This window comes from Kitasatospora sp. NPDC097605, from assembly GCF_040302725.1.
Classification (GTDB): domain Bacteria; phylum Actinomycetota; class Actinomycetes; order Streptomycetales; family Streptomycetaceae; genus Kitasatospora.
Genome location: NZ_JBEOSF010000054.1, coordinates 1 through 54,529 on the forward strand (window position 1 = coordinate 1; position 54,529 = coordinate 54,529).

A 54,529-nucleotide genomic window follows, 5' to 3' on the forward strand; every position below is an offset into this window, starting at 1 on the left:
GCTGGTCGACTGGCTGAGCACCGTCTTCGGGCCCTACCCGTTCGACACGGTCGGCGGCTACGTGCCCAATGTGCCCGGCTCTCCGGGCGGCCGCCACCTGCTGTTTTGTCGGTGGGACCTGGTACTACTTGGGGCGATGAGCAGCAGCACGCAGGGCAGTGACGAGGGCGGGGCGCCGGAGCAGCTGGCGTTCATCCGGGAGACGGTCCGCCGGGCCAAGCCGCGCACCTGGCGCGGCGCCAAGCGGGCCGAGCACCTGCCGGTCGCCCGGGTGGTCGTCGACAAGGGCGTGCTCACCATCGACAAGTTCTTCGACTACGAGGTGCCGGCCGCGATGGCCGAGGACGCCCGGCCCGGCGTCCGGGTGCGGGTGCGCTTCGGGGCGCGGGTGGTGAAGGGCCAGCGCGAGGGCGGGGAGCTGCACGACGGCTTCATCGTCGCCCGGCTGGAGAAGAGCGACTTCCCCGGCCCGCTCGCCCCGCTCGCCCAGGTCCTCTCGCCCGAGCCGGTGCTCACCCCGCAGCTGCTGCGGCTCTGCCGCACCGTCGCCGACCGGTACGCGGGCACCCTGGCCGACGTCCTGCAGCTGGCGGTGCCGCCCCGGCACGCCAAGGCGGAGGCCGAGCCCTCGCCGCCGCCCGGCCCCCGCCCGGCCGCGCCCGCGCCCGGCGGCTGGTCCCGCTACCCGGCCGGCCCGGACTTCCTCGCCTCGCTGGCCGGCGGCGGCGCGCCCCGGGCGGTCTGGACGGCGCTGCCCGGTCCCGGCTGGCCGTACGAGATCGCCCGGGCCGTCGCCGCCACCCTGGCCGGCGGGCGCGGCGCCCTGGTGGTGCTGCCGGACGGCCGCTCGGTGGCCCGGGTCGACCGGGCGCTGACCGAACTGCTCGGCGAGGGCATGCACGCCGTGCTGGCCGCCGACCTCGGCCCGCGCGAGCGCTACCGGCGCTGGCTTCAGGTCAGCCGGGGCTCGGTGCACGCCGCCGTCGGCACCCGGGCCGCGATGTTCGCGCCGGTGCACGACCTCGGCCTGGTGGTGGTCTGGTCCGACGGCGACTCCAGCCACAGCGATCCGCGCAATCCCCACCCGCACGTGCGGGAGGTCGCCCTGCTGCGCGCCGCCGAGGAGGGTGCGGCCGCGCTGCTCGGCGGGCACGCCGTCACGGTGGAGGGCGCGCAGCTGGTGCGCACCGGCTGGGCCCGGCCGCTGGCCGCCGACCGCGAGACCGTCCGCCGCACCGCGCCCCGGGTACGCACCGTCACCGACCAGGACCAGCACCGGGACGCCGCCGCGCAGGCCGCCCGGCTGCCCTCGGTCGCCTGGGAGGCGGCCCGCGAGGGCCTGGCGGCCGGCGGGCCGGTGCTCATCCAGGTGCCCCGGCGCGGCTACGTGCCCCGGCTGGCCTGCGGGCGCTGCCGCACGCCCGCCCGCTGCCGGCGCTGCGAGGGCCCGCTGGAGGCGGCCGGGGCGGATGCACCGCTGCGCTGCCAGTGGTGCGGGGAGGAGGAGCGGGACTGGCACTGCCCGGAGTGCGGCTCGTTCCGGCTGCGGGCGCAGGTGGTGGGCGCCCGGCGGACGGCCGAGGAGCTGGGCAAGGCCTTCCCGCGCGTCCCGGTGCGCACCTCGGGGCGGGACGCGGTGCTGGCCACCGTCCCGGACGAGCCGGCGCTGGTGATCTCCACGCCCGGTGCCGAGCCGGTCGTCGAGGGCGGTGGCGGGTACGCGGCGGCGCTGCTGCTGGACGGCTGGGCACTGCTGAGCCGGCCGGACCTGCGGGCCGGGGAGGAGACCCTGCGGCTCTGGCTGGCGGCCGCCGCGCTGGTGCGCCCGTCGGCGGACGGCGGGACGGTGGTGGTGGTGGCCGAGCCGACGGCGCGTCCGGTGCAGGCGTTGGTGCGGTGGGACCCGCTGGGGCACGCCGGGCTGGAGCTGGACGAGCGTTCCCAGCTGCACTTCCCGCCGGTCGCCCGGATGGCGTCGGTGACCGGCAGTCCGGCGGCGGTGGCGGACCTGCTGAACCTGGTGCGGCTGCCGGACGAGGCGGACGTGCTCGGGCCGGTGCCGGTGTCGGCGCTGCGGGGGGAGGAGCAGGAGCGCGCGCTGCTGCGGGTGCCGCCCGGGCAGGGGGCGGCGCTGGCGGCGGCGTTGAAGGCGGCGCAGATCGCGCGGATCGCGCTGCGGACGCCGGAGGCGGTCAAGGTGCGGATCGATCCGATGGACATCGGCTGACGGACGTCGGGTGAGGGGCGCGGTGTGTGGATCCGCGGCCCTCACCCGGCGTCCGGGGGTGTCAGCGTCAGCCGCGCAGCGGGACGCCGGGGCGGTCGAGCGCGGGGCGGTCGAGGGTGGGTCGGTCGAGGGCGGGTCGGTCGAGCTTGCCGCGGTCCAGCGCGGGTCGGTCGAGGGTGGGTCGGTCGAGCGCGGGCCGGTCGAGGCTGCTGCGGTCGAGGCCGCCCTGGCGGGCGGCCGGGACCGTCGTGGCCAGGCCGGTCGGGGCGGGGGAGCGGTCGCGCTCCGGCGGATGGGCCGGGGCGTGCGCGGCCGCCGGAGTGTGGGCCGGGGTATGGGTCGGGGGGTGGCCGGGCAGCTCCTCGGAGCGGTCCGGACGGCTCGGGGCCGGCACCCCGCCGCCCGCCGCCAGCAGCTCGCTGGTCGGCCGGCGCATCCCGTACCGGCGGTGCACCGCCTGCTTGGTCACCCCGAGGGCCGAGCCCACCGAGTCCCAGGAGAAGCCCAGCGCGCGGTCGAACTCGACCGCCGCCGCCACCAGCGTCTCCACGCTCTCCCGCAGCTCCTGCGCCAGGCGCACGGTCGGCGCCGGGGCCCGCCCGTACACCACGAATCCCGCCGAGGTACTGGGACGGCGCGGCCGGTAGACGTTGCCCAACTGGGCGGTGAGCGTCCGCAGGGCGTCGACCTGTCGCCTCACCCGCTCGATGTCCCGCACCAGCAGGTGCAGGCTCGCCCGCGCCCGGGCGTCGTGGTTGATCTGCTCGGCCATGGCCTACGTGCCACCTTCCGTACGGTTCGGCTAGGCCGGAGCGCCCTTCCCGCGCGCTCCGGCCACGGTCAATCCCACTTGACCAACGCCGGACCGCCCGCCGGGGTCACGCAGGCGAGGCGAGCGGGATGTGCCGGAACCCGGTTCGGACCGATTGCATAGACTGGCCGGCGGCCGTGTGCACGCCGCCCGGCCCGCGCACCGCCAGCAGCCCGACCCCCGCATCCCGGACCCGACGGACAGGAGCCCGCATCCGTGGCGATCCAGCCGATCCGCATCTTCGGAGACCCCGTTCTGCGCGCCACCGCCCGGCCCGTCACCACCTTCGACAAGGAGCTGCGCACCCTCGTCAAGGACCTCACCGACACCATGCTGGACGCCCCAGGGGCCGGCCTGGCCGCGCCCCAACTCGGCATCTCCCTGCGGGTGTTCACCTACCGCGTGGACGGCGTCACCGGGCATCTGATCAACCCGGACCTGTCGCTCAGCGAGGAGGAGCAGGAGGGCCCCGAGGGCTGCCTCTCGCTGCCCGGTCTGCGCTACGACACCCGGCGCGCGCACGGTGTCGTCGCCCGCGGCTTCAACATGTACGGCGACCCGGTCACCATCGAGGGCACCCAGCTGCTCGCCCGCTGCATCCAGCACGAGACCGACCACCTCGACGGCATCATCTTCATCGACCGCCTGGACACCGAGCAGCGCAAGGCCGCGCTCAAGGCGATCCGCGAGGCGGACTGGGGCTCCGGTCCCGCGCCGGTGGTCAAGGTCTCCCCGCACAGCACCTTCGGCTCGGCGCGCTGACACCTCCCGCTTCGAACCACGTCAACTCCGCACCGCAGAAAGGCCATTGATGCGCCTCGTGTTCGCCGGCACCCCCGAGGTCGCCGTTCCCGCCCTGGACGCCCTGCTCGCCTCCGACCGGCACGAGGTCGTCGCGGTGGTCACCCGCCCCGACGCCCCCTCCGGGCGCGGCCGCAAGCTGGTCGCCAGCCCCGTCGCCCAGCGCGCCGAGGAGGCCGGGATCGAGGTCCTCAAGCCGGCGAAGCCCAGCGACCCGGACTTCGTCGCCCGGCTCACCGAGCTCGCCCCGGACTGCTGCCCGGTCGTCGCCTACGGCGCCCTGCTGCGGCCCGGCACGCTGGAGATCCCCGAGCACGGCTGGGTCAACCTGCACTTCTCGCTGCTCCCCGCCTGGCGCGGCGCCGCCCCCGTCCAGCACGCGGTGATGGCCGGCGACGAGGTCACCGGCGCGTCCACCTTCCTGATCGAGCAGGGCCTGGACTCCGGGCCGGTCTACGGCGTGATCACCGAGGAGGTCCGCCCCGGCGACACCAGCGGCGACCTGCTGGAGCGGCTCTCCCACTCCGGCGCCCGGCTGCTCGCCGCCACCATGGACGGCATCGCCGACGGCAGCCTGCACGGCGTCCCGCAGCCCGTCGAGGGCATCACCCTCGCGCCCAAGATCACCGTCGAGGACGCCCGGATCGACTGGACCGCGCCCGCGCTGCGGGTCGACCGGGTGGTGCGCGGCTGCGCCCCCGCGCCCGGCGCGTGGACCGAGTTCCGCGGCGAGCGGCTCAAGGTCACCGGCCCGGTGCGGCTGCTGACCGACTCCGCGGAGCTGGCCCCGGGCGAGCTGGCCGTCGGCAAGAACAGCGTCCGGGTCGGCACCGGCAGCCACGAGGTCGAGCTCGGCGAGGTGCGCCCGCAGGGCAAGAAGGCCATGCGGGCGGCGGACTGGGCGCGCGGCGCCCGCATCGAGTCCGGCGAGCGGTTCGGGGAGCAGGCCGGGGAGCGCGCCGGGGAGCGGGCCGGCGAGAGCGGCTGAGTCCGGCCGGGGCCGGCTTTTCGCGTTACTGTTCGAGAGATCCAGAAATAACCACCGCAGCACTTTGAGGCACATCCCATGAGCACGCCCAGCAGTACCCACGGCCCCTCCGGCACGGCCGGCGCGTCCGGCGGCAAGCGCGCCCCGCGCCCGCACCGGCGCCCGAAGAAGGACCCGGCGCGGATCGTCGCCTTCCGCGCCCTGCGGGCCGTCGACGAGCGCGACGCGTACGCCAACCTGATCCTCCCCTCGCTGCTCCGCGAGGCCGAGCAGAAGGGCATGGACCGGCGCGACGCGGCGCTCGCCACCGAACTGGTCTACGGCACCCTCCGGCTCCAGGGCACCTACGACGCGATCATCGCCGCCTGCATCGACCGCCCGCTCAGCAAGGTCGACCCGCCGGTCCTCGACGTGCTCTCGCTCGGCGCCCACCAGCTGCTCACCACCCGCATCCCCAGCCACGCGGCCGTCTCGGCCACCGTCGAGCTGGCCCGGGTGGTGCTCGGCGACGGCAAGGCCAAGTTCGTCAACGCCGTGCTGCGCCGGATCAGCGCCCACGACCTGGACGCCTGGATCGAGCGGGTCGCCCCGTCGTACGACCAGGACGCCGAGGACCACCTCGCCGTCGTGCACTCCCACCCGCGCTGGGTGGTCGCCGCCCTGTGGGACTCGCTCGGCCGCTGGCAGCCGGACGCCTCCGGGCGTACCGCCGTCGAGCAGCTGCTGCGCGCGGACAACGAGCGCCCCGAGGTCACCCTGGTGGCCCGCCCCGGCCGGGCCACCGTCGGCGAGCTCGCCGACGCGCTGCCCGAGGCCCAGCCGGGCCGCTGGTCCCCGTTCGCGCTGCGGCTCGCCGAGGGCGGCGACCCGGGCTCGGTCGCGGCGGTCCAGGAGAACCGGGCCGGCGTCCAGGACGAGGGCAGCCAGCTGGTCGCCCTGGCCCTCGCCGCCGCGCCGCTGGACGGCCCCGACCGGCTCTGGCTGGACGGCTGCGCCGGCCCCGGCGGCAAGGCCGCGCTGCTCGGCGCGCTCGCCGCCGAGCGCGGCGCGGCGCTGGTCGCCAGCGAGAAGCAGCCGCACCGGGCCCGGCTGGTCGCCCGGGCGCTGGCCGGCAACCCCGGTCCGTACACCGTGATCGCCGCCGACGGCACCCGCCCCGCCTGGCGCTCCGGCGGCTTCGACCGCGTCCTCGTCGACGTCCCGTGCTCCGGCCTCGGCGCCCTGCGCCGGCGCCCCGAGGCCCGCTGGCGCCGCCGCCCGCAGGACGTCGCCGCCTTCGGCCCGCTCCAGCGCGACCTGCTGCGCTCGGCCGTCGAGGCCACCCGGATCGGCGGCGTGGTCGGCTACGCCACCTGCTCCCCGCACCTCGCGGAGACCCGCGCGGTGGTGGACGACGTCCTGCGCACCGAGGGCGCCCGGCTCGACTGGATCGACGCCCGGCCCCTGCTCCCGGACGTCCCGGCCCTCGGCGACGGCCCCGACGTCCAGCTCTGGCCGCACCTGCACGGCACGGACGCGATGTACCTGGCACTGCTGCGCCGCACGGCGTAACCGCCTCCGGACCCGGCGGGGGCCCGTCGAAGGGCCGCCGCCGGGTCCGTGTGTTGGGGTGTGGGGTCGGTTGTCGGGCTTGCGCCGGTCCCGGCTGTGGGGCTTTTGCGTGGTGTGGGCCAGCGGCGGTCGGTCTGGGCTCGTGGCGTGTTGGGGTGGGGTCGGTCGTTGGGCTCACGCCTGTCTGGCTGTGCTGCCCTTGAGGGGTGTGGGGTGGTGGGGCCGGGCCGAACGGCCCCGCCGGCGGGTCGGCCGGGGCCCGCCGTGTGTGGGGTGCGTTGGGGGCGGGGCCGGTCGTCGGGGCTTGCGCCGGTCCCGGCTGCGGGGCCTTTGCTTGGCATGCCTCGGTGGCCCTGGGTTGGCGGTGTGCTGCGGTGGGGTTGGCCGTCGAGATCTTGTCTGCTTGGCCGTGCGGCGTGGGCCGGTGGCGTGGGGAACGGGGTCCTGGCGGGATGCGTTTCCGTCGGCCGGTCGGCTGTTGCCGCCGTGCGTGGAGGGGCCGTCAGACTCGCGTCTGCCTCGTTGTGCGGCGTGGTCGTCGCGCGCCCGGTTTGGCGGTCGGCGGGTGTGGGCCGGTGGCGTGGCGGGGTGGGTCGTCAGGGGGCGTGTCCGCTCGGCTGTGATGGGGCCGGGCGCTTCGGTGGCGCCCGGCCCGTGGGGTGGGGCGGCGTCAGTGGGTGGTCAGGACGGGGCGGGGGGTTGGGCGGGCGGGGTCGGGCAGCGGGAAGGTCTGCACGGCGCCGCGGACCATGTCGCGCAGCCAGCGGTGGCCGGCGTCCTGGTCGTTGCGCGGGTGCCAGGCCATGCTGAGGACCACGTCGGGCAGCTCCACCGGGAGCGGGAAGGTGGTCAGGCCGAGGGCCTGCGCCGCCGGGGTGCCGAGGCGGGCCGGGGCGAGGCCGACGAGGTCGGTGTCGCGGAGCAGGAAGAGCGCCGCCGGGTAGCTCGGCACGCTGGCGACGACCCGCCGGGAGAGGCCGGCCTGGGCGAGCCGCTGGTCGACCTGGCCGGGGCCGCGGCCGTGCCGGGAGACCGTGAGGTGGTCGGCGGAGGCGAACTCCTCGGCGGTCGGGGGCGCGCCGATGGTCAGCGGGTGCCCGGTCCGGGCGACGCCCACCAGGCGGGTGGTGGTGAGCGGTTCGGTGCGGGTCTCGGGGTCGAGCTGGTCGGTGACGCCGACCTCCAGGTCGATCAGGCCGTCGCGCATCGCGCTGGTGCCCTCCAGGTCGTCCCCGAGGAAGCGCAGGGTCACGGTCGGGGCCTGGGCACGGACGGCCGCCAGCAGGGTCGCGCCGATCGTGGTCAGCAGGACGTCGCCGGTCTGGAGGGTGAAGCGGCGGTTGAACTCGGCCGGTTCGGCCGCGGCGGGGGGTATCAGCAGCGCCTGGCCCCGGCTGACCAGGGCGCGGACCTCGGAACGCAGTTCGACCGCGCGCGGTGTCGGCACCAGCCCGCGTCCGGCCCGGACCAGGAGCGGATCGCCGAGCACCCGGCGCAGCCGCCCGAGCGTGCGGCTCATCGCCGGGGCCGAGGTGTGCAGCCGTTCGGCGGCACCGGTCACGCTGCCCTCCTCCAGCAGGGCGTCCAGGGCGACGAGCAGGTTGAGATCGAGGTCCGGCATGGGGTTCTCCGCTGTGGTCGGTCGGCTGGGTGGGGGGTGGGGGTAGGGATGACCCGGAGTGGAAAATGTGCTGACCAGGGTTTCGCGGGAGCGCATGACGACTCGGCATCTAGCGTCGATCGCCACAACTCCCCTTGGGAGTAAAGGATCTGACGTGATGATTGACAATGACATGTTGGTGGATGCCTGCCAAGGAGGCCGTGTGCCGACCTTCCGGGTGGCCGACGGCGTACGCCGGCCGGCGCGGACGGGCGGCCGGGAGCGGTGGGCCCGCGCCGGAGTGCGCCTTGGCGAGGACGGTGCGCCTCCCGGCGTGCGGAGGGAAGCGGGGTGGTGACGGTGTCCTCGTACGAGGAGTGGCGCCCGGTGCTCGCGCCCGGGCGGCAGGTGAGCTGTCTCTGGACGCGGCACCAGGCCGGGGGGTCGTCGTACGAGCAACTGGTCGTGCCGGACGGCTGCGTGGACCTGGTCTGGTCGGACGCGGGCCTGGAGGTGGTGGGCACGGACCGGGTGCCCCGCAGGGTCCCGGTGCGCGGCGGGGCGGAGCTGGCCGGGGTGCGGTTCCGGCCCGGTGCGGCGGGCCTGCTGCTGGGGGCCGTGCCGGCCCGGGACCTCTGCGACCTGCAGGTGCCGCTGGCCGAGGTGGTCGGCGCGGCGACGGCGCGCCGGCTCGGGGAGCGGCTGGCCCGGACCCGCGGGCCGCGGGAGGCGGCGGCGGAGCTGGACGCGTTCGCGGCGGCGCTGGCGCCCGGGTGGGAGCCGGACCGGGTGGTCGAGCGGGCGGTGGCCGCGCTGGGGCGTGCGCAGGGGGCGCGACTGCCGGAGCTCGCGGCGGAACTGGGGCTCTCGGAGCGGCAGCTGCGCCGCCGGGTGACCGACGCGGTCGGCTACGGGCCGAAGACCCTGCACGCCGTGCTGCGCTTCCAGCGGGCGCTGGCCTGCGCGCGGTCGGGGCACGGGGACGGGCACGGGGGCCGGGACGGGGGCGGCGCCGGGGCGGAGCCCGGGCTGGCGGAGGTGGCGGTGCGGGCCGGGTACGCCGACCAGGCGCACCTCACCAGGGAGGTGCGCCGGTGGGCGGGGGTGCCGCCGACGGTGCTGCTGGGCCGGAGCCGGGGTCAGGCTGCCAGGGCGTCGTCGTAGGCGCGGAGCGTGATCAGGGCCTGGAGGGTCACGCCGGGGCGGGCCTCGGACTCGGTGTTCGCCGACCAGCGGACCCAGTTGATCGGCCAGCCGCCGTCCGACCGCTGGGCGGCGGTGAGGTGGTCGAGACCGCGGGTCAGCTCCTCGTCGGTGAACCAGGCGCGGGCCAGGCTGTCGGGTGTGCGGGCGTAGTCGTGCGGCAGGTGGTACTCGCCCGGCGCGTAGCCCGGGGTGATCCGTGCCTCCTCGGGCCGGTCCGGGTCGAGCAGCACGAGCCGCTGCTCGCGGACGAGTTCGCCGAGGCGGGTCGCCACCTTCCGGGCCCAGGCGGTGTCCGGGGTGGCGTCCAGGAAGCGCAGCGCGGCGCCCACCTCGTACGGATGCGTCTCGCCGAGGTTCTCGACGGCGGCGCGGCAGAACGCGGTGGCGGCGGTGAGCCACGGGTGGTCGATGGCCTGGCGCAGCAGCGGGGCGACGATCTGCCCGGTGCACAGCAGGGCGCCGACCGGCTCGGTGCCCTCCTCCGGCACCGGCAGGAACGCCGGCCGCGGGTAGGGCCGCAGGCTCGGCAGGACGACGGGGACGCCGCCGTCGGGCGCGGTGACCTCGGCCAGCCACTCGCAGACGGGCCGGGCGCGGGTCCCGTCCAGGGCCCCGGCCTCCTCCAGGGCGAGCAGCGCGGCCGGGACGGCGATGGGCTGGGGGGCCGGTCCCCGGACGTCCGGTTCGAGGCCGAAGGCGAAGCCCCCGCCGGCGGCGCAGTGGGCGCCCAGGGCGGCGAGCACGCCGACGGGGTCGGGCCGGGGGCCGAACAGATGGGAGAAGCGGCGTTGTTCGAGGACGCGCCCGGAGGTCCAGAGGAAGTTTGCGGCGGCGTCGAGCCTGGTGGTCGTGAGGCGTGCGGTGCGGGTCATGGCTCGACGGTAGGCCGCTCGGGGGCGGTGGTCTTGAACAATTCGGACGCGACCGACGGGGTGTCGTGGGCGGCCGGCCGGGGCCAGTGGGCCCGCAACGGGCGGTAGTCGGTCACCGTGATGCCGTGCTCGGCGAGCAGTTCGCGGGTGCGCGGGGCGAGCAGGAAGGCGTGGTCGGAGCGGCGCACCCGCCAGCCGCCGTCGCCGGGGCGGGTGGCGGGCGTGGCGAGGCTGGGGTGGACGGCCCACTCGGTCAGGCCGGGCGGGAGCGCGGCGAGCAGCCGGGCGTAGTGGGCGGGCTTGTCGTCGAGCGGGACGGCGAAGCTGTCCAGGAAAGGGTGGTCGACCACCGGCAGCCCGCGGGCGCGCAGGCGTTCCAGGGCCGGGGCGAGCCAGACCCGGACGGCCAGGCCGTACTCGGCGCCGAGCGCGAGCGCCAGGTCGAGGAGGTCGGGTCGGCCGGCGTCGGCCAGGCAGTGGAAGTCGAGGTGGGTCGGGTCGGGCCCCGGGCCGGTGGCGGCCTCGATCTGGGCGCGGAACTCCCGCTCCACGTCGGCCGCCCGGGCCCGCGCGAGCAGCCGGGCCCGGCCGTCGGGGGTGGCGGGGAGGAGGCGGCCCGCGGGGTCGAGCAGTGAGCGGACGGCGGCGGCCGGGGCGACCGGGCCCCAGCGGTGGCCGGGTTCGTCGGTGTCGCGGACCAGGGTGAGGTGGATCCCGAACGGCAGCCCGGGGCGCTCGCGCAGCAGGCGCAGCGCGTGCGCGGATCCCGGGCAGCCGGTCATGAGGCTGCAGGAGGCGGCGACGCCGTGCTCGATCGCCTCGACGACGGCGAGGTTGACGTCCTCGTTGAGGCCGAAGTCGTCGCAGTTGAGGAGCAGCAGACGGGTGCCCGGCGGGTGGCCGAGCAGCTCGGTGGCGAGAGGGGGCGCGAGGGGGGTCGGCTGGGTCACGCCCGGCAGTCTGCCGGGGCGGTGGGGGCGGCGCAGCGGTTTTCGGGGGTGGGGCGGGGCTCTCAGGCCTGGCGGGCGGCTCGCCGCTGGCGCTTGCCGAGCGGGGCCTGCGAGAGGTCCTCGGCCTGCGAGCGGAGGTTCTTGTAGCCGTAGCCGCGTTCGTCGAGCCAGGCGCGGGCGGACCGCTCGGCGCGCTCGGTGGCGTCCAGGATGTCCTCCTCGGCCTCGCCGGTGTCCTGGTAGCGGAAGGTGAAGACGGCGCGGGCGCTCAGGTCGTAGCTGAGGTGGCCCTCGGGGGTGAAGGCGGCGAAGAGGATGTCGTGCTCGGCGGCGCGGGACGCCAGCTCGGCGTGCTGCTCGGGGGTGAGGCCGTCGAAGACGCCGCGGACGGTGATGCGGAAGGTGCGCGTGGTCATCCGGCGAGCGTATGCCGTGCGGTGGAGGGTGGGCGACGGGTTTTCGGGGAGGCGGGCGGCGCCCCCGCGAGGTGGTCGCGGGGTCCTGCCCGGCGGTGCGGTGCGCGGGCGGCTACCGCGGATCCCCCTCGGGGCCGGGTGCGCCGAACGGGCGGTCCGCCCGGACGCAGCTGTGGGGGAGCGGTGGGAAGCCGTTGAAGCCCCGCGTGGTGTAGGAGGTGGCGTAGGCGCCGCAGGAGAGGATCCACACCGGGTCGCCCGAGGCGGCGTCCCGGGGGACGGGCACGCCGGCGCCCTCCTCGCCGTAGGCGTCGTCGCTGTCGCAGGTGGGGCCGGCGATCACGGCGGGCACGGTCGGGGCCCCGGCGTGGGTGGGGAACTCCAGCCGGTAGCGCAACTCGTCCATCTCGTAGAGGCCGTTGAACTTGCCGCAGCTCAGATAGAGCCAGTGGGAGCGCTGCCCGTCGAGTTGCTGACGATCCGTCAGCCGGGTGACGTGGGCCCGGATCGCGCCGTGGTCGGCGACCAGGTGGCGGCCCGGTTCCAGCAGGAACTCCAGCGGCCCGGCGGAGACTTCGCGCAGGTGCTGGATGCCCTCCCGGAGCACGGCGAAGATCTTGTCCACCGGGGGGTGGAGCGGGATTCCGTGCCGGTCCAGCACGCCGAGCGCGGGCAGGCCGCCGCCCAGGTTGACGTGGTCCAGCAGGATGCCGTGCCGGTTGACCCGCGCGATCACCGCGCCGAGCGTCTCCAGCGCGTCCTGCCAGGCCTCGGCGGTGAGTTGCTGCGAGCCGACGTGCACCGACAGGCCGGCCGGGACCAGCCCGGCGCCCCGGGCGGCTGTCAGCACCCGGACGGCGTCCTCGGGCGAGCAGCCGAACTTGCGGCTCAGTCCCCACAGGGCGCCGTCGCCGGTGGTGGCGAGCCGGCAGAACACCCGGGCGCCGGGGGCGTGCCGGGCGAGCGCGGCGACGTCGGCCAGGCTGTCGGTGGCGAAGTCGCGCACCCCGAGCCGGTGCGCCTCGGCGATCTGGTGGTCGGACTTGACGGTGTTGCCGTAGTGGATCCGCTCGACCGGCACGCCGGTGCGCAGGGCCTGGACGATCTCCTGCGGCCCGGCCGCGTCGAAGCCGGCGCCCCGGGCGGCCAGGCAGGCGAGCACCTCGTCGACCGGGCAGGCCTTCATCGCGAACCTGACGTCGACGCCCGGCAGTTCGCGCAGCAGGGCGTCGTACTGGGCCTCGATGCCGTCCAGGTCGAAGATGATCCGGTCGTCCTCGGCGGCGGCCAGGGCGGTGCGCAGGCGTCCGTAGTCAGGCATGGTCGGCGCTCCGGCCGGTGCTGCGGGGGCTTCGTCGGGCAGTGTCGCCGTTCACCGCGTGCCGCCCTCGCCGCCGTTGCTGACGCAGGGGCGCTCCGAAGCGGCCCGGAACAGGTGCCTGTCGGGCTTCGGCATCAGGTCACTCCAAGTTCGGGTGGGGGCGTCGGGTCGGTCGGGGGCCGTGCGCCGGGTGAAGGGACGTGCCTCGGGGGGCGCCGCAGTGCGGGGCCGGAGCCCCGGTGAAAGTGGGGGACGAGGGAGGGGATTTCCTGTCCGACACGGAGTACCGCCGACTGTTCCGGCCTCGTCAACGCGGTGTTCCCCTACGGTGGACTAGACCAACTTCCGGTGTCAACCCTCGTCCCTCCAGTCGCGTCGGACGCCCCGTCGGTGAGTGGACGACCGGCCGTGACCTGCGGCGGAGCCAAGGGCGGGGCGGCCTGGGACGTTCGGCGAGACGGGCGGACGAACGGGCGGCAGGGGGGTTCCCTTTCGGGCATCAGTGGCTCTGTGGGGGAGCAATCGTGCGTCGTGCTCGACGGTCTGACGTGGTTTCGGGTGAATGCGTCGGGCGAGGTGGAGTCAATCCCGGCCTCGGACGGCGGCGTTGCGGACGGTTTCGCCGACGACGGCCCGCCGACGACGGCCCGCCGACGACGCTCACGGCCGGGGCCGGGTACGCGTTCCTGGGGGCGGCGGCCGGAGCTCCGCAGCTACGGCCGGACCGTCAGGGTCACCGGCGAGTGGTACGGCGAGACCTACGGCTCCCGGGTGGTCCGCTACCGGCTCAACCCGGCGAGCTCCGCCACCGACCCCGGACTGCTCACGACCTCCGCCGACCGCACCGTCGTCCAGGACGCCTTCACCACCCCCGGCTACCGCGGACTGCAGGGGGGTACGACCTGGACCGACGCGCAGGGCGTGGTCGAGTTCGCCTTCTCCAAGGGCTGCGGCACCGAGCCGGCGGTGCTCCCGCACACCTGGACCGGCGACACCCGCCCCGGTCGCCGGCTGTGGCAGCGAGAGCGCCTGGGGCGGCAACTGGAGCGCCGGCTCGCCCCAGGCGCTCAGCTGCTGGCCCGAACTGGGGGGCCGACCAGGTCGACGAGCTGTGGGGCCTGACGGAGGGCATCTGCCGGGTCAGGGGCGACAAGCACTTCACGGCCGGCGCCGACGACTCCGGCGTCTGCGCGTCCTGCACCGGGACCGGCACGGCCTCGCTGCGCACCGTCCTCGCGGTCGGCTTCACCGATCCGGCGGTGCTGGGACGGCTGAGGGGCTCCCGGACCTGGTGCGCGACAGGGGAGTCGGCAGGGTTCCCGGTTCGGTCATAGGTTCGGTCTATGGGGTCATAGATCGGCACCGCCTACAGTGGCGAGGTCCGGCCCGATTGGGTGGGAGTGGGTCACCCTCGCCCGTCCGACCTGAGTCCGGCGGGTTCCGCCCTGCTCCGCCCCGTTTCGTTCGTCCCCGTTCGGAGGATCGTTCCGCCATGACCCGCCCGATCCGCGTCGCGATCGTCGGCGCCGGCCCCGCCGGTATCTACGCCGCCGACGCCCTGCTGAAGTCCGACGCCGCCCAGCAGCCCGGGGTCTCCATCGACCTCTTCGAGCGGATGCCCGCGCCGTTCGGGCTGATCCGGTACGGCGTGGCGCCGGACCACCCGCGGATCAAGGGGATCATCACGGCGCTCCACCAGGTGCTGGACAAGCCGCAGATACGTCTCTTCGGCAACGTCGACTACCCCTCCGACCTCACCCTGGACGACCTCCACCGGTTCTACGACGCCGTGGTCTTCTCCACCGGCGCGATGGCCGACCGCGCGCTCGACATCCCCGGCGTCGGGCTCGACGGCTCGTACGGCGCCGCCGACTTCGTCTCCTGGTACGACGGCCACCCGGACGTGCCGCGGACCTGGCCGCTGGAGGCCGGGAAGGTCGCGGTGCTCGGCGCCGGCAACGTCGCCCTGGACGTCGCCCGCATCCTCGCGAAGACCGCCGACGAGCTGCTGCCGACCGAGATCCCGCCGAACGTCCACGAGGGCCTGCAGCGCAACAAGGCGCTGGAGGTGCACGTCTTCGGCCGCCGCGGCCCGGCGCAGGCCAAGTTCAGCCCGATGGAGCTGCGCGAGCTCGACCACTCGCCCAACATCGAGGTGATCGTCAACCCCGAGGACATCGACTACGACGACGGCTCGATCGCCGAGCGGCGCGGCGCCAAGCACGTCGACATGGTCGCCTCGACCATCGAGAACTGGGCCATCCGCGATGTCGGCGACCGCCCGCACCGGCTCTACCTGCACTTCTTCGAGTCCCCGGTGGAGGTGCTGGGCGAGGACGGCCGGGTGGTCGGGCTGCGCACCGAGCGCACCGAGCTCGACGGCACCGGCAATGTGCGCGGCACCGGGCGGTTCACCGACTGGGACGTGCAGTCCGTCTACCGTGCGATCGGCTACTACTCCGACGAGCTGCCCAAGCTGCCGTTCGACCCGGTCTCCGGCACCGTCCCGAACGCGGCCGGGCGGGTGCTCGCCGCCGACGGCTCGCACCAGGACGCCGTGTACGTGACCGGCTGGATCAAGCGCGGGCCGGTCGGCCTGATCGGCCACACCAAGGGCGACGCCAACGAGACCGTCGCCTGCCTGCTCGCCGACCACACCGAGGGCCGCCTGCCCGGCGCCGTCGAGCCCGAGCCGGAGGCGGTCGTCGCGCACCTGACGGAGCGCGGGGTGCGGTTCACCACCTGGCAGGGCTGGTACGAACTCGACGCCCACGAGCGCGCGCTGGGCGCGGCGGAGGGGCGCGAGCGGGTCAAGGTGGTGGAGCGGGAGGAGATGCTGCGCCGCAGCGGGGCCTGACCCTCGGGTCCCCCTCCCGCCTCTCAGGCCTCGGCGGGCGGCGGGGCGAGGACGACCGGCCACGCGTCCTCGCCGGCCAGCACCTCGTCCAGCGCGAGCCCCGGGCCGGCATTGAACACGGCGGTCGCGGCGTCGGCCCGGGCGTACAGCTCCGGGTCGACCGCCGCGTCCGCGCGCAGCACCAGCGCGGCCTCGGGAACCGCGGGCGAGCGCTCCGGGAAGGCGTCCGGGTCGGCGCCGATCTGCGTCAGCGTGAACGGGTACGCCGCCACCGCGACGGTCAGCCGGTCGCCGTCGAGGGCGTGCTCCGCCCACCCGTCGGTGGGCAGCAGGTAGAACGCGCCGTCCCCCTCGTGGCCGTACCAGCCCAGCTTCGCGACGGCGCGCTCCCCGGGCGAGCCGTCCGGGTCGACCAGCAGCGCCACCACGGGCGCGTCCGGATCGTCGGGGTTGATGCCGCTGCGGACGAAGAGCCGGGCCACGGGCGACCTCCGGTCGGGACGGAACGGGGCGGGACGGGTGACACGCTAGCGGTTGCCTAGGACAGGCCCCGGCGTGTGTGATTGTCCGCACTGTCGGTTGTCATGGACGCGAATTTAGCGCGCCCCTGGTGTGTCCGACAGGAGAAGCGCGGGCTCCGGATGAGCAGAAGGACCTAGCGTGCCCGCAGCCCGTCGAGGAGCTCCCGCGTCTCGCGGGTGTGGGGGTGCTCGGCGCCGAAGAGGCGCAGCTGGCGCTGGTGGAGACCGGACAGCACCGCCGCGGCCTCCCCGCGGCGGCCTTGGCGGGCGAGGACCTGGGCGAGCAGCACGGTGCTGCTGAGGGTGCTGGGGTAGTCCGGGCCGAGCAGCCGGGCGCGGGCGGCGACGATGTGGGCGAGTTCCCGTTCGGCCTCCGCGAGCCGGCCCTGGAGCGCCGTGACCCAGGCCAGCCGCTCCCGGGTGGCCAGGGTGTCGTGGTGCTCCTCCCCGAACAGCTCGCGGCGGAGCCGCAGGAGCGTGCGCAGTTCGGCGTCCGCCTCCGCCGGCCGGCCCTGCTGGCCGACCGTCCAGGCGAGCCGGTTGCGGCTGGCCAGGGTGACCGGGTGATCGGGCCCGAACACCGCGGCCCGCCCGTCGCGGGCGGTCCGGAACAGCGCCTCGGCCTCCGCCCAGTGCCGTTCGCGGGCGACCACCCGGCCGATCGCGTGGTAGGTGCCCAGCGTGTCCGGATCCCGCTCGCCCAGGTGCTCGCGCTGCGTCGCCAGCAGGGCTTCGAGCGTCGTCCTGACCTCGCCGTAGCGGCCCAGGTCGGAGATCACCCTGGCGAGTTCGCCCTCGGTCCGGAGCGTCTCGCGCGCCAGGGCGCCCAGGTGCGCCGTCTGGTCGGCGTGCAGGAGGCGCAGTCCGGCCTCCGCCTCCTGCCAGCGGCCCTGGAGGCCGTAGGCGCGGCACAGCCAGTACCTGACCTGGAGGACTTCGCGGTCCTCGGGCGGGAGCCCGCGCACCGCGGCGAGGGTCGCGGCGCACACCTCCTCGCCCAACGCGGCCGGGCCGCTCCATTCGGAGAACTCCCCGAGGACGCTCGCGCCGCGCGCCGTCCGCCGCAGGCCGTCCACGTCCAGCACCGGCGCCGCGGTGTTCAGCAGCGCCCGGAAGTGCGGTGTGAGCAGGCGGAACGCCGGCCAGTCGGCGGGCCGGTCCGGACGCAGGCGGGCCAGCGCCTCGGTGACCACGACGACGGCGGTGTCCGTGATCGTCCCCGCCGTGACGCCGTCCGCGCGCCGCTCGGTCTCCAGACGGTCGGTCTCCAGGCGGTCGGTCTCCGGCCGGCCGGACTCCAGCGGGTCGGTCTCCAGCGGGTCGGCCTCCATCCGTTCGGTCTCCAGATGGGCGCGGCCGACGTCGGCGACCACCGGATGCAGGATCAGCGCGCGGCCGGCGCCCGGCGGCGGGGAGGCGAGCCGGCTCACCAGGCCCAGCCTCAGCAGGCCGCGCATGCCCTGTTCGAGCCAGATCACCCGGTCGGTGCGCGCGGTCGCGGTCGGCGGCAGCAGCGGCGCGAGCAGCTCGACGTCGAGCAGGCCGTCCGGGATCGGGGTCGCCGCGCCGAGGCAGGAGAGCAGCCGCAGCAGGGTCCGGGCCTGGGGGACGCCGTAGCGGGCGAGCGCGTCGAGGGAGGTCTCCCAGGTGTACATGAGGGTGGACCGGGCGTCGCCGCCCAGCTCCGGATCGGGTGCCAGCAGGTCCACCGTCCGCGGCGATCCGTCGAGCGCCTGCCGGTAGTCGGCGAACCGCCGGGTGAGCGCGAAGTCGGAGCCGAGGTAGCTTCCGGCGAGGTGCAGGGCGAGCGGGAGGCCGCCGAGCCGTTCGCCCAGCGCGGCGGCCTCCGCCTCGCTGCCGCCCTCGGGCGCGAGGTCGCGCAGGATCCGGCCGGCGTCGTCCGCGCCGAGGCGCTCCAGCCGGCGGAAGAGGACGCCCCGGCCCCAGGTGGCGGGGTCCGCGTGACGGGTGGTCACCACGACGAGGCCGGAGCGGGGGACCCGCAGCCAGCCCGTCCCGTCGGCCACGCCCACCGCCCCGGGCGGGGCGCCCGGGGCGGCGAGGGCCTGCGGGGCGTCGGCGTTGTCGATGACCAGCAGCCAGCGGCCCTTCTCCCGTTCGAGCACGGCCCACAGGACGTCCGGCGCCTGGGGCGTGCCGGAGGCGATGGCCTCCTGTTCGGCCACCGGCGAGCCGAGCGCGCGGGCGACGGCCAGCATGCCGCCGAGCAGGCTGCCCTCCTCGGCCGCGGACACCCACCAGACGTGCCGGCGGGAGTCGGTGCGGACCCGCTCGGCGAGGGCGGCGGCGAGGGTGGACTTGCCGATCCCGCCCAGGCCCGCCAGGACGACGGCGTGGCCGGTGGAGCGGTCGGCCAGGGCGAGGAGTTCGCTCAACTGGTCGTGTCGGCCCCGGAGTTCGGCGGGAAGGCCGCGCACCGGGGCGATCACGGACGCGGGCTCGACCGTCCCCCGGCCCGGCGGCCGCCCGGTGGCCGGGTCGGCGGAGGTGGTCGGGGCGGCCGGGGTGGGCAGTGCGGGCGGGTCCGTCGGCGGCGACGCCGTGCGGGCACGGTGCTGGCGGATCTGCAGCCGAAGCTGCCAGCTGGCGACCCCCAACGCGACGGATCCGGCGACTGTTCCCCCGGCCGTCCAGATCAATCCGGCGTCCATGGTCCTCACGCTACTGGACCGGTGGGCGCCCGGGACCCCCAGCGGCGGGGAATGATCGGGGAGTTGGCCGGGGGCGGTGGTGAGGTCCTTCGGTCAGAGCGCGGCCGGGGCGGTGAGGGTGGCCGGGTCGGTGTTGGCGCCGCACAGGACGACGCAGAGCCGCTCGCCGTCGGCGGGGCGGTAGCCGAAGTCGTCGTGTTCCCCGGTGAGTAGGGCGGCGAGGGCGGTGGCGGCGCCGTGCTCCACCGCGATCCGGCGCTCCTCCCAGAGCGCCCGCCGGGCCCGGACGATCGCCGCGTCCGGAACGAGGACGGAGCGGACGCCGTCGTGGCGCGCCGCCTCCACGGCCAGCGCGGTCGCGCGGCGGGCGCCGAGGGAGTCGGCGGCCACCGAGTCGACCGTGACGTCCACCGGCCCGCCCGCCGCGAGGGCGGCGTGCAGCGCGCGCGACCCCTCCGGCTCGACCGCCACCACCCGGACGCCGTGCTCGCGGGCGGCCGCGGCCACCCCCGCGAACAGCCCGCCGCCGCCGACCGCGACCAGGACGGTGTCCAGGCCCGGCAGCCGCTCGTGGACCTCCTCCAGCAGGGTGCCCGCGCCCGCCGCGATCAGCGGGTGGTCGTAGGCGTGGCTCGCCAGCGCGCCGCCGGCCGCGGCGAACTCCTCGCAGGCGGCCAGCGCCTCGGCGTACTCCGTGCCGACCAGCCGGACGTCCGCCCCGTACGAGCGCAGCCGGGCGACCTTCACCTCCGGGGCGTTGGCGGGCAGGAACACGGTGGCCCGCACGCCCTGCTGCCGCGCCGCCCACGCGCAGGCCAGCCCGGCGTTGCCCCCGGAGGCGATGGTCACCCCGGCGTCCGGCAGCGACCCGGCCTCCCGGTGGGCCTGGAGGAAGTTCTGCGCACCGCGCGCCTTGAACGAGCCGGTGTGCTGCAGGTACTCCAGCGCCAGCCACGGCCCGTCGCCGTCCCCGCCCGGCGCGAGTGCCACGGGCCGCACGTGCCCCGCGATGCGCTCCGCGGCCGCCTTGATGTCGTCGTAGCCGAGCTGTCGCCCCATGCCGCGCCGCCTTCCCGTTCGCATCGATTCGTCCCGTGCGTACCGTACGAAACGCCGGACCGGCCCGCCAGAGCGGCGGAACCGGCGCCGCGGCTGGGAGCATCACTGCAACCGTACGAGAACGGAGAACGGAGGGGTCGCCATGATCGGTGTGCTGCTGGTCGGCATCCTGGTACTTGTCGTCGGAGGCTGTGTCTGCGTGGTCTGGGCCGACCGCGGAGGCCCCCGCTGGACCCGCGCCGTGGCCGCCGCCACCATCGGCGCCGGCCGCGTCCTGCGCAGCTACCAGAAGTCCCAGCGCCGCGAGGTGAGCGGCGGCGGCGTCGACGGGGACTAGCGGGACGGGGCCATCGTCGGATCATCCTTCGGATCGGCCCGGCCGAGGGCAGGGCTACTCGAAGGATGACCCGATGTCGTTCCGCATGAAGGCGTCCTTCCACATCGGACCGTTGTCCGCCGGAAGGCGGTCCCCGACCCGTGGCTCATCATCAGCCCGGACCGGTCATCGTGGCCCCGGGCCGGCGGCCCTCCGACGGAGCGTCGGATCGGTATGGTCATGAGCGCAGGTCAGGGGATCGCACTGACAGTCGGTGCGGTCGCGCGCGCTCGGCGCACGCGGCCGTCCGAAGGCGCGGGCAGGCCCGGTTCGTCGACCTCGTGGTGCCCGTCGCCGACGACGACAGCCTTGCGCCTTGGCCTGGGCAGCGCCAACCTGCGCTGCCGACCTGCGCCGCCACTGCACCGCCCGGGTCGGCGTGACCCCCACCGACTACCGCCGGGCCTCCCGTTCACCGGCCGTGGCCTCGGCGGTTGACCGGTGATCGTTCGCGGGGTTGGCTGGGGGTGATCACCACAGTGACGGACGGGGGAACGATGCGGTCACCGGTCAGCGCGCTGGTGCTCGGCCCGGGCGGTGCCGTCGGCACCGCCTGGATGGCTGGCCTCGCCCACGGCCTGCGTGGCCTGGGCATCGACCTGGCCGCGGTCGATCTGGTCGTCGGCACCTCGGCCGGCGCGATCGTGGGCGCCGCGCTGACCAGCGGTCAGGACCTCGCGCACTTCGCCGACCCGGCGGCGAGCGGCGGCGACGGTCCCCGGCCCCCGCAGGCCGACCCGCGGCTCATGGGTGAGGTCTTCACGGTCCTCGGCGCCGCCCTGCCGCCGGAGGAGGCTCGCCGGCGGGTCGGGCGGATCGCGCTCGACGCGGCCGCTCCGGACGCCGGGCAGGCCCTGGTCGCGACGCGCCGACGGCTGATCGGCACGGACACCTGGCCGGCGGCCGGGAGCCGGCTGCTCATCCCCGCCGTGCAGGCGGAAAGCGGCGAGCCGGTGGTCTGGGACCACGACAGCGGCATCCCGCTGGCCGCCGCCGTCGCGGCGTCCAGCGCCTTCCCCGGCGCCGCGCCCCCCGTCCCGTTCGGCGGGCGGCACTACATCGACGGCGCGCTGCGGGCGGGCAGCAACGCGGACCTCGCGGCCGGTGCGCGGACGGTGATCCTCGTGGAGCCGATGGCGCGTCAGGCCTCCGGCCAGGACGGCCCGGCCGCGGTGGTGTCGCTGTTCCCCGACGCGGCCTCGGCGGCGGCACTCGGTACGGACCCGACGGACCTGTCGGCCTGGGTGCCCGCGTTCCGGGCGGGGCAACGACAGGCCGCCGCCGCGCGGGAGCGGCTGGCCGGCGTCTGAGTCGGGCGGTTCAGGGGCGGTTCAGGGGCGGTCGTCCATGCGCTGGAGGCGGATGCCGACCGCCCGCCAGAGCCAGACCACCGAGAGCGGCACCGTCGCCAGCCCGACGCCGACCGCGTCGCGCATCCGGCTGTCCGTCAGGTTGTCACAGCTTCGGTCGTTCTGGCTGCCGACGGTCTCGTAGAACACCGGCGAGCCGCAGTGCAACGTTTCGCCGTTGCGGTACTCGTGCGAGACCGGCAGGAAGGCCAGCCCGACCGCCCACAACCACGCGACGAGCGCGAGCAGCCCCAGCGCGTGCACACCCCGGAGCCGCGACCGCTGGGCCCGTCGCCACGCCCGAACCCCGCGCTTCTCCAGGAGCGCCCCGGTCTCCCCGGTCTCCATGCGCGTTCCCCCCTCGTTCGTACGATGAACGGCCGAGGAGAGCATGGCAGGCGGCGCTCCCCGGCCGTCGGCGGGGTCGGTCAGAAGTCGAAGAACGCGCCGGTGGTGCGCAGCAGGACGCAGTGGTTGCCGTAGGTCTGCTGGAAGGCGAGCTGCCGGCCCCGGTACACGCCGGTGGCGGTCACCGTGTACGGGTCGTACAGGTCGTTGCAGACGCCGGGGTCGACGTTCAGCTGGGCGAGGTCGCCGTTGACGGAGTCGAGCAGCCGGCAGGCGGTGAACGGGTCGGGGTGGGTGGTGACGCTGTCCGGCGGGCAGTCGAGGGTGACGACGTGCGGCATGCCGGAGCCCGGGTTCGGCCCGTGCGCCACCGTGAGCCGGAGGCTGGCCACGGGCGCGGCGGGGATCGGGGTGATGGCGTTGGCGGTACCCGCGAGACCGGTGCTGAACAGGGCGGTCGCGAGCAGGGCGAGGGTGGGGGTCGTCTTCACACCCGGCGCAACGACCCTCCGGTGGGCAGGTTACGGCCGGTGGGCGTGCCGGAGTGGGAAGTCGGCGGGTCCGACTTCTCAGGCCGGGCCGCCGTCCGCGCGGCGCTCGTCGGCCGCTTCGGTCGCCTGACCGGCTGCCCGTCCGGCCTGTTCGGCTGCGTGCTCGGTCGCCCGTTCGGCGGCCCGGGCGGCGAGGCCGTGGGCCGCCTCCAGGAGGTCGTCGTAGGTGGGCAGCCGGTGCCGGACGTGCGGGCCGACGGCCGCGATCGCCGCCATCGCGTCCAGGCCGGCCCGGGCCGGATCCCGGGCCAGGAACGCCAGACCGCGCCGGATCCGCAGGACGGCGATGGCGTCCCGTCCGATCAGCGCGGGCTCGGAGTGCGGCCCGAAGACCCGTTCCTGCCGGGGGTGCAGCACCTCGGCGAGTTCGAGGGCCTCTTCCGTGCGGCCCGACTCGGCGTAGGCGTTGATCAGATTGGCGGCCGACAGCAGCGTGTCCGGGTGCTCGCGGCCGAGCACCCGCGACCGCCCCTGCAGCACGGACTCGCCCAGCTCGGCCGCCTCCTCGTTGCGGCCGCTGCGCCGGTAGGCGACGGCAAGGTCGCCCCGCGCGCCCAGCGCCTCGGGGTGGTCGGCGCCCAGCACCTGCTCCAGGCCGGCCGAGCCCCGCTCCACCAGGGGGATCCCCTCCTCGGCGCGGCCGGCCTCACAGTAGGACAGTCCGAGTTCGACCCGGGAGTGGTGCGTCTCGGCATGCTCCGGCCCCAGCGCGCGCTCGCGGCCGGCCAGGATCTCCTCCTGGATCGCGATCGCCTCGGCCAGCCGCCCGGCCTGCCGGTAGGAGCCGGCGAGGTTGGCGCGCGCGGTCAGCGCGTTCGGGTGGTCGGTGCCGTGGCCGCGCAGTTCGCCGACGACCCGCTGCTCCAGCGCCAGGGCCTCATCGGTGCGGCCCGCGTGGCTGTAGGAGACGGCGAGGTCGGAGCGGGAGGACACGGTGTCCGGGTGGAGCGGGCCGAGGACCCGCTCACGGGCGGCCAGCACCCGTTCCTTGAGCGCGATCGCGTCGCCGTCCAGGCCGGCGCGGCTGTAGGACATGGCGAGGCCGGCGAGCACGGTCAGGGTCCCGGGGTGGTCCGCGCCGTGCAGTTCCTCGTGCGCCACCGCGACCTGCTTCAGCAGCGCGGCGGCCTCCGTCGACCGGCCGGCCTCCCGGTAGGCGGCGGCCAGGTTCGCCCGGGCGGTGAGGGCCCGCGGGTGCTCGGGGCCGAGGCCGCGCGTCAACGTGTCGACCTCCTCGCTCCAGTGCGTGACGGCGGCCTGGTGGAGTCCGGCGTGGAGGAGGCTGATGCCGGCCTTCTCGCGCAGCAGGGACCCGGGGTAGTGGTGCATGGCGTCGCCGACGTGGCCCTGCAGCACGGCGGTGTTGGTGCGCAGGCTGGTGCTCAGCCGGTGGTCGGTGTGCTCCTCCTCCGGCCACAGCTCGCTCAGCGCCCAGATCGCCGCGACCTGGTGCTGCTGCGGTTCGGGGCTGGTGTCGCGGGCGGCGCGGGCGGTCAGCGCGTGGATGGTGACCTCCCGGTGGGCCGGTGCCGCCCAGGGCTGCACCTCGGGGTCACCCGCCGGGCGGCTGGCGATCAGGTTGTAGGAGTGCAGGACGGCGAGCACGGTCAGCGCCTCGTCGGCGCTGACCGGCGGTGGGGCGGGGGGTTCGTCGGACGGCTCGGCGGACGGTCCCCGGCGCCGGAACCGGGGGAGCCGGCGCCGCGCCGTTCGGCCGTTCGCGGGCGGCTCGGGGGCCGCCGGCTCGGCGGGGGCCTCCGACTCGGCCGGGGTGCGGTGGCGGGCCAGGTAGTCGGTGGCCGCCTCCGTCGTCCACAGCGCGCGCGGGTGACCGGCCGGGTCGAGCAGGGCCGCCAGCCGCACCGCCGCCTCGGCCAGGCCCTTCGGTTCGGTCCGCTGCGCCGCCTCCAGCGAGATCAGCAGCGCGGTGGCGACCGGCCTGCCGTACAGCTCGGTGTCCGCCTCGGGCGGCAGCACGGAGTCCAGCGTGCGGCTGCGCTCGTGGAACAGTTCCAGGTAGTCGGCGCAGGTCCGGTGCTGGTTGACCATGAACGCGGCGGCGTGCGCGAGGGCGAGCGGGAGCCGCCCGAGCGCCTCGGCGAGTTCTCCGGCCCGCTCGTCGAGCAGGTACGGGAAGCCGGCCGAGGTGAGGCGGTCGCGCAGGTAGCCGGCCGACTCCTCCACGCTGTAGACGTCCACCGGGACGAGCGCCCGGCCGCCGCCGGAGGCGTGCGCGCCGCGCTGGCGGGTGGTGGCGAGCACCCGGCCGTTGCCCTGCCGGGAACTCCCCGGCCACAGCGGGCCGGTGGCGGTGAAGTCGGTGACGTCGTCGAGCACGACCAGCCAGCCGCGGTCGGTGCTGCGCAGCCAGTTGAGGAAGCGCCGGGCGTTCGGCTCGACCTCGGCCGGCGCGTCGACGGCCCCGGGCACCTGGACCGCGAGGGCCGCCTCCGCGTACGTGGCGAGCACCGCGACCGGGTCGGCGGCCGGCGCCCAGACCACGACGTCAACACCCCCGTCGGGGCGCAGCGCCCGGTGGGCGTAGTCGGCGGCCAGCTGGCTCTTGCCCACCCCGCCGCCCCCGGCGAGGACCTGGGTGAGCACCACCGTCTCGTGCCCGGCCCGCGCCTCGTCGATCCTCGTCCGGACGGCGGCCCGGGGTTGGAAGGCGCTCGCGAGAACGGGGAGGGCGCCGACCAGGACCGGCCACTGGGGTTCGGGCGGCGGGGCGTCCTGGCGGACGTACGTGCCGGCCTGGATCAGATCGCCGTGCACGGTCGAGTGGGTGACCTTGTTGACGACGATCTGCTGCTCGACGCCGTCCGGCTCCGCCGATTCGATCATGATGTGATCCTCCGTCAATCACTTGCCCCGGGGCCATGATCCCGCCTCCTCGGTGGCGGCTTCCACCACTTGCGGGACTTTCCCGGACATGGCGGGCCGACGGCGCTCGCTGGAGGCCTCTACGGCGGAGCGACTGCGGTTGGAGCCGGTGGAGTGGGAAGTCGGCGGGTCCGACTTCCCACTCCCCGGTCAGGCGGTGAAGTTGGGGGAGTGGGACTCGATGGCCTTGACGAAGGCGGCCCACTCGGCGTGGTCGAAGGCGAGGTGGGGCCGGTTGGGGTCCTTGTCGTCGCCGAGCCAGACGTCCCCGTTGGGAAAGCGGGCGATGATCACGCAGTTGCCGTTGCTCTCTCCGGAGAATGGGGACTTGACCCACGTGGCTTCGGCGGGGCTGTGGTCGTAGGGGTTGCGCTTCTCGCTCACGTGATCTCTTCCAACTTGCGCTCAAGGGCAGTGATGGTGTCGCCTGGCGACAGAGCGAACCGCTTCAAGCGGCTGAAAGCCCGCTCGGCTCGTCGAACATCTCGTCCCGATCTACGCGGGAGCATACCGCCGACGGCCTCGGTGAAGACGAAGCCACCGTCCGGCTCATCGGGGAAGCGCAGAAGTGTCAGCCCGGACACCAGGATGCCCGGTCTCCCCGCGCTCAACGGCACCATGCGGGCTGTCACGTTGGGGTACTCCGACACCTTGATGACATGGCGGATCTGCTCGGCGAGCACATCCATGTCGCCGGCCACCAGAAGCGCGACCTCTCCGAAGTAGACCTCCAGATTGAGGCGGGGGTCCTCGGTCAGTCGCCGCTGGCGCAGTATCCGAATCTCGGCGGCGGCCTCATTCTGATCCTCACTGAGACCGTCCAGTCCGGCTGAGATCATCTCCCGCGCGTAGTCCGGAGTTTGGAGAAGCCCTGGGAACGCGGAGTGGTAGTAGTCGAGCATCTCCGTGGCGGCGGCCTCAAGGCCGAGGAACTCGCCGAACGCGGCGCTGATCGTGTCGGCGAACTCGTGGTCCTGCCACCAGTTTCGGTCGGGGCCGTCGCCGATGAGGTTCTCGATCTCCGCGCGATCCGTTCCGGCGATGCCGCAGTGATCGAGCAGTCGGGTGAGGTCGGTCGCGCTGACCGGCACCTTGCCGTGCTCGACTCTGCTCAAGCGGCCAGGGTTCCAGCCCTTCAGACCCTGTGTCATGTCGATCTGGGTCTTGTTGTTCTCCACTCTCCAGGCGCGCAACTCCTCCCCGAGTCGGATCCTTCGGAGCGTGGACCTGTCCATGGCCAACAGCCGTCCCTCCCTCTGGGTGTTCGCGACCAGTCTCTCCAGCGAGGGGAGGAGGCTCAAGCTGGATCCATGATCAACTAATTTATTTTCTTCTTGCTCAGTTCGGCTTGCAAATTCGATTTCCCTTGGCCCACACTCAACGTGACCGAACGGACACGCTCCTGAAGGGGCCTCGCCATGTCCACCTTCCACCGGCCCGTCCTCCGCACCTGGGAGACCTCCCTCACCGAGCACGGCACCTCGGTGCGGACCGCTCGCCGCCACATCCGTGACCAGCTCACCGCCTGGGGCTGGAGCGGGGACCGGGTCGACGACCTCGTCCTCATCGCCTCCGAGCTGGTCACCAACGCCGTCGTCCACGCCTGCCAGGGGCACGGCGAAGTCCGGCTCTACCTCCAGGAGTTCGAGGGGGACTGCCGGCTCGAAGTCTGGGACCCCCGGCACGACCTCCCGCTCCGGGAGCGCCGGCCGCGCCGCTTCAACGAAGGCGGGCGCGGCATCGACCTGGTCCGCCAACTCGCCCTCGACTTCGGAGTGATCGTCCGCCGGGGGACCGGCAAGCGGGTCTGGGTCCGGGTGATGCTCGGCGAGCCCGGCCCCGTCACCCTCGGTGAAACCGCCTCGATGGGCTCCGATCCGCTCATCCGACCGGGGTGACGGGGGTGTGTCACGCTGGTGGGTGGGGCGCTGGCGGTACACGGCCGAGGTCGGGAGGCTCGCGATGGCCGAGATCAGGGTGAACGGGGTGTCGCTGTACTACGAGACCCGGGGCGCCGGGCCCGGCCTGGTGCTGGTGCACGGGTCGTGGACGGACGCCGACAGCTGGGCACGCGTCCTGCCGGGGCTCGCCGAGGAGACCACCGCCGTCGCGTACGACCGGCGCGGGCACAGCCGCAGCGAGGACCTGCTCACCCAGGGGTCCGTGTACGAGGACGCCGCAGACCTCGCCGGTCTGATCGTCGGCCTGGGCCTCGCGCCGGCCTACGTCTGCGGCGACTCCTACGGCGGCCTGATCGCCCTCCGCCTGGCCGCCGCCCGTCCCGACCTGCTACGCGGCGTCGCCGTCCACGAACCACCCGCCACCGGCACCCTGCTCGCCGATCCGGAGCTGCGCCCCCTCGGCGTCGCCTTCGCCGAACGGATCTCCGCCGTCCGCGAACTCCTCGAACAGGCCGAATCGGCCGCGGCGGCCGAGCGGTACGTCGACACCATCGCCTTCGGCCCGGGGGCGTGGGAACAACTGCCCGCGCCGGTCCGCCACACCTACATCCGCAACGCGCCGACCTACCTCGACGAACTGCGCGACCCGGACGCCCTCGACCTCGACCTCACCACCCTCAACCGCTTCACCGAACGCGTCCTCCTCACCCAGAGCGACGACAGCGAACCCATGTACGGCGAGATCCTCGACCTGATCGATCTCTCCCTCCCCAAGCCCGACCGCCACGTCTACCCCCACGCCGGTCACGCTCCGCATCTGTCCGAGCCCGAACAATGGGTCCGCACCACCCTCCCCCGCGCCCTGGGGTGACCGCACCTTGGGGGCGCGAAATTCTCGGCGCGCGCCCCACAGGCACATCACGGAGAGTCGGCAAACGCGCTGTTTTGACGTGCGCTTCGCGCCAGATGACTGATGTGAAGGGTTGGTGGTCGTAGGCGGTCAGCGAGCGCATGACGGGTTGGCCGGTGTGGTCGTTGCTGCCAGATCACGCAAGTCAGGGCGAGGACACGTTGCAGGACGCGGACCATGACTCCGCCCGGCGTGCGACTCTGGCGGCGTTCTAGGTCGAGCTGGGCCTGAGGTCTGGTTGACGGACTCGATGATCTTTTTAACAGCTCAGGAACGCCGCGGCTCGCCCTGGCGGGGCTGGGGGCAGTAGACCCACCCTCCCTACCAAGACTGGGCATGACCGGATGCAAGAGCGTGCCGGATGCCGTCCGCACCCACCCCCGCGTGTTCGTCAGGCTCACCGCACTGTCCTTCGGCCCGTCCACGAGCGCCCCACCGACGCGGGCAGTAGCCTCCGGCCGTGCCGCTGCGGCAAGCGCCACGAACCCGCTGACGCGCTGCTCGGCACACCACTGCACCCGAAGACCTACGACTACCCGGGCGCGGTGCTGTTCAACGCCCACGCCTCCGCCCTGTGGGCGCGCTTCACGATCTACCTACGCCGTGAGATCGCCGCCCGGCTCGGCCTGACCCAGAAGGCGGCCCGCGCGGTACAGTGCGTCTCCTTCGCCAAGCTCGCCGAGTACCGGAAGCGCGGCCTGGTCCACTTCCACGCCGTGATCCGCCTCGACGGACCGGACGGCAGCACCCAGCCCCCGCCCCCGTCCGCCACCGTGACCCTGCTCGCCGACGCCATCCGGGCCGCCACCGCCCGAGTCTCGGTCAGCGTCGTCTCGGACGCGGACGGAGAACGCGAACTCGCCTGGGGCGAACAGCTCGACGTTCGCGAGATCGCCGTCTTCGGCACCGACACCGAACTCACCGATCACGCGGTTGCCGCCTACGTGGCCAAGTACGCCACCAAGTCCGCCGACTCCTCCGGCGCTCTCGACCGCGCCCTGTTCTGCCGCCCCTGCCAGGGACGCGGCATGACCCTGACCGGCCACGGAACCCCACTCACGTCCACCGCCTGCACCGGCACCGGACAGGCCCGACCCCTGCCCCGCCTCGCCGTCGAACGCCACGTGCGGCAGATGATTCCCACCTGCTGGGAGCTGGGCAAGCGCCCGGAGTTCGCCGACCTCAAGCTCTGGAAGTGGGCGCACATGCTCGGCTTCCGGGGCCACTTCTCCACCAAGTCCCGCTGCTACTCCGTCACCCTCGGCGCGCTGCGCGACGGCCGCCGCGCCTGGCGCACGGAACAGGCCCGCGCACGCGCCGGCCTGCCCGACCTCGACCCGAGCACGACACTCGTCGTCGGTCACTGGGCCTACCACGGCTCGGGCTACAGCCCCGGCGCGGAACTCCTCGCTGCCGCCGTGTGCCACCGCAGAGAACTTGAGCAGCAGTTCACCGCAGAGTGTGGCCCCTCATGACAGCCGTGTTCCCCGGGCCGGGCATGAGCGAGGAACTGCTGACGGCCCCCCAGGTCATGGCCCGCCTCCAACTCGTGCGTTCCGCCGTCTACGACCTGCTCCGCACCCGGCAACTCGCCTCCATCACCCTCGGCCGCGCCCGCCGCATCCCCACCCACGCGCTCACCGACTTCTTCCGCACCCGACTCGAACAGGACGCCGCCTAATGACCACACCCCGCGACACCCCCGCCTCCCGCCGCAGCCGCGCCAGCGGCGACGGCACCGTCTACCAGCGCAAAGACGGCCGCTGGGAAGCCGCCGGCTACGTCCTCGCCCCCGGCGACACCCGCAAGCGCATCCGCGTCTACGGCACCACCCGCAAGGAAGCCCTCGCCAAACTCACCGAGAAGATCGCCACCAGCAACCGCGGCGTCCCCGTCCCCACCGCACAGGGCAGCCTGGCCGCCAACCTGACGTACTGGCTGGAGGCAGTCGCCGTCCACCAGCTCCGCGAGAACACCCACACCCGCTACACCGCCTGCATGAACCGCCACCTCATCCCCGGCCTCGGCAAGAAGAAGCTCGCCAAGCTCAGCGCCAAGGATGTCCGCACCTGGCTCAACCAGCTCCGCACCACCTGCCAGTGCTGCGCCCGTGGCCTCGACGCCGCCCGCACCCAGCCCCGCTGCTGCGCGATCGGCACGTGCTGCGGCAAGCGGCTCTCCCCGCTGACCCTCGCCTGCATCCACTCCGTGCTCAAGTCCGCCCTGGAGCACGCCGTCCGCGAAGAGGAGATCCCCCGCAACGTCGCCCGCAACGTCCGAATGGGCACACCCCGCCCCCGCCGCTTCGAACCCCTGACCGTCGACGAGGCCCGCGACCTCCTCGCCGCTGTGCGCGGCCATCGGCCTCAGGCCCTCTTCGAGCTCGCCTTGCGCACCGGCCTGCGCAAGGGCGAACTCCTCGGCGTGCGCTGGGAAGACCTCGACCTGACCGGCGGCACCGCCAGCGTCCGGCGCACCCTCCAGCGCACCAACAGCAGCGGCCTGACCGCCCTGCCGACGAAGACGCAAAGCTCGGAGCGGCGCATCGCCCTGCCGGGCGAATGCCTGCACTCGCTGCGGGACCACCGCGACCAGCAGGCCCGGGAGCGCGACACGGCAGGCAAGATGTGGTCGGACAGTGGCTACGTCTTTACCCGGCCCGACGGCTCCCCGATCGAGGGAGCCACTCTCACCCGGCACTTCAACGCTCTGCTCCGCCGGGCCAGGCACCGCCACATCTGGTTTCACGACCTCCGGTACTCGGCGGCGACCCTCCTCCTGGAACAGGGCGTCGAACTGGTCGTGATCAAGGAACTGCTCGGCCACGCCCACATCGGCGTCACCGCCACGGTGTATGCCCACGTCCGACTCCGCCTCCAGCGCGACGCCATCGATCTCCTCGGGTGCGCCCTCCGCAGCCCCACCGAGATCGTCGGCGAGCTCTACGACGGCGACGAACCACCTCTTTGCGCCACGCCCGTCCGCTGACGTTGCCGTCAACTACTGCCGTCAGACACCACAGAGGCCCCACCGGGACATCATTCCGGTGGAACCCCTGTGTTATCGCTGGCCGTTATCGACAGGGAATCCCCCCTCGCCGGGCGACCCAGCTTCGCGTCAGAGATCAGTTTTCGACTTGGAGAGACGGGAAGTTCGCCGACACGACCTGCAACCGCGTCGCGCGCACAAAGCCTCCAGGGGATAACGATGAGCCGCCCAAACGTGTGGGCGGCTCATCGTTATCCCCTGCTGGTCAGGCGACGGGCTACGGAGCCCCTATGTGCAGAAATTCACCATAGATTTGATGCAGCAAAACTGCATATCGATAATGGGCGTCGACAACTTCTCGCTCTTCGGCGGCCATGCTTTCACCGAATCGTTCCAGGCGAGAGATGACCCCTTCAAGCAACCCCATGACGTCCGCCCGGCTCGGCCTGAATATCCCCTCGTCGACAAAAAGGATCACCTGGGTCACATGTTCGTCGGCGAGAGCTAGGTCGCCATGAATGAGTGCAAGGTTCTCTCCGGCGCGCAACAGATTCTCACCGCGGCGTAGACCGGGAAACGGCAAGGATCGCCAGAGAGCGTAGCTCTCCATGAAATCCGACAACAGCTCGTCCTTTCATTAGTCGGCGCCATACCAGAAGGTTACTGCCTTGCCGCCGGGGCCGATGATCCCGCCCTTACCCGTCTGGGGGTCCACGTATTTTATCCCACGCGCACCGTCCGCCAGCGTCTCCAGGCTGGCGTTGAGCCCCCTCTTCCCTCCTGGCTGGGCGATTCCCGTCGCCCAGTCTTGCGCATCCTGGAGGTACTGCTCACGCGTGACACCGCGCCCCTTTGCGTGCTTGTCCCAGTGGTATTCAAACTGATCCTGAGAAGATCTGCCGCTGGGGTTATGGAAGACGTCGTCGATCTTCTCGGTGCACAATCCCGAATTGTGCACCAGTACGGGCACCGTACCGGCGAGTACATAGTACGTGTGGAGGTCGGCGACCGTGAGGTCGTTGGCCTGCTGGGGCTGTGTGGTGTAGGTGCGGGTGCCGACGACAGGCAGGGTGGTCTGGTCGGGTGTGGTGAGGTGGTGGCCGGGTTGGAGTGCGGCGGCCTCGGTCCAACGCTGGGTGGTCTCGTCCCAGTAGGGGTGGGTGGACGTGGAGACAAGAGTCGTTGTGCTGGCAGGCTCTCCGCTAGGGGCGGGAAGCGCCAGAGTCACCTCGGTGAACTCGGAGTCGTCGGGGGTGACAATTGTTGCGATGACCGGCTTCGAGGTGGTTTCGCCGGTCTGCGGGTCGGTAGTGGTGACGGAGTCACCGGCCTCGATGTCGCCGATCGCCTTGCTGCTTCCGTCGGACATCAGCACCTTGGTGTCCGGAGGGAAGCTGTGCTCGCACGGGATGAAGTTGGACTGGGGTGGCGTTTGTGGCCGCGGTGCTTCGGGAGCCTTTCGGATGTCCTTGATGATCTGTTCGCCGATTGTCTTGATCCACTTGGTCTTGGCGAACGAGGTCAAGGCGAAGCCGCAGGCGACCACGTCCTTCTTGGTTGCGCAGTCCTTGGCGTCTCCGGCTGAGGTCAGTTCGTAGGTGAGGCCGGCGGCTGCTCTGCCCAGGGCCTGGAGGGCGCCCTTGAGTCCCTTGGGGCGGGAGTCCTTGACGCCGCCGTTCTTGAGGACCTGGGTGTAGACGTACTCGCGGTTCTTGGCGTAGGAGGTGTCGACCTGGGTTGCGTAGTAGCGGCGCTGAGTGTTGACGTCGACGTATTCCGACGTTGCCTGTTCCGCGTTCTTCATCGTGATGGTGCCGCCGGTGCCGGTGCACTTGTAGAGCGTGCCGCACTCAGGGGTTTGGAGGCCGCTGGGGTCGCTGCGGTTGATCGGGTCGTTCTCGCTGTAGGCGTAGCCGTTCCACTGCTGCGGGTTGCCCGGGTCGAGAATGGGGTCGGGGCTGATGAAGCGGCCGGTGGTGGGGTCGTACTGGCGGGCTCCGAGGTTGGTGAGGCCGGTGGTCTCGTCCTTGGTTCCGCCGACGAAGCCCTTGCCGCCGGCCCAGTCGGAGGCCGTGGGCTGGGTGCCGCGGGGGTTGCCGAAAGGATCGGTGGGGCGGCGCGTGACGGGCTGGCCGTCGGTGGTGTTGATCTGCAGGCCGCTGGTGCCGTGCGGGTCGGATGCCTGGATGAGGATGTCGCCGCCGCCGATGGGGGCGGTGACGCGCAGGTAGGTCAGGCCGCCGGCCGAGGCGACGGTCCGGACGTTGTTCATCGAGCCGGTGGCAGTGTCGAGCGTGAGCTCGTCCGTGGGGAGGTTGAGCGTCGTCTTGCCGGGGTTGCGGCGGATGAGCTGGTTGCCGTCGGCGTCGTAGAGGTAGCTGGTCGTGCCGCCGGCCGTTTGGGTGAGGGATTCGAGCTTGTCCTCGCCGTTCCAGGTCAGTGTGGTGGTGCCGGCGGTGTCGGTGATGGCGGTGGTGTTGCCCTTGGCGTCGTACTGGTAGCTGACGGCCTTGGTTCCGCCGGGTCCGGTGGTGGTGGAGGTGAGGAGGGCGTGGGGCCCGCCGGTGCCGCCGCCGGTGTTGGGTGCGGTGGTGGGGGTGTTGCGGCTCTTGGCTGCTACGAAGGTCTGGGTGGTGGTGGTGTCGTTGAGGGTGTTGCCAGTGATGTCGTGTCGGACGAGGCCGGTGCGGTTGCCGCTGGCGTCGTAGCTGTAGGTGTTCCAGTAGGGGGCGGGTCCGCCGATGGTGCGGCCGCCGGGGCTGACCTGGGCCGGACCGCCTGCGTTGTTGCAGCCGCCGATGCCGGGCACGCTGGTCGAGCTGCCGGTGCCGTGGATGGTGCCGGCGGAGTCGGTCCAGTCAGTGACGCTGTGCACGCCCTGGGTGTCGGTCCAGGCGTTGGTCAGCCGGCCCAGGTGGTCATAGGTGAAGCACTGGGTGTCGGTGCTCGCGGCGTCCTGGATGGTGCTGACCGAGGTGATGCGTCCGGACGGCGTGTAGGTGTAGCTAGTCTGGTCGGAGGCGACGGTGCCGGTCTGGCGGGTCACGAACGAGTTGATGACCCGACCGGTGGCCCAGTCGTACTGCTGGAGTGAGACGACCTGTGAGCCGTAGGCTCCGACGGTGGTCGTCAGGGGCCGGGCCATCTGATCGTAGGTGACCTTGGGGATGACGGCCTGTCCCAGGCTCGCGGCCGAGGCGAGCAGACCGGTGCTGGCCCTGCCGTAGGAGACGGTCTCGGCCGGCAGGCCGCCTGCGGCCGGGATGCTTGTGCTCTTGAGGAAGCCCAGGCCCTTGCTGTAGGTGTTGGTGGTCGTGTAGGTGCCGGCGAGGGCGCCTTCGGCGCCGGGAATGGTGACCGACGTGCCCAGGGCCCGGTAGCCGGTGTCGTAGCCGGTGACAGCCTTGGTATAGGCAGCTCCCGTCGATCCGCCGACGTAGCGGGTGGAGGAGGTCGGCAGGCCCTTGGCGAGCGTGTCGTAGCTCCAGGACGCCAGCTGGTTCGCCGGCGCGACACTGCCCCTGTAGCCGCCGGTCTTCCTCCCCAACAGGTCGTACGTGTACGCGAGAGTCTGGCCCTTGGCGTCGACCGTGTGATCGACCTGCGAGTTCGCGTTGTAGAAGGTCTGGTTGGTACCGGTGTCCGGGTCGTTCGCGGAGACCTGTCGGCCCCTCAGGTCGTAGGTGTAGCTCCAGGTATTGCCACTACTGTCGGTGCGCCCGGCGGGCTGGCCGCCGGGCGTGTAGGTGAAGGTGGTGATGTCGGCGTCGGCGGGGTTGCCGGTGGCCGTGGTGGTGCGGTACTCCCAGGCTGTCGTGGCCCGACCCCGGGCGTCGGTGACGATCGAGGTCGGTGTGGCTCCGGCGGGCGGGGTGGTGTCGGTCCGGTCCGCACCGGGGTAGGCCGTCGTGGTGGCCCACTGGAGGTTGCCGTTCGAGCGGAACTCCGAGCGCACCACGCGTCCGGCGCCGTCGTAGCTGTTCCAGGTCTGGCCCGGAATCTGGCCGTCGCCCACCGGAAGGAAGACGGATTCGGTGGGGAACGAGGTCTTCTCGAAGTACGGGTTGGATGTCTTGATCACCCAGCCGTGGGTGTCGTAGACGGTGTCCGTGATCAGGCGCCCGGTCGGGTAGGCCGTGCTCATGCTCTGGGTCTGCCGCGAGCGGCCGAGACCGTCGAGGATCTCGATGGTCGTCAGATAGGTGGCGACATCGTCGTTGATCGACTTGGTCGTGATGGCGGAGGGACCCGCCGTGCCCTTGACGGAGTAGGCGAACATCTTGTTCGGGAGTTCGTTCGTCGGGCGGTCCGGTGCCCAGACAGCCGTGATGCGGCCGATGGCGTCGTACTGTGCCGTGGTGACCCGGCCGTTCATGTCGGTGCTGGTGAGCGGCAGGCCTCGGGCCGGATCCTGGACGAGGGTGGTGGTCCAGCCCGCGCCCATGGGGCCGGTCGTCCGCACTTCGGTGGGCAGTGCGCCTGTGGCCGGCGTGATCGCCACTGTGGTGATCGCCGGGGTGACGGTGGGCCCGCTGAGCTGGGCGCCTTGATGGTCGTAGGCCGAGCCGTCGGTCGTCGCGTTGGCCACGCTTCGGCCGTAGGTGTCGAAGGTCGCGCTCGAAACGTGGACGTAGACCGGGTTTCCAGCCTGGTCGAAGTGGTCGAGGGCCTGGGTGCTGGTCGGGTTCCCCAGGGTCCCGGCGAGTTTGAACGGTCGGCTGTCGTAGAGGGTGCGGCTGCCGCTGATCGCGTTGGCCGCGGTCGGTTTGGTGTCGCAGGTGCCTTGGACCGTGATCTGTTCGGAGAGCAGGGTGAGCAGGAGCGGGTTGTCGCTAGTGGCGTACTTGGTGGTCGTGCAGGTCTCGGGGGTGGCGGCGGTACCGTCGCCCTTGTCGTTGATCTGGACGACCCGGTTTCCGTGGGCTGGGTCGGTGGTCGTGGTCGCGCTGGCGGTTCGCCAGCTTCCGTCGGCGAGTTTGGCCTTGGAGACGGCCGTGACCTGGGAGTCCGAGTAGCGGGCGTAGATCTGCGGTGCACCGGAACTCTGTGCGTGGGTGGCCGTGATCTGCTGGCCGTTGTACAGCTTCCCCGCCACCGACTGGAGGGTCCCGCCGGCCCGGTCGTAGTCCTCGGTGGCCACGACGCGGCCGGCGAGCCAGTCCTCGTCGGTGATGGTGCCGCCGAGGGGGCTGGTGACCTGGACATTGCGCTTGTCGGTGCCGTTGGCGAGGTAGTCGCCGTGCATTCCGCGCAGGTAGGTGGTCGTCTGCTGGGTCTTGGGGGCTTCGCTCGAGGAGCCGCTGCCCGTGGTGGTGGTCACCGACTGGTAGCCGCGGAACTGGTCCCAGGTGCGGGTCTTGGGGTCGGTGAACTCGGCGTCGTTGCGGTGCCAGGCGGCGCCGCCGTTGTACGTGTACTCCGTGGTCTTGCCAATGGCGGGGGTGCTGACGAGGTCCTGCTCGGTGACGATCTTGACGAGCGGCTTGTTGAACCAGTCGTTGACCAGGACCGGCTTTCCGTCGGCGCCGATCGCACCGGGCAGGTACCACTTGACCGGCATGCAGGCCATCGAGTTGTCGACCTCGGAGGCGGGCATGCGGTTGTTGACCCGGGAGCACTCGGGGTCGCTGTAGATGACGTTGATCCGGCCGCCGGTCTCGGTGGTGATGCCCTTGATCCGGGGGCGCATGAACATGTGCTCCGGCGGTACCAGGCCGTCGACGCGGTTAGCCATCATCACGTACGTGAAGGTGACGGGCTGCAGAGTGATCGGCGTCTGGCCGTTGGACCCGGTCCGCCGGACGGAGTCCAGCTGCAGGGTCTTCTTGGTGGCGTCCCCGGGCTCTGCCAGCGACTGGGTGAGCGCCCAGGTGTCCACGTTGCGGTAGCCGCCACCGGCAAGCACCTGGGTGGTGATGGAGGTCAGCCGCTTGGTGGTGAAGAACGTCGGTGCGTAGTTCGTGCAGGTGCCGGAGCTGGTGCAGATCTGGTCGAGCGGGACATCGGGCCAGAACTCACTGTTGGTGGTGGTGCGCTGGTCCTCGGCGCAGGTGATCGCACCCGAGGGTAGGCAGCGCTCCGCTACCGTGAACACGACCTTTGCCGCGGGGTTGAGGGCGCCCTTGGCGGCCTTCTGCTCGTCGAGCCGCTGGCCGTAGCCGATCTCGCGGAGGTAGGCGCTCCGCTGGTAGGCGGTGAGCACGCCCTTGCTGCTGTCCGGGGCGCCGCCACGGCTGTAGTTGTTGCCCTCGGTCGCGTACTTGTACGTCGTCAGGTTGCCGTGGGTGTCGACGACGTGGTCGAGCTGCCAGCGCCACGCCATCTGGCACCAGGAGCCGTTCCCGGTCGACGAGCTGTAGCACGGGTCGCCACTCTTCGGAGAGTACACCGGCGTCGTCAGGACCGAGTTGGCGGCGGGGTCGGTGCCGTCGCCGCCGGGCAGGTGGTTGAGGCCGAAGTAGTACTGGGTCCCGTCCGGCGTGGTGATCCGCCAGTACTCCATGTCCCGGTAGCTGACGTCGTTGCCGCTGCGCGGGGCGCCGGTGAGCTGCTCGATCTTGGAGCCGTCGTCGTCCTGCAGGTGCCAGGCGCCGGTGGCGTCGTCGCGCACGATGGTGCCGGAGCGGTCGCCGAGCGCCAGGGTGGCGTTCTGGCCGCCCCAGCACTGGTCGGCGGAGCCGGTGATGCCCGCCTTGTCGCAGCTCTTGTAGGAGCGCTCGATGAAGCCGGGCTCGTAGCCCCAGCCGTCACCGACCCAGGAGGACTGGGAGTTGGTCGCCGACGTCTTGCCGTCCACCGCCGACGAGTTGTAGTTGAGTGCTACGCCCGGAGCCGCGCCACCGAGGGCCGCCGGCACGGAGACGGGATAGTTGTAGGTGAAGCTCCCCGCGTTGGAACCGGCGTGCCACCCGGAGGAGGGCGTGAGCGGCGTCGCCGTGTAGTTGCCGCCAGCACCGAACGGAGCGGGTACCGCGGTGAGCACCACCGGTCCGCTCGCGCCGGCCGCCGGGGCTGATTCGGCACCGGCGGCGAACGATGCCTTGACCGCTCCGGTGCCAACCTGGGCCTGGTCGGAGTTGGCGGTTGCGGGCAGCGTCACCTCGGCGCTGACCGAGCCGTGGCCGTCGGCCTGGGCGGGGACCGGAGTCTGGGTACGGCACTCGGGCTCTTCCGGCGTGGTCAGGGCACAGGCGGGCAGTGCGACGAGCGCAGCGCGGTCGGACCACCCGCCGGCCTGCAGCGCCTTGAGGTCCAGCGAGACCTTGGCGCTGCGGCCGTCACCGGTTGTCGACGCGTCGGCGTCGGAGACGGCGATGAGCGGCCCGGTGGCGCCCACTGCCTTGCCCGCTTCGGGAGCGGTCACTTGGACGTGAACCGTACGCGCGCTCTCGCCGGCCCCGGTGCCGGGAGCGATCCGGACGGCCAGATCGCCGGCCCTGGCACCGAAGGCGCCGCTGGAGGCGGGCGAAGCGCCACCGGTCGCCGAACGTGCCGCCTTCGCGGAAGGGCTGTCGGCGCCGAGTGTGACGGTCTCGGTTCCGGTCACGACCGGCGGTGCGACCTCAGGCTTCCAACCGGGCGCGGCCTCCACGGGCGGCGAGCCCGGTGGCTGGGCGTCGCGCCCCTCCGCGGAGACCGCCGCTCCTTCCCGCGGAGCGTTGGGCGGGCTCCAGACCTGCCCCTCCGGTTCAGGGAAGGTCCAGGCCGCCGCCGGCGGCACGGCCGCCCCTGTCAGTGCGAGTGCGACCATCGTCGCCACCACTGGTGAACGCCATCGGCGTCCTGTCGAACTCCCAGCCCGTATACGGGCAGGCAAAACTCCCACCGCAAAATCCCCTCAGGCGCATATGGCGTGGCGTCAAATAGGTACGGCACCGCCACGATCGAAGTGACGATAAGTGAGGGGTCTGACACGCCACCAGGTCGTTCGGCCACCATGCACGCGATGTTTATGGAGTCTTGACCTGGGGATCTACATATTCCAGACATGTCGGCACGAACTTGTAATCGGTTTGACCGAAACGCCCGCCAGGCAGCATCGTTCCCACCCGAACGGGACCCCAGACGGGGTTCGCAGTCCGGGAGGGGAACGCGAGAGAGGCATGTCCGTCACCTTGCACACAAAAACGCACACACCACCTACGCCATCCATACGCAGGCGTACAGCTCGTCTGGCCGCGATCGCGACAAGTTGTGTCCTCGGTATCGGCCTGCTCAATGCGCCGGCCGCGCTCGCTACCGACTCCACGCCCGCGCACGGGCCCGTCGGCGGCCCGTCGCCGATCACGCCCTCGCAACCCGCGCCGCCCCGGACGCCTGAGCAGCAGGCGCTCTTCGACGCCGTCGCCAACGCGAAGGCGAGCGGCGAGCCCGTCGTCGTGGACGTCCTGACGAGCGACGTGTCGAAGACCGTGGCGAACCCGGACGGCACGCTGACCACGACCGACAACGCCCAGCCCGTACGCGTCAAGCGCGATGACGCGTGGGCCGACATCGATGGCACCCTGCGTGCCAACAGCGACGGCAGCCTCAGCCCGACCGTCGCCCCGACCGCGGTGACCTTCTCCGGCGGCGGTGCCGGACCGATGGCCACCGTGAAGACCGCGGACGGCAAGGAACTCGCCGTCGGGGCGCCGTTCGCCCTGCCGAAGCCCTCCGTGGACGGCGGCACCGCCACCTACGCGAACGTCCTGCCAGGTGTCGATCTGCAGCTGACCGCACTCGACATCGGGGGCTGGCGGGACGTGATCGTCGTTCGTACCCCCGAGGCGGCGGCCGACCCCGCGCTGAAGATGCTCCGCTTCCCGATCAGTGCCAAGGGCCTGACTGTCACCGCGGACGACCACGGGCAGATCGACGTCAAGGACGACAGCGGCGTCTCCCGGTTCCGCTCGCCCGCTTCCCTCCAGTGGGACTCCTCACGGACAGGCCAGACCGCCCCGGCCTCCGCCGCCAAGGCCTCCGGCCTCGCGGCTCCCTCCACCGCACAAGGCCCCGACCTCCAGCCCGCGGGAACGCCGTCCACCGCCGAAGGCCCGGGTGACGGCGCCAACGTCGCGACCATGGGCACCAAGGTGGCCAATGGCGCCATCGAGCTGACCCCTGACCAGCAGGCGCTGGGCACCGGAAGCGGACCCTGGTACCTCGACCCGTCCCTCACCGCGGTCACGAGCGGGATCCAGGGATCGGTCGAAGTCCAGGAGAACCACCCGGGCTACGAGTACTACGACAAGAAGACCAACCTCGCCACCGGCTACTGCGGATACCACAACCCCGATCCGAACCAGGACTGCGGCGACGAAGGCCGGCAGCGGGCCTACTTCCAGTTCGCGGTCAATCCGGCGATCTACACCACGGTCAGCGGCGCCGGGTCCCCGCCCGTACTGTTCAGCTCGACCCTCAACGGCCTCGTCACGAGTGCCGCCAGCCCCGGCACCCCGACCGAACTCGGCCTCTACTCGGCCCCCAAGGCGATCCACCAGCGCAGCAAGTGGACCGACCAGCCGTGCCAGTACGGAAACACGAACGTCGTCATGGAGGGCTGTGAGTACATCGGCAGCCAGGTCGTCACCGGCAACAGCGGTCCCCTGGCCATCGACGTCACCGACATGATGAAGCGCGCCGCCTACGGCAAGTGGGCCACCTGGACCGTCGGCATCGCCCCCAAGGCCGGCGAAGGGGAGAAGCTCTACCGGCACCACCTCGACAGCAAGCCGAGCATCACCACCACCTACGACATCGCGCCCACTGTCTGGCACCCGCGCACCTACCCGACCCCCGGCTTCGCCAGGACCAAGACCAGCCAGGGCGGCCCCGCCGAATGCACCACCAAGGGCGCCAACCCCTGGGACAACCCGGGCTGGATCGGCAGCAATCAGAACATCTACCTGTACGCCAACAGCTTCTCGCCAAGCGGCCAGTCCGTATACACAGGCTTTCAGATGTGGGACGACAACGACTCCAACTTTGCCTTCCAGTACGGCAACTGGGGCGGAAGCTGGAACTCTCCCGCGGAACCGGTCACTCCGGGCGCGCTGAGCGACGGACACCAGTACGGCTGGTTTGCGGGATCCTCCGACGGCCTCCTCAACTCGCCGGGCAGCGAGTCGTGCTACTTCCGCGTCGACCGCACCAACCCGCGCGTCAGCATCCGCTCCAGCGACTTCCCGCCCGCCGGCACGCCCAATCCCACCCCGTCCAAGTACATGAACGACTGGGGCGCGCTCTGGATCTACGCCGATGACCCGGCGCCGGGCGCCGGGCTCCAGGCCTCCGGCCTCGCCTGCCTGCGCGTCAGCACCGACCCGACGCCCGTCGTCGGCTGGAGCTGCGGCGACAGCGACACCTACGCCCCCGGAGAGCCGTACTACTACCAGGCACGTAACTGGGGCATCAACACCGTCTACGCCTGGGCCATGGACATCGCAGGCAACTACAGCCAGACCGCCCTCTACAACTTCTACGTCCCCTGGAAGCCCGGCACCCAGCCCCTGTTCGGCGATGTCGACAACGACCAGAAGGCCGACATCGTCGGTACGGACAAGAACGGGAACCTCCGCGTCATCGGCGGCAACGCCGACCCGGTGAGCTCCCTCGCCGCCACCTCGGCGGCCGCTCCCGGCGCCAACGACTACGGCCTCACGTGGGCCGACTTCCAGCTCACCCACCGCGGAAGCCTGAACATCGGCGACTCCGTCGACCAGATCATCGCCCACTACAACAAGCCCGTCACCGACCAGACCAAAGCCCTCGCGGACGTGCTCTACCTGATCCGCAACAACGGAACCGGGGCCTTCGACAACTTCGTGTCCGGAACCATCACACGTCCGGACACCTGCACCACCTACGGCACCAACACGCCGTGCGACAACTACCACAACACGTGGAGCCGGATCTCACAGCTCCTCGCTTTCGGCACACCCACAGGCGAGGCCGTCGCACCCAAGCCCAACGGCAACCACGAGCCCGTCTTCACCACCCAGACCTCGATCCTCACCATCGAAGACGGGAAGCTCTACCTCTTCGAACCCGCCGGAATCCCGGACGACGTCTCCACCGCGACACTCATCCCCACGACATCCGGCAACTGGGACGACCTCGAACTCATCAACCCCGGTGCCGCCAACGGACCCACCACCAATCCCCGAACCGGCAAGCCGGCCAACCAGCCCACGCTCTGGGCCCGCAGCCGCTCCACCGGCACCATCTACGCCTACCCGCTCGGCTGGAACCCCGACAAGACCGTCGACTACTCCGCCCTGACCAAGCCGAACGCCGGAATCCCGCTCGCCACCGGCAGCGCACTCAAGGCGAGCACCCACCCGAACATCGGCGCGGGCGACCTCAACAACGACGGCTACGCCGACCTCTGGACGATCGACAACACCAACGCCCTCGCGATCTTCCCCGGTACCAACAGCACCGGCACCACCGGCAAGGTCGACGGCTTCGGCCCCTGGGCCTTCGCCGGCTACGCCGACGCCAGCGTCTCCATCCACTCCGGACTCGTCGACTGGCTCTGCGCCGACGCCGTCGGCGGCCCCCGCCCCGGAGCCGAACTCGCCGTCTTCACCTGCTGGCAGACCCCCAACCAGCGGTTCAACTTCGCCAGCGACGGCACCGTCCGCGCCGGCAGCTTCTGCCTGTCGACCAAGGACAACGCCCTCACCAACGGCACACGCGCCGTCCTCGCCCTCTGCTCCGGCGAGAGCGGACAGAAGTGGAGCATGCGCCCCGACGGCCGACTCTTCATCCCCGCCACGGTCACCAACGACAGCCCCGGCGGCAAGTGCCTCGAACTACCCGGCTGGACCACCGCCCAAGGCACCCGACTGGGCATCTGGGACTGCCCCACGCTCCAGGACAACCAGCGCTGGACCCTCCAACCCGAACGAACGCCCTGACCCGACGATCGGCCAACGGCCGATGAGGTAGTAGCTCCTCGTAAAGTGGGGCCCCGGCTACGGCCGGGGCCCCTGTGTTGTTACGCCATACGATCAGCCAAGGCGGTGTCGAAGGACCTGGGCCGGGATGCTCCTCTAGACGTCAAGCCGTAGGAGCAAGATCGGTTTGAGTGATGTGTGTGGTGGGTGCGCTGGTCAGGGCGCGGTAGACCTCGCGGGCGACGAATCGCTTGAGGCATCGCATGCGGTGGGTGCGGCCGGAGGAGACGGGGGGCGGCGCGACTCCGGCCAGGTGGGCGAACGCGGCCTCGGAGCGTATGCGTTCGGGATAGTCCCCAGCGGATGCCAGGAGCTGGCCTGCTGTTTCGGGACCGACGCCGAACGGCTCCAGCAGCGCGGGGGCGGCCCGCTTCACCAATGGACCGATCTAGGCATCGTGTCCGGTGAACAATGTATAACGTCGGAAGATGGGTGAGAAGATCGCTGCGGCGGGCAGGGCCTCGGATGACTATGCCCGACCCAAGGACTTCGAGTAGGGCGAATTGAAGCAGAGGAACTGGAAGTTGGCGTTTCCGGGGCTGTGTCGGTTCGGCGTTCGGGGAGGGCTCCGTGCAGTGGCCGTCTCGTCGGTGGCCGTTCTGCCAATGGTGCTGTCGTGCACGGCGGCCATGGAGGAGCGGGAGGCGCCTGTCACCGGGACCTGGAAGTCGAGTATCGGTACGATCCAACTCTTGGAGGGTGGCACGCTCGGGGAGGTGAGCCTGCTTCCCGCCGCGTGTAACGGAAAGGCGTCGCCCACCGCGGTGTCATTCACAGGAACCTGGCGTCATGAAACGCTCTCCGATGCCGGGCCTGGAGCGTACATCACACTTTCCTCCTCTGACGGTGACCTGACGTGCAAGCGGTTCTTCGTCTACTACAAAGAGGATGGTCGGGAACTTCTGCAGCTGACGGCCACTGAAGCGGGTCGCGATCCTTTCGTGCGACAGAAGGGAAGGCCTGGCTATGGAGGCCGGCGGATTGGATCCGATGCGAGGGGCGCCCCGTCCGGGGAACCGGGCGCATCTGATGGTGAGTGGGGTGCTGTCGGCGCAGGCGTCGACGTCGACAGCACCCCACCTCCACGTTTGTCAGGCGTCGAGGGAGGTGCGGACGGCGGCGATGAGGTTGTCGGCGCGGGGGTCGGCGTGGCCGATCATGCGGTTGGCGGTGTAGGCGAAGGTGATGCCGAGGTGGGGGTCGGCGAAGGTGAACTGGCCGCCGGCGCCGTCGTTGCCGAAGCTGTGGGGGCCGAGCATGGGGCGGAGGGTGGGGGAGGGGAGGAGGAAGCCGGAGGACCAGCGGGCGCCGAGGTCGAAGCCCAAGTAGCCGGGGCCGGAGGTGAGTTCGCGGGTGGCGTCGGCGATGGTGGCCGGGGTGAGCAGGGGTGGGGTGTCGGCGAGGCCGGTGACGGTGGCGGCGAGCAGGGTGGAGAGGGCGGTGGCCGAGGCGACGGCGCCCGCGCCGGGGAGTTCGGCGGCGTGCAGGGCGGGGTCGTTCCAGCCGTGCGGCTCGTCGAGGCCGGGGAAGACGAGGGCGCCGTTCATCGTGACGATGCGGGTGAGCAGGTGCTCGGGGCCGGGCATCGGGCGGCGGCCGTCGGCCTCGGAGAGGCGGGCCAGGCGCGGGAGTTCGGTGGCCGGCAGGCCGAGCCAGGCGTCCAGGGCGAGGGGCGTGGAGAAGGTCTCACGGACGTACGCACCCGGGGTGAGGCCGGTGATGCGGCGGATCACCTCGCCGACCGCGAAGCCGAAGACATGGCCGTGGTACTCGTGCGTGGTGTCCGGCTCCCAGAGCGGCCGCTGCTCCTCGATCGCGCGGACGACAGGCGTCCAGGCGGCGATCTCGGCGAAGGTCAGCGGCGCGTCGAGGGTCGGGATGCCGGCGCGGTGGGCGAGCACCATGCGGGTGGTGATCGTCTGCTTGCCGTTGCGCGCGAACTCGGGCCAGTAGCGGGCGATCGGCGCGTCCAGGTCGAGGCGGCCCTGCTGGGCGAGCAGGTGGGCGGAGAGCGAGACCAGGGCCTTGGCGCAGGAGAAGACCGGGACCACGGTGTCCGCCTGCCACGGCCGGCCGGTGCGCTCGTCCGCGACGCCGCCCCAGAGTTCGACCACCTTGCGGCCGCCCGCGTGGACGGTGACGGCGGCGCCGAGTTCGGGGAAGTCGGCGAAGTTGCGGGCGAAGGCGTCGGCGACCGCGCCGAAGCCCTCGTCGGCCCAGCCGTGGTGGTCGTGCTGCATGGTGTCGTCCGTTCCCTCAGTGCGTGATCACCGGCCGGGCCACGGTAGGCGGCGGCCGGGGTGCGGGGGAAGCGATTTTGACGAGGTTGCGGCGGGGCGGTGATCAGGGCGGTGATCAGGGCGGTGTCACCGGGGCCAGCGCGGCCGTGATGACGCGGTCGAGTGAGCGGTCGAAGACGGTGTCGGGGTCGCCGGACGGGGGTGTGGCGGTGGCGAACGCGGCGGCCAGGTGCGGGTACTGGCCGCTCATCGCGGCGCGGCCGAGGTAACCGGCCAGCTCCGCCTGCCACTTGGCGCCGGCCGCCGCCGTGCGCTCGTACTGCGCGTACTGGCAGACGAAGCCGTTGAGCAGGGCGAGCGCCTCCAGGCGGGCGGCGCCGTCCAGGCCGCTGGGCTCGGTGACGGCGAGGAAGTGGTCGGTGTAGCGCAGGGCGTTGGGGCCGAGGCCGGGGCGGGCGATCACCAGGGCCGCCGCCCAGGGGTGCCGGCGCAGGGTGGCGAGCTGCTCGTGGGCGAGGCGGCGCAGGTCGGCGCGGCAGTCGCCGGTCGGGGCGAGGGCGGTGAAGTCGTACTCGCCGGCGACGGCGTCGAGCATCAGGTCGAGCAGGTGCTCCTTCTTCGGCACGTAGTTGTAGAGCGACATGGTGCCCGCGCCGAGCGCCGCGGCGACCCTGCGCATCGAGGCGGCGTCCAGGCCCTCCGCGTCGGCGATCTCGATGGCGGCGGCGGCGATCGACGTCCGGCTGTGGGCCGGGCGGGGGCCGCGGCCGGTGCGCTCGGGGCGCAGCCAGATCAGCTCGGGCGCCTCGCCGGGCTGCGGGGCGCCGCCGCTGGAGCTGTGGTTCGGGGGCTTGCTGGACGGCACTGGTTGATCACCTCGGTTACCCATCTTAGATACGTACGGCGTACGTAGTACGATGCGCTCGCATCACTTCTACGTACGATGTACCTAGTGAGGGGAGTGGCGGAGCCATGTCCGACACCGCCTGGAAGCAGTCCGTCGCCGTCGAGATGGCCGGGGTGGAGAAACACTTCGGCACCACCCGTGCGCTGCGCGGCCTCGACCTGACCGTGCCGGCCGGCACCGTCTGCGGCCTGCTCGGCCCCAACGGCGCCGGCAAGACCACCGCCGTCCGGATCCTCGCCACCCTGGTCGCCCCCGACCGGGGCACCGCCCGGGTGGCCGGCCACGATGTGGTCCGCGAGCCCGACGCCGTCCGCCGCAGCATCGGCCTGGCCGGCCAGTACGCCGCCGTCGACGAGGGGCTGACCGGCCGCGACAACCTGCACCTCCTCGGCCGGCTGCACCACCTCGGCGCCCGCGGCGCCCGGGCGCGGGCCGGCGAACTCCTCGACCGCTTCGGGCTCGCCGAGGCCGCCGACCGGCTGGTCCGCACCTACTCCGGCGGCATGCGGCGGCGCCTCGACCTGGTCGCCAGCCTGGTCACCGCCCCGCCGGTGCTCTTCCTCGACGAGCCCACCACCGGCCTCGACCCGCACAGCCGGCAGCAGATCTGGGACGCGGTGCGGGAGTTGGCCGACTCCGGCACCACCGTGCTGCTCACCACCCAGTACCTGGAGGAGGCCGACCGGCTCGCCGGTACCGTCGTGGTCGTCGACCACGGCGCCGCGATCGCCACCGGCCCGCCGCAGCGGCTCAAGGCGTCGATCGGTACCCGGATCTCGGTCACCCTCGCCGACGCCGGCCAACTCGGCCAGGCCGCCGTGGTGTTGGCGTCGCTCGCGGGAACCGGCGACGTGCTGGTGGACCAGCACGAGCGGACGGTCGAGGTGGTCTCCCGGCCCGGGGTGGAGGTGCTGCTGCCCAAACTGGTGCGGGAGTTGGACGCGGTGGGGGTGGTCGCGCGGGACGCGGCGCTGCGGCCGCCGTCGCTGGACGACGTCTTCCTCGCGCTCACCGGGCGCGGGGGCGACACCGGCGCGCAGGGGAGGGCCGCCTGATGTCCGCATCCGCGCTCCTGGTCACCGACACCTGGTCCTCGATGCTCCGCGTCCTGCTCGCCTACCGCCGCTCGCCCGGACTTCTGGCCGTCTCGCTCAGCGTGCCGGTGCTGATGGTGGTGGTGTTCGGCTATGTGTTCGGCAGCGCCATCGCCGTCCCCGGCGCGTCCGGCGCCGGCGGCACCGCTGCCACGGGCGGGTACCGGGAGTTCCTGATGCCCGGCCTGTTCGCCATGGTGGCCGTCAACGGCATCATGCCCACCATGGTCGGCGCCGCCCGCGACGTCGGACGCGGCGTCACCGACCGGCTCCGCTCGATGGCGGTCTCCCGCACCGGCCTGCTGCTCGGGCAGACCCTCGCCGACCTGCTGGTCAGCGTCGTGGTGCTGGCCCTGCTGGCGGCGGTCGGGCTGGCCGTCGGCTGGCGGATCCGTGGCGGACCCGCCGACGCCGCAGGGGCGTTCGGTCTGCTGCTGCTCTTCCGGTTCACCATGACCTGGGTCGGTCTGCTGCTCGGCCTGGCCGTCGGCAAGGAGGACGCGGCCGGACAACTCGCCGTCTGTGTCTTCCCGTTGGCGATGGTCACCAACGCCTTCGTGCCCACCGGCGGCATGCCCGGCCGGCTGGCCGCGCTCGCCGACTGGAACCCGATGAGCGCCGTCGTCCAGGCCGGACGCGACCTGTTCGGCAACCCGTCCGCCCCGGCCACCGCCTGGCCGCTGCAGCACGCCGCCCCGGCCACCCTGCTCTGGTGCGCGGTCCTGCTGCTGCTCTGCGGCCCGCTCGCGGTGCGGAAGTTCGCCACCCACGGGACCCGCGGGCGCTGACCCCCGGCACCTGTGCGACCCGTGTCCCACGGGGCGGAATGTGCTGGACAGCACGGCCGGTGCGGCTCAGGGTGGGCTCCATGGAGTTCACCCACCTCGGCCGCACCGGCCTCACCGTCTCCCGACTCTGCCTGGGCACCATGAACTTCGGCCCGCACACCGAGGAGTCGGACGCCCACCTGATCATGGACAGCGCCCATGAACGGGGCATCAACTTCTTCGACACCTCGAACAGTTACGGCCGCGATCCGGAAGGCAACCAGAAGGGCCGCACCGAGGAGATCATCGGCCGCTGGTTCGCCAAGGGCGACGGCCGCCGCGAGCGCACCGTGCTCGCCACGAAGGCCTACGCCCCGATGGGGGACTGGCCGAACGAGGGCCGGCTCTCCGCGCTCGCCATCCGCCGCGCCGTCGAGGCCAGCCTGCGCCGCCTCGGCACCGACCACATCGACCTCTACCAGATGCACCACATCGACCGGGACACGCCCTGGGAGGAGATCTGGCAGGCGATGGAGGTCCTGGTCGCCCAGGGCAAGATCATCTACGTCGGCTCCAGCAACTTCGCCGGCTGGCACCTCGCCCAGGCCCAGGAGGCCGCCCGCAGCCGCCACTTCCTCGGCCTGGTCAGCGAGCAGTCGCTCTACAACCTGCTCGACCGCACCATCGAGCTGGAGGTCATCCCCGCCATCGAGCACTACGGGCTCGGCCTGCTCCCGTGGTCCCCGCTGCGCAGCGGCGTCCTCGGCGGCGCGCTGCGGAAGGAGCGCGAGGGCGGCCTGGTCCGGGGCGCGATGACCCACGCCGGCGAGATCCTGGCGGCCAACCGTCCCCGGATCCAGGCCTACGAGGACCTCGCCGCCGAGGCCGGCGAGCACCCCGCCGACCTCGCCCTCGCCTGGCTGCTCTCCCGCCCCGCCGTCACCGCCCCCATCGTCGGCCCCCGCACCCTCGCCCACCTCGACGCGGCCGTCCACGCCCTCGACATCAAGCTCGACGACGACCTCCTCGCCCGCCTCGACACCCTCTTCCCGGGCCGCAGGCCGGCCCCGGAGGACTACGCCTGGTAGCAGCCGCCACCCGCGAGCCGTGCGCGCACGATCCGTGCGCCTGTGAGCCGCCCGTGCCCGCTCTTCGGCGAAGAGCGGGCACGGGCGCGGGGCGGGTGCGAGTACGAGGTGATCCGCGAGGGCGGCGGAGAAGACACAGCGGCGACGAGGGATGTTCACTCGTCGCCACTCTCAACGTATAGCGCACGGGGGGTCTTGCGGCAAGGGGGTGGGGGAGGCGCAGAATCGTCGGCCTGGGCCGGATGGATCGGATATGCGTGGTTCGTGCATGTTCGTCCCGGCCGGCAAGGTGAACGGGAACGACGGGACGGGGCGCTCGGTGATGTCGGTGATGCCGGTGATGTCGGTGATGTCGGTGAGGGATAGGGCGGACGTGGCGGATGTGGTCGTGGTCGGCGGTGGGCCGACCGGGCTGATGCTGGCGTGCGAGCTGCGGCTGCACGGGGTCGGTGCGGTCGTGCTGGAGCGGCGGGCGGAGCGGTCGAAGGAGTCGCGCGGGCGCGGGCTGCACGCGCGCAGCGTGGAGATCATGGACCAGCGGGGGCTGCTGGAGCGGTTCCTCGCGGTGAGCGAGAAGTTCCAAGTGGGCGGGCTGTTCGGCGGCGTCGTGGCGCCCTGGCCGGAGAGCCTGGACACCGCCCACCCCTACGGGCTGGCCACCCCGCAGGAGGTCACCGAGCGGCTGCTGGAGGAGCGCGCGCTCGAACTCGGGGCGGTGATCAGGCGCGGGTGCGAGGTCACCGGCCTGGGCCAGGACGCGGACGGCGTGACCGTCGAACTGGCGGACGGCACGCGGCTGCGCTCGCGCTACCTGGTCGGCTGCGACGGCGGGCGCAGCACGGTGCGCAAGGCGCTCGGCGTGGGCTTCCCCGGCGAGCCCGCCACGGTCGAGACGCTGATCGGCGACCTGGAACTCGCCGCGGATCCGGCGGAGGTGGCCGCGGTGGTGGAGCGGGTGCGCCGGACCGAGCTGCGGTTCGGCGTGGCCCCCGACGTGGACGGCCGGCCGGGCGTCGCACGGGTGATCGTGCCGGCGGCCGGCGTCGCCGAGGACCGGGCGACGCCGCCGACGCTGGAGGAGTTCAAGGAGCGGCTGCGGGCCGTCGCGGGCACCGACTTCGGCGTTCACGGGGCGCACTGGCTCTCCCGGTTCGGCGACGCCACCCGGCAGGCCGAGCGCTACCGGGTCGGCCGGGTGCTGCTGGCCGGCGATGCCGCGCACATCCACCCGCCGACCGGCGGGCAGGGGCTCAACCTCGGGGTCCAGGACGCGTTCAACCTCGGCTGGAAGCTCGCCGCCGAGGTCGCCGGCTGGGCGCCCGAGGGCCTGCTGGACAGCTACCACGCCGAACGCCACCCGATCGGCGCCCGCGTGCTGACGAACACCCGCGCGCAGATGACCCTGCTCGGCAGCGCGTCGGGGCCGACCGCGCTGCGGGAACTGCTCACGCGGCTGATGGAGATCGAGGAGGTGAACCGCTACGTGACCGGGATGATCACCGCCGTCGACATCCGCTACGACCTCGGGGACGGGAAGGACGATCTCGTCGGGCGGCGCCTGCGGGACGTCCGGCTGTCCGGGGACCGCCGGCTCTACGCGCTGATGCACGGCGCCCGCGGCCTGCTCCTCGACCGCACCGGCGGCCGGCTCTCGGTGGAGGGCTGGGCGGATCGCGTCGACCACGTCGACGGCGAGGGCGCGGAGGTGGACGCGCCCGCCGTCCTGGTGCGTCCGGACGGTCATGTGGCGTGGGCCGGCGACGGGCAGCGGGAGTTGGAGGCGGCGCTGACCCGCTGGTGGGGAACGCCCGTGCCACTGACGATGTGATAGCACTGCCCGCATGACGGAGAGGCCCGCGGAGCGCGGGAGTTACCACCACGGCGCCCTGCCCGAGGCGCTGGTCGGGGCGGCGTTCGAGCTGTTGGACGAGCAGGGGCCGGAGAAAGTCACCATGCGGGAGGTGGCGCGGCGGGCGGGTGTGTCGCCCGGCGCGCCGTTCCGGCACTTCGCGGACCGCCGGGCGCTGCTGACGGCGGTCGCGGACCGGGTGCTGGCGGACTACGAGCGGTGGCAGCGGGCGCAGGCGGCGGCCGCCGTCGGCGAGGGGGACCACCGGGCCGTGCTGCGCGCGCTCGGGCTCGGCTTCGTCCGGTACGTGATCCGTCACCCGTACCGCTTCGAGCTGGTGCGCTCCCGGGTGTTCGCGCCGTCCCCGCAGCCGGAGCTGCGCGAGCGGCTGTCGGGGATCGACCGCGCGTACACCGAGGTGATCGTCGCGGACCAGGCGGCGGGGCTGCTGCGCCCGGGTGATCCGGCCCTGGTCGGGCTCGCCGGGCAGGCGCTGGTGTACGGGCTGGCGCAGATGATCCTGGACGGCTACCTGCCGGCCGAGAAGGCGGAGGAGGTGGTCGCGCAGGTGCTCGACACCTTCGGTCGCGGAATCGCCAACACCGCCTGAGAGAACGGGACTTCGCTTGCGGGGAGGGTTGACCGGGTCGGTGTGCGCTGATGTAATCACCGCTTACATCGGCCTCTACCCGTGAGTAGCGAACGCGGTGGAACGGCCGTACGAGCCGACAGGCTGGGGGTAGACGTGTTCGCGAAACCGATACCGGGCTTCACCACCGCGGCCGCCACCGGGGAGACCGCCGTGCTGCTCATCGGCATGCGGGTCAACCGGTTCTGGGCCGTCCACCAGTGGGTGCCGGTGATGCTGGCGATGTTCCGGATGCTCCACGAACTGGACCGGGAGCCCGAGCGCGGCCTGCGCGGGAAGATCATGCTGACCGCCTCGCCGCGCACCTACTACGTCGTCCAGTACTGGGAGTCCAAGGAGAAGCTGTACCGGTACGCGACCGCGCCGGACGCCTTCCACCACCGGGTGTGGAAGATCGTCAACAGGAAGGTCAAGGGCGGCGACCTGCGGGGGCGGGTGGGGCTCTGGCACGAGGCCTACATCGTGCCGGAGGGCTCCTACGAGTGCGTCTACTTCGACATGCCGCCCTTCGGGCTCGCGGGCGCCACCGGGGTGCTGCCGGTGGAGGGCCGCGGGCGGACCGCCAAGCAGCGGTTCGCCTACCGCTCGGACTCGGAGGACGCGTAGGCGTCCGGCCACCGTCCTCCCCGAAGCCGGGCGAGGACGGTGGCCGGACGGCGTGGTCCGCCGGTCGGGGCCGTCAGGCGGTGGTCGTCGCCGGCAGACCGATCGGGTTGATCGGCGGCAGCGCGGTCCGACAGAGTGCGGAGATCGGCTTCAGGGCCGCGGCGAGCCGGTCGAGCTCGGCGCGCGGGTGGTTCTCCCAGACGCGGGCGGCCGCGAGGTCGGTGGCCGCCTCCAGGGACTGGTGCCGGATCCGCCCGCACTCGGTGATGGTGCCGCGTTCGGTGAGCCAGCCGCGCTCGGCCAGCCGGGCGGTGGCCGCGTCCCACTCGGCGTCGGTCCAGCCGCGCACCGGCTGCAGGGCCTCGCGCCGCACGTCCAGGGCGCAGCGCACGACCAGTGCCTCGCAGCCGTCCAGCCCCGCCGCGACCAGTGCGGCGATGTGGCCGTCGCCGCGGTGCTCACGCATCACGGTGGCCGCCTGCCAGAGGCGTCCGTGCAGGTCGGACGGGCGGGGGAGGGCGGCGTTGGCGGCGGCCAGCACCCGGCCCGCGCAGTCCAGCCGGGTGACGGCGTTCTCCAGGAGGTCGGCCGCCAGCTCGATCTGCGCCGGGTCGACGTGCTCCAGCAGCCGCCGCAGGGCCGCCGAGGCACCGGCTGTGCGGGCGGCGAGCGCCGTCTCCGGGTCGGCGAGCTTCCAGATCGCCGGCAGGGCGCGCTCGATCGGGGCGGGCGCGAAGTTGAAGAACGCGGCGATCACCGGCGTCGCGTCCACCGGGCCGAGCGGGGCGGCGCGGCCGGCGAAGTAGCTGCGCGCGACGCCGCTCAGGCCGACCGCCTCGAACGCGCCGAGGCCCTCGGGGGTGAAGTAGGTGACGGCGTGCACGGGTTCGAAGAGCCACCACAGGGCCCGGGCGGGATGGACGAGATCGGCCAAGGGGAGGACCTTCCTCTTCGGGGAGGGGCGGGCACGCCGTACGGGTGTTCCCGTCCCGGCGCTCGTACAGGCTGATGACCACGGCGGCGGCCACGATAACCCCGACCGGGGTGTGATGACGGTCACGCGGAGGTCTCGGCGGTGACACGCGGCCGACGGAGCGCGAGATGATGGCCGGGGCGCGTCCCGCGCGCCCGATCCCTCGGCAGACGGCACGAAGGCAAGAAGAGGTAACAGGCCCCATGGCGCAGATCAACCCCAGCATCCTGTCCGCGGACTTCGCCCGCCTGGCCCAGGAGGCCGAGGCCGTGCGGGGCTCGGACTGGCTGCACGTCGACGTGATGGACAACCACTTCGTGCCCAACCTGACCCTCGGCATCCCGGTCGTCGAGTCGCTGGCCCGGGCCACCGACATCCCGCTCGACTGCCACCTCATGATCGAGGACCCGGACCGCTGGGCCCCCCAGTACGTGGAGGCGGGCGCCGGCTCGGTGACCTTCCACGTCGAGGCCGCCGCCGCCCCCGTCCGCCTCGCCCGCGAGATCCGGGCCAAGGGCGCCCGCGCGTCGATGGCGCTCAAGCCGGGCACGCCGATCGAGCCCTACGAGGACCTGCTGCCCGAGCTGGACATGCTGCTGATCATGACGGTCGAGCCGGGCTTCGGCGGCCAGGCGTTCCTGGACATCATGCTGCCGAAGATCCGCCGGACCAGGGAGCTGATCGCCAAGCACGACCTGGAACTGTGGCTCCAGGTCGACGGCGGCGTCTCGGCGAGCACCATCGAGCGCTGCGCCGAGGCCGGCGCGGACGTCTTCGTCGCCGGTTCGGCGGTGTACGGCGCCGAGGACCCGGCCGAGGCGGTCGCCAAGCTGCGCACCCTCGCCGAGGGCGCGAGCGCCGAGGCCTGGTGGGCCTGCGGGCACTGAGCCCCGGCCGGGTGGTCCCCGCTGGAGGATCGCCGTGCCCTGGAGGAGGATCGTGGCGACGACCCCTCCGGCCGGGCGCGGCGATCCCCACCCCGCCCCGGTCCCTCGCGCACGGCGGTGACCGCCCATGAGCAACCTCGACGTCAGGCCCGCCCCGACCACCTGCGGCGGCGAGCCCGGCCCCGGCCCGGTCCGCGACCTGCTCGCCGCCCGCCGGGTCCCGCTCGGCGAGAGCACGGTGGTCCGCCGCCTGCTCCCCAGCCTCGGCCGGCGCATGGTGGGGGCGTGGTGCTTCGTGGACCACTACGGCCCCGACGACATCGCCGACGAGCCGGGCATGCAGGTGCCCCCGCACCCCCACATGGGCCT

Annotated in this window: 39 protein-coding genes and 5 pseudogenes; 23 read left to right on the forward strand and 21 right to left on the reverse strand. The window is 72.8% G+C overall.

All coding sequences use genetic code 11. From position 1 onward, the window contains the following. Window positions 1-136 precede the first annotated feature (136 nt). Complete coding sequence (locus tag ABTX81_RS36550; RefSeq protein WP_350554688.1) at window positions 137-2,227, forward strand: primosomal protein N'; 2,091 nt, start codon at window positions 137-139, stop codon at window positions 2,225-2,227. A gap of 420 nt (window positions 2,228-2,647) precedes the next feature. On the opposite strand, the pseudogene ABTX81_RS36555 reads toward ABTX81_RS36550, so the two are convergent. After that, a pseudogene (locus ABTX81_RS36555) lies at window positions 2,648-2,999 on the reverse strand (hypothetical protein); the annotation flags it as partial. A 255-nt stretch (window positions 3,000-3,254) separates the two neighbouring features. On the opposite strand from ABTX81_RS36555, the gene def reads away from it, so the two are divergent. The 3 genes from def to ABTX81_RS36570 all read left to right on the forward strand — a co-directional run bounded on the left by def (window position 3,255) and on the right by ABTX81_RS36570 (window position 6,378). Continuing rightward, window positions 3,255-3,800 carry a peptide deformylase gene (def, locus tag ABTX81_RS36560; RefSeq protein ID WP_350554690.1) on the forward strand — a complete coding sequence of 182 codons (546 nt, stop codon included), beginning with the start codon at window positions 3,255-3,257 and terminating at the stop codon, window positions 3,798-3,800. 49 nt (window positions 3,801-3,849) lie between these two features. After that, the gene (fmt, locus tag ABTX81_RS36565; RefSeq protein WP_350554692.1) at window positions 3,850-4,827 is read left to right on the forward strand and encodes a methionyl-tRNA formyltransferase; all 978 of its coding nucleotides are present in this window, start codon (window positions 3,850-3,852) and stop codon (window positions 4,825-4,827) included. Between the two features lie 78 nt (window positions 4,828-4,905). Further along, complete coding sequence (locus tag ABTX81_RS36570; RefSeq protein ID WP_350554694.1) at window positions 4,906-6,378, forward strand: RsmB/NOP family class I SAM-dependent RNA methyltransferase; 1,473 nt, start codon at window positions 4,906-4,908, stop codon at window positions 6,376-6,378. Between the two features lie 670 nt (window positions 6,379-7,048). Here the strand turns inward: ABTX81_RS36570 and ABTX81_RS36575 are convergent. Continuing rightward, window positions 7,049-7,999: a LysR family transcriptional regulator gene (locus ABTX81_RS36575; RefSeq protein WP_350554695.1), complete on the reverse strand. Its 951-nt coding sequence runs from the start codon at window positions 7,997-7,999 to the stop codon at window positions 7,049-7,051. A gap of 333 nt (window positions 8,000-8,332) precedes the next feature. On the opposite strand from ABTX81_RS36575, the gene ABTX81_RS36580 reads away from it, so the two are divergent. Further along, entirely contained in the window at window positions 8,333-9,142 is an 810-nt protein-coding gene (locus tag ABTX81_RS36580) for a DUF6597 domain-containing transcriptional factor (protein WP_350554697.1), read from the forward strand. Here the strand turns inward: ABTX81_RS36580 and ABTX81_RS36585 are convergent. From ABTX81_RS36585 to ABTX81_RS36600, 4 genes are all read right to left on the reverse strand, one after another. Then, the gene (locus ABTX81_RS36585; RefSeq protein WP_350554699.1) at window positions 9,118-10,056 is read right to left on the reverse strand and encodes a hypothetical protein; all 939 of its coding nucleotides are present in this window, start codon (window positions 10,054-10,056) and stop codon (window positions 9,118-9,120) included. The genes ABTX81_RS36580 and ABTX81_RS36585 overlap by 25 nt on opposite strands. Continuing rightward, a complete protein-coding gene (locus tag ABTX81_RS36590; protein ID WP_350554701.1) occupies window positions 10,053-11,006 on the reverse strand; it encodes a ChbG/HpnK family deacetylase in 954 nt (317 codons plus the stop codon). The genes ABTX81_RS36585 and ABTX81_RS36590 overlap by 4 nt, the downstream gene beginning before the upstream one ends. Window positions 11,007-11,068: 62 nt before the next feature. After that, window positions 11,069-11,422, reverse strand: a complete 354-nt coding sequence (locus tag ABTX81_RS36595) for a DUF6204 family protein (protein WP_350554703.1) — start codon at window positions 11,420-11,422, stop codon at window positions 11,069-11,071. A gap of 112 nt (window positions 11,423-11,534) precedes the next feature. Further along, entirely contained in the window at window positions 11,535-12,743 is a 1,209-nt protein-coding gene (locus ABTX81_RS36600) for a type III PLP-dependent enzyme (protein WP_350554705.1), read from the reverse strand. Window positions 12,744-13,319: 576 nt separating this feature from the next. Between ABTX81_RS36600 and ABTX81_RS36605 the strand changes: the two genes are divergently transcribed. Next, window positions 13,320-13,865 (forward strand): hypothetical protein, encoded by a 546-nt coding sequence (locus ABTX81_RS36605; protein ID WP_350554707.1) that lies wholly within the window; start codon window positions 13,320-13,322, stop codon window positions 13,863-13,865. Between the two features lie 370 nt (window positions 13,866-14,235). Next, window positions 14,236-15,600 (forward strand): FAD-dependent oxidoreductase, encoded by a 1,365-nt coding sequence (locus tag ABTX81_RS36610; protein WP_350554709.1) that lies wholly within the window; start codon window positions 14,236-14,238, stop codon window positions 15,598-15,600. Window positions 15,601-15,623: 23 nt separating this feature from the next. On the opposite strand, the gene ABTX81_RS36615 is transcribed toward ABTX81_RS36610, so the two are convergent. The 3 genes from ABTX81_RS36615 to ABTX81_RS36625 all read right to left on the reverse strand — a co-directional run bounded on the left by ABTX81_RS36615 (window position 15,624) and on the right by ABTX81_RS36625 (window position 19,852). Continuing rightward, on the reverse strand, window positions 15,624-16,082 hold the full coding sequence (locus ABTX81_RS36615) for a hypothetical protein (RefSeq protein ID WP_350554711.1): 459 nt from the start codon (window positions 16,080-16,082) through the stop codon (window positions 15,624-15,626). A 173-nt stretch (window positions 16,083-16,255) separates the two neighbouring features. Next, a complete protein-coding gene (locus ABTX81_RS36620; protein WP_350554713.1) occupies window positions 16,256-18,793 on the reverse strand; it encodes a tetratricopeptide repeat protein in 2,538 nt (845 codons plus the stop codon). Between the two features lie 93 nt (window positions 18,794-18,886). Further along, the gene (locus ABTX81_RS36625; RefSeq protein ID WP_350554715.1) at window positions 18,887-19,852 is read right to left on the reverse strand and encodes a threonine/serine dehydratase; all 966 of its coding nucleotides are present in this window, start codon (window positions 19,850-19,852) and stop codon (window positions 18,887-18,889) included. Window positions 19,853-19,994: 142 nt separating this feature from the next. Here ABTX81_RS36625 and ABTX81_RS36630 point away from each other — a divergent pair, with 142 nt between their 5' ends. Beyond that, complete coding sequence (locus ABTX81_RS36630; protein WP_350554717.1) at window positions 19,995-20,189, forward strand: hypothetical protein; 195 nt, start codon at window positions 19,995-19,997, stop codon at window positions 20,187-20,189. Window positions 20,190-20,725: 536 nt separating this feature from the next. Next, window positions 20,726-21,538 (forward strand): patatin-like phospholipase family protein, encoded by an 813-nt coding sequence (locus ABTX81_RS36635; RefSeq protein WP_350554719.1) that lies wholly within the window; start codon window positions 20,726-20,728, stop codon window positions 21,536-21,538. Window positions 21,539-21,559: 21 nt separating this feature from the next. On the opposite strand, the gene ABTX81_RS36640 is transcribed toward ABTX81_RS36635, so the two are convergent. The 5 genes from ABTX81_RS36640 to ABTX81_RS36660 form a co-directional block, all read right to left on the reverse strand. Then, window positions 21,560-21,925 carry a hypothetical protein gene (locus ABTX81_RS36640; RefSeq protein WP_350554721.1) on the reverse strand — a complete coding sequence of 122 codons (366 nt, stop codon included), beginning with the start codon at window positions 21,923-21,925 and terminating at the stop codon, window positions 21,560-21,562. A gap of 80 nt (window positions 21,926-22,005) precedes the next feature. After that, window positions 22,006-22,416, reverse strand: coding sequence for an SSI family serine proteinase inhibitor (locus ABTX81_RS36645; protein WP_350554723.1), 411 nt, complete (start codon window positions 22,414-22,416; stop codon window positions 22,006-22,008). 78 nt (window positions 22,417-22,494) lie between these two features. After that, a complete protein-coding gene (locus ABTX81_RS36650; RefSeq protein WP_350554725.1) occupies window positions 22,495-25,320 on the reverse strand; it encodes a tetratricopeptide repeat protein in 2,826 nt (941 codons plus the stop codon). A 189-nt stretch (window positions 25,321-25,509) separates the two neighbouring features. Next, window positions 25,510-25,743, reverse strand: a complete 234-nt coding sequence (locus ABTX81_RS36655; RefSeq protein ID WP_350554727.1) for a DUF397 domain-containing protein — start codon at window positions 25,741-25,743, stop codon at window positions 25,510-25,512. After that, window positions 25,740-26,660 (reverse strand): helix-turn-helix domain-containing protein, encoded by a 921-nt coding sequence (locus ABTX81_RS36660; RefSeq protein WP_350554729.1) that lies wholly within the window; start codon window positions 26,658-26,660, stop codon window positions 25,740-25,742. The genes ABTX81_RS36655 and ABTX81_RS36660 overlap by 4 nt, the downstream gene beginning before the upstream one ends. 117 nt (window positions 26,661-26,777) lie before the next feature. On the opposite strand from ABTX81_RS36660, the gene ABTX81_RS36665 reads away from it, so the two are divergent. Continuing rightward, the gene (locus ABTX81_RS36665) at window positions 26,778-27,257 is read left to right on the forward strand and encodes an ATP-binding protein (RefSeq protein WP_350554731.1); all 480 of its coding nucleotides are present in this window, start codon (window positions 26,778-26,780) and stop codon (window positions 27,255-27,257) included. 64 nt (window positions 27,258-27,321) lie between these two features. Continuing rightward, complete coding sequence (locus ABTX81_RS36670; RefSeq protein ID WP_350554733.1) at window positions 27,322-28,131, forward strand: alpha/beta fold hydrolase; 810 nt, start codon at window positions 27,322-27,324, stop codon at window positions 28,129-28,131. Window positions 28,132-28,246: 115 nt separating this feature from the next. Here ABTX81_RS36670 and ABTX81_RS39755 read toward each other — a convergent pair. Continuing rightward, a pseudogene (locus ABTX81_RS39755) lies at window positions 28,247-28,434 on the reverse strand (IS982 family transposase); the annotation flags it as partial. 57 nt (window positions 28,435-28,491) lie between these two features. Here ABTX81_RS39755 and ABTX81_RS36675 point away from each other — a divergent pair. The 3 genes and pseudogenes from ABTX81_RS36675 to ABTX81_RS36685 all read left to right on the forward strand — a co-directional run. Next, window positions 28,492-29,645: pseudogene (locus ABTX81_RS36675) on the forward strand (replication initiator); the annotation flags it as partial. Next, the gene (locus ABTX81_RS36680) at window positions 29,642-29,851 is read left to right on the forward strand and encodes a helix-turn-helix domain-containing protein (RefSeq protein WP_350554735.1); all 210 of its coding nucleotides are present in this window, start codon (window positions 29,642-29,644) and stop codon (window positions 29,849-29,851) included. The pseudogene ABTX81_RS36675 and the gene ABTX81_RS36680, both read left to right, overlap by 4 nt. Further along, window positions 29,851-31,158: a tyrosine-type recombinase/integrase gene (locus ABTX81_RS36685; RefSeq protein WP_350554737.1), complete on the forward strand. Its 1,308-nt coding sequence runs from the start codon at window positions 29,851-29,853 to the stop codon at window positions 31,156-31,158. The genes ABTX81_RS36680 and ABTX81_RS36685 overlap by 1 nt, the downstream gene beginning before the upstream one ends. 277 nt (window positions 31,159-31,435) lie before the next feature. Here the strand turns inward: ABTX81_RS36685 and ABTX81_RS36690 are convergent, their stop codons facing one another. Together ABTX81_RS36690 and ABTX81_RS36695 are read right to left on the reverse strand one after the other, a co-directional pair. Then, entirely contained in the window at window positions 31,436-31,780 is a 345-nt protein-coding gene (locus ABTX81_RS36690) for a hypothetical protein (RefSeq protein ID WP_350554739.1), read from the reverse strand. Window positions 31,781-31,795: 15 nt separating this feature from the next. Continuing rightward, window positions 31,796-38,521: an RHS repeat-associated core domain-containing protein gene (locus ABTX81_RS36695; protein WP_350554741.1), complete on the reverse strand. Its 6,726-nt coding sequence runs from the start codon at window positions 38,519-38,521 to the stop codon at window positions 31,796-31,798. Between the two features lie 1,015 nt (window positions 38,522-39,536). On the opposite strand from ABTX81_RS36695, the gene ABTX81_RS36700 reads away from it, so the two are divergent. Beyond that, window positions 39,537-43,061 carry a ricin-type beta-trefoil lectin domain protein gene (locus ABTX81_RS36700; RefSeq protein ID WP_350554743.1) on the forward strand — a complete coding sequence of 1,175 codons (3,525 nt, stop codon included), beginning with the start codon at window positions 39,537-39,539 and terminating at the stop codon, window positions 43,059-43,061. 142 nt (window positions 43,062-43,203) lie between these two features. Here ABTX81_RS36700 and ABTX81_RS36705 read toward each other — a convergent pair. From ABTX81_RS36705 to ABTX81_RS36715, 3 genes and pseudogenes are all read right to left on the reverse strand, one after another. Further along, window positions 43,204-43,479: pseudogene (locus tag ABTX81_RS36705) on the reverse strand (transposase); the annotation flags it as partial. A gap of 712 nt (window positions 43,480-44,191) precedes the next feature. After that, entirely contained in the window at window positions 44,192-45,340 is a 1,149-nt protein-coding gene (locus ABTX81_RS36710; RefSeq protein WP_350554745.1) for a serine hydrolase domain-containing protein, read from the reverse strand. A 115-nt stretch (window positions 45,341-45,455) separates the two neighbouring features. Then, window positions 45,456-46,205 (reverse strand): TetR/AcrR family transcriptional regulator, encoded by a 750-nt coding sequence (locus ABTX81_RS36715; protein WP_350554747.1) that lies wholly within the window; start codon window positions 46,203-46,205, stop codon window positions 45,456-45,458. 107 nt (window positions 46,206-46,312) lie between these two features. Between ABTX81_RS36715 and ABTX81_RS36720 the strand changes: the two genes are divergently transcribed. From ABTX81_RS36720 to ABTX81_RS36745, 6 genes are all read left to right on the forward strand, one after another. Continuing rightward, on the forward strand, window positions 46,313-47,302 hold the full coding sequence (locus ABTX81_RS36720; protein ID WP_350554749.1) for an ATP-binding cassette domain-containing protein: 990 nt from the start codon (window positions 46,313-46,315) through the stop codon (window positions 47,300-47,302). Then, on the forward strand, window positions 47,302-48,129 hold the full coding sequence (locus ABTX81_RS36725; protein ID WP_350554751.1) for an ABC transporter permease: 828 nt from the start codon (window positions 47,302-47,304) through the stop codon (window positions 48,127-48,129). Before ABTX81_RS36720 ends, ABTX81_RS36725 begins: the two co-directional genes overlap by 1 nt. A gap of 80 nt (window positions 48,130-48,209) precedes the next feature. Further along, the gene (locus tag ABTX81_RS36730; protein WP_350554753.1) at window positions 48,210-49,196 is read left to right on the forward strand and encodes an aldo/keto reductase; all 987 of its coding nucleotides are present in this window, start codon (window positions 48,210-48,212) and stop codon (window positions 49,194-49,196) included. A gap of 373 nt (window positions 49,197-49,569) precedes the next feature. Then, window positions 49,570-51,024 (forward strand): FAD-dependent monooxygenase, encoded by a 1,455-nt coding sequence (locus ABTX81_RS36735; protein ID WP_350554765.1) that lies wholly within the window; start codon window positions 49,570-49,572, stop codon window positions 51,022-51,024. Window positions 51,025-51,037: 13 nt separating this feature from the next. Next, window positions 51,038-51,655, forward strand: coding sequence for a TetR/AcrR family transcriptional regulator (locus ABTX81_RS36740; protein WP_350554755.1), 618 nt, complete (start codon window positions 51,038-51,040; stop codon window positions 51,653-51,655). Between the two features lie 135 nt (window positions 51,656-51,790). Further along, window positions 51,791-52,300 carry a DUF4188 domain-containing protein gene (locus ABTX81_RS36745; RefSeq protein WP_350554757.1) on the forward strand — a complete coding sequence of 170 codons (510 nt, stop codon included), beginning with the start codon at window positions 51,791-51,793 and terminating at the stop codon, window positions 52,298-52,300. Between the two features lie 73 nt (window positions 52,301-52,373). On the opposite strand, the gene ABTX81_RS36750 is transcribed toward ABTX81_RS36745, so the two are convergent. Next, the gene (locus tag ABTX81_RS36750; RefSeq protein WP_350554759.1) at window positions 52,374-53,234 is read right to left on the reverse strand and encodes an SCO6745 family protein; all 861 of its coding nucleotides are present in this window, start codon (window positions 53,232-53,234) and stop codon (window positions 52,374-52,376) included. Between the two features lie 242 nt (window positions 53,235-53,476). Here ABTX81_RS36750 and rpe point away from each other — a divergent pair, with 242 nt between their 5' ends. Both rpe and ABTX81_RS36760 read left to right on the forward strand, forming a co-directional pair. After that, window positions 53,477-54,160 carry a ribulose-phosphate 3-epimerase gene (rpe, locus tag ABTX81_RS36755; protein WP_350554761.1) on the forward strand — a complete coding sequence of 228 codons (684 nt, stop codon included), beginning with the start codon at window positions 53,477-53,479 and terminating at the stop codon, window positions 54,158-54,160. Between the two features lie 127 nt (window positions 54,161-54,287). Further along, window positions 54,288-54,529: pseudogene (locus ABTX81_RS36760) on the forward strand (pirin family protein); the annotation flags it as partial.

Coding starts and splice junctions, on each gene's coding strand:
- ABTX81_RS36685 (WP_350554737.1), top strand. CDS start 29,851: ATGACCACACCCCGCGACACCCCCGCCTCCCGCCGCAGCCGCGCCAGC.
- ABTX81_RS36600 (WP_350554705.1), bottom strand. CDS start 12,743: ATGCCTGACTACGGACGCCTGCGCACCGCCCTGGCCGCCGCCGAGGAC.
- ABTX81_RS36680 (WP_350554735.1), top strand. CDS start 29,642: ATGACAGCCGTGTTCCCCGGGCCGGGCATGAGCGAGGAACTGCTGACG.
- ABTX81_RS36610 (WP_350554709.1), top strand. CDS start 14,236: ATGACCCGCCCGATCCGCGTCGCGATCGTCGGCGCCGGCCCCGCCGGT.
- ABTX81_RS36575 (WP_350554695.1), bottom strand. CDS start 7,999: ATGCCGGACCTCGATCTCAACCTGCTCGTCGCCCTGGACGCCCTGCTG.
- ABTX81_RS36740 (WP_350554755.1), top strand. CDS start 51,038: ATGACGGAGAGGCCCGCGGAGCGCGGGAGTTACCACCACGGCGCCCTG.
- ABTX81_RS36635 (WP_350554719.1), top strand. CDS start 20,726: ATGCGGTCACCGGTCAGCGCGCTGGTGCTCGGCCCGGGCGGTGCCGTC.
- ABTX81_RS36670 (WP_350554733.1), top strand. CDS start 27,322: ATGGCCGAGATCAGGGTGAACGGGGTGTCGCTGTACTACGAGACCCGG.
- ABTX81_RS36710 (WP_350554745.1), bottom strand. CDS start 45,340: ATGCAGCACGACCACCACGGCTGGGCCGACGAGGGCTTCGGCGCGGTC.
- ABTX81_RS36640 (WP_350554721.1), bottom strand. CDS start 21,925: ATGGAGACCGGGGAGACCGGGGCGCTCCTGGAGAAGCGCGGGGTTCGG.
- ABTX81_RS36595 (WP_350554703.1), bottom strand. CDS start 11,422: ATGACCACGCGCACCTTCCGCATCACCGTCCGCGGCGTCTTCGACGGC.
- ABTX81_RS36720 (WP_350554749.1), top strand. CDS start 46,313: ATGTCCGACACCGCCTGGAAGCAGTCCGTCGCCGTCGAGATGGCCGGG.
- rpe (WP_350554761.1), top strand. CDS start 53,477: ATGGCGCAGATCAACCCCAGCATCCTGTCCGCGGACTTCGCCCGCCTG.
- ABTX81_RS36620 (WP_350554713.1), bottom strand. CDS start 18,793: ATGGACGCCGGATTGATCTGGACGGCCGGGGGAACAGTCGCCGGATCC.
- ABTX81_RS36630 (WP_350554717.1), top strand. CDS start 19,995: ATGATCGGTGTGCTGCTGGTCGGCATCCTGGTACTTGTCGTCGGAGGC.
- ABTX81_RS36650 (WP_350554725.1), bottom strand. CDS start 25,320: ATGATCGAATCGGCGGAGCCGGACGGCGTCGAGCAGCAGATCGTCGTC.
- ABTX81_RS36550 (WP_350554688.1), top strand. CDS start 137: ATGAGCAGCAGCACGCAGGGCAGTGACGAGGGCGGGGCGCCGGAGCAG.
- ABTX81_RS36625 (WP_350554715.1), bottom strand. CDS start 19,852: ATGGGGCGACAGCTCGGCTACGACGACATCAAGGCGGCCGCGGAGCGC.
- ABTX81_RS36585 (WP_350554699.1), bottom strand. CDS start 10,056: ATGACCCGCACCGCACGCCTCACGACCACCAGGCTCGACGCCGCCGCA.
- fmt (WP_350554692.1), top strand. CDS start 3,850: ATGCGCCTCGTGTTCGCCGGCACCCCCGAGGTCGCCGTTCCCGCCCTG.
- ABTX81_RS36725 (WP_350554751.1), top strand. CDS start 47,302: ATGTCCGCATCCGCGCTCCTGGTCACCGACACCTGGTCCTCGATGCTC.
- ABTX81_RS36570 (WP_350554694.1), top strand. CDS start 4,906: ATGAGCACGCCCAGCAGTACCCACGGCCCCTCCGGCACGGCCGGCGCG.
- ABTX81_RS36730 (WP_350554753.1), top strand. CDS start 48,210: ATGGAGTTCACCCACCTCGGCCGCACCGGCCTCACCGTCTCCCGACTC.
- ABTX81_RS36665 (WP_350554731.1), top strand. CDS start 26,778: ATGTCCACCTTCCACCGGCCCGTCCTCCGCACCTGGGAGACCTCCCTC.